The sequence below is a fragment of the Kocuria sp. CPCC 205235 genome (assembly GCF_040980905.1).
Lineage (GTDB): Bacteria > Actinomycetota > Actinomycetes > Actinomycetales > Micrococcaceae > Kocuria > Kocuria carniphila.
Genome location: NZ_JAVKPR010000003.1, coordinates 57,672 through 115,342, shown reverse-complemented (window position 1 = coordinate 115,342; position 57,671 = coordinate 57,672). Strand labels below are relative to the sequence as shown.

The window sequence follows — 57,671 nt, the reverse complement described above, 5'->3', positions numbered from 1 at the left end:
GGAACTGGGACTCGGCAAACTGTTCCTGGATGGTTCTTCACGGTTGTTCCAGGGCATCGTGCACTCGCAGATCGCACGGGCGGACGTCTCACTGTCCGCGCTGATTGGCATCCACAACGAACTGATCGTGGGAACGATTGCGGAACTGGGCTCGGAGGAACAGAAAGCCCAGTGGTTGCCCGGCCTCTCCGAGCTGACGCAGTTGGGCGCCTTTTGCCTGACCGAGCCCACCCACGGTTCCGACATCGCTGGTGGCCTGGCCACCACCGCCACGTTGGACGGTGACGAATGGGTCATCCAAGGTGAAAAGCGCTGGATCGGTGCCGGTACCGTGGCTGCGGTCGCCCTCGTGTGGGCCCGCGACACCGCGGACGGTCTGATCAAGTGCTTTGCCGTGGACACCACCCACCCCGGTTACACGGCCACGAAGATCGCCAACAAAATGGGTCTGCGCATCATGCAGAACGCGGACATCGTGCTCAACGAGATCCGCGTACCCCGCTCCGCGCTCCTGCCCGGCGCCATCAGCTTCGATGCCGCCAACGAACTCCTGAAGGATTCCCGAGCCTGGGTCGGGTGGCAGGCCGTGGGCGCCCAGCAGGCCATTTTGGACATCCTGCGTGACTACTCGCTCGAGCGCCTCCAGTTCGGCAAGCCGCTGGCGCGTTTCCAGGTGATCCAGCAGGCCATGGCGGAGATCGCCGGCAATCTGGCCGCAAGCTCCGCGATGATGGTCCAGATGGCACGACTGCAGGAGACCGGCGAGCTCGAGATGATGCACGCGGCCATCGCCAAGTCCACGGCTACGCGACTGGGCCGTCAATCGGCGTTGTTGGCGCGCGATGCGCTCGGTGGCAACGGCCTGCTCAGCGACTACGAGATCTCCAAGGTGCTGGGCGACCTCGAGGCCATTTACACCTATGAGGGCAGCTATCACATCAACGCACTCATCGTGTCCCGGGCGTTGACCGGCGTCTCGGCATTCGTCTAAACCCCGCAAGAGAAACCGCTACGAAGACTCGTCTGACTCACCTCGAACCGGCGAGTTAGGCGAGTTTTCCGCGTAGTGGCTACCCTGGAACAGAGACGTCATCTCGGGCGTCTCATTCGTGGTGCCGAGCGCACGAAAGCCGCCCCGCGGCGTCGTCGTCAGTAGCGCCCTCAAGAACCACCCAACTGATTCCACGCGCGCGGCCGCAGCCAGCGGTCGGGCGAGAAACGGATGTGAGCACGCATGGCTGCCAAAACCACCCTGGACAATGTCATCTCCCTGGCCAAGCGCCGAGGTTTTGTCTTTCAGGCGGGTGAAATTTACGGCGGTTCGCGCTCCGCGTGGGACTACGGACCCTTGGGCGCGGAACTGAAGGAAAACATCAAGCGTGAGTGGTGGCAGACCTTCGTGCGCGGCCGCGCGGACATGGTGGGCCTGGACTCGTCCATCATCCTGCCCTCGGCCGTGTGGGAAGCTTCCGGCCACGTGGAGACCTTCACCGACCCGCTGGTCGAATCGCTGCACACCCACAAGCGTTACCGCGCCGATCACCTGCTCGAGGCCTACGAGGCCAAGCACGGTCACCCGCCGGTCAACGGCTTGGCGGACGTCAAGGACCCGGAGACCGGTCAGGACGGCAAGTGGACCGAGCCGCAGCAGTTCTCCGGTCTGATGAAGACCTTCCTGGGCCCCGTGGACAACGAAGAGGGCAAGCACTACCTGCGCCCCGAGACCGCCCAGGGCATCTTCGTGAACTTCCTCAACGTGCTCAACGCATCGCGTAAGAAGCCGCCGTTCGGCATCGGGCAGATCGGCAAGGCGTTCCGCAACGAGATCACCCCGGGTAACTTCATCTTCCGTACGCGCGAGTTCGAGCAAATGGAGATCGAGTACTTCATCCACCCGGACGACGCCCAGAAGTACTTCGACGAGTGGGTCGAGGCGTGCTGGGACTGGTTCGTGGATTTGGGCGTGAACCCGGACAACATGCGTCGCTTCGACGTGCCCGCGGATGAGCGCGCGCACTACTCGGACGGCACCATCGACATCGAGTACCGCTTCGGTTTCCAGGGCTCCGAGTGGGGCGAGCTCATGGGCGTGGCCAACCGCACGGACTTCGACCTGTCCAACCACACCGAGCACTCCGGCGACAAGATGCAGTACTTCGATCAGGCGTCCGGCGACCGCTACACGCCGTACGTGATCGAACCGTCCTTCGGCCTGACCCGCTCCATGATGGCCTTCCTGGTCGACGCCTACATCGAGGACGAGGCCCCCAACACCAAGGGCGGCGTGGACAAGCGCACCGTGCTCAAGCTCGATCCGCGCCTGGCCCCGGTCAAGGCTGCGGTGCTGCCGTTGTCCAAGAAGGACGACCTCAAGCCGGTCGCCCAGAACCTGGACGCCGAGCTGCGCCGCCGCTGGAACATCGACTACGACGACGCCGGCGCCATCGGCCGTCGTTACCGCCGCCAGGACGAGATCGGCACGCCGTTCTGCGTCACCGTGGACTTCGATACCCTCGAGGACCAAGCCGTGACCATCCGTTCCCGCGACGAAATGACGCAGGAGCGCGTTGGCCTGGACCGCGTGAGCCAGTACCTCGCCGAGCGTCTCGAGAAGTAAGGACCGCATGAGCATCGAGTACCGTCCGTGGCGCGAAGACGACGACCTCCGCTTGCTGGAGGTCTGGCCGGACGCGCCGTCGGCCCCCGCCCAAGCCTTCCGCGCCCGTTTGGGTGCCAACGACGACGCCGCTTTCTCCCGCACGCTCGTGGCCACCGATTCCGGTGTGCCCGTGGGCGCGGGGGTGGTGTACGAATCCCCGTGGCACCCGCAGCGATTGTGGGCCTACGCGGAAGTTGCGCCGGATCGTCAGCGCGAAGGAATTGGCCACGAACTCGTGGCGAGGTTGCGCGCGGAAGCCGAGCAGGCGCCGTCGGGCGTCAGCGCGCTGCGCACCCGGGTGACTCCGGAGTCGGTCGGGCAGCAGTTTGCTCAGGCCGAGGGGCTGCGTCCGGCCATGCGGTCACGCGTCGTCCGCGTCAACGCTGGCGCGCTGCCGATGCCCACGCTGGGGCAGAACGCGGACGGTACTCCCGCTCAGACCGTTGAGGATCTCGCGACCGGATCGGTGGAACTCACGCGCGCCGTGTGGGAGTTCTACCGTTCGGTGCACGAGTGGGATCCCGTGGGCGAGATCGGGATCGGCGCAGTCAATCAGCAGTTGCTGTCGGACAAGGCCGGTGCCTTCGGTGCCGTGGTGCTGCGCGACGGGACCGGGGCTTCCGGTGGCAAGGCTCCCATTTCGGCCTTTGCCGTGAGCTACCGCCCCTTCGATCCGCACAACCCGGATCAGGAACCGGCCGAGTTCGAGGCGGCTGACGTGCTGCTGGGCTACGTGCCAGGGGCGGAGGACAGCGAAGCGGGAACCGGCGAGGCCGTGGAGAAGCTGCTGGCCCTGCTCGTCAACGACTACCCGGTCGAGCTCGAAGTGGACGACTCCATGACCCCACTGGTGGCTGTCGTGGACAACCTGCTCGAGGCTGGGGTGGCGCACGTGGTCACGGAGACGGTGACGCTGGTCGGCTAGGCTCAGGACGCCCTCTCAGTCCCCTGCAAGGTGTGTGACTCGCGTGAAGACCCTGGTTCTCTTCGAAGGTGATTTCCGGCAAGGCCCATACGGCATAGACCTCTTGCCGGATCTGGGATTTGAACTGAGCGGTGTTCAACCGCTTCAGGGAAGGCTGCCGCGCAAGCTTCGCGATGTCATCGAACATCGCACCAGCACAAAGATTGTTGTTCCGGTCCGATCCATACCCAAAGCCCAGCGGGCGGATCTGATTCTCGGACTGCTGGAACCCAATTCAAAGTTCGCGGCTCAGCTCAAGAGACGTGGAATCCCGCCTTACGCAGGAACACCCATGGTCATGATTTCGTGCTGGCTGGCCGAATGGATCTCTAAGGCGAATCCAGAGGACCGCCGTGCGCTGGTCCGGCAGTTCGAGGCAGTTGACCTGATCCTCACACTGAGCCGCAATCAGATCGAGATCCTGATCGACGCCGGGTTCAGACCGGAACAGGTGGATGCCATCCCGTTCGGCTGCGCGCCGGAACTGTTCGACGGTGAAGATGTTGAACGGGATATCGACGTTCTCGCCGCAGGGTTTGATCACGGACGCGATTACGGAACGTTCTTCGATGGAGTGGGGGACCTGGACGTCACTGTCCATGTCCTGTGTCAGCCCGCGAATCTCGCCGGATTGACTGTGCCGGACAACGTGGTCGTGCACGGAGTCGTGCCGTTCGACCAATACCGCGCGATGCTGAGGCGTGCCAAGATCGTCGCCGTCCCGACTGAAGAACTGGCGTATCCCACGGGCCAATCGGTTGCCTTAGAAGCAGCGGCTTCCGGGGCGGCTGTGGCCTACACCGCAACGACCGCACTCAGCGAATATTTTGACGCGTCATACGCCGCTCCCGTTTCCGTGGGGGACAGCAAAGGGTGGCAGCGCGTCATCGGCCACCTCGTGGAGTCATCATCGGAACGCGAGGCGTTGGCGAGCGCAGGTCGGGCGAAGATCACCGAGGATTTCAGCTACGCAAACATGTGGCGGGCGTTCAAAACCAAACTTTCCGAGCACGGCATCACTCCATAGTTCCCATCCGGAGGCATCGTTACTGCGAAACCCGACCAGCGGTTGGGTTCCGAGTGACCGTCAGTGGTATGACGTTCTATGGAGAAAGGACGGCCATGTCATTGAAAACGGTGCCCGCGGAGAGTAAACCGCCCATGAACAGGCGGCTCAAGTTTATTGCCACGGTGGCCACGTTCGGTGGTCTGCTGTTCGGCTACGACACCGGAGTGATCAACGGTGCCCTGCCATCCATGGTGGACGACCTTCAGCTCACGCCGTTCCTGGAGGGTCTGGTTGCTTCGATTCTGCCGTTCGGTGCGGCATGGGGTGCGGCCTTCGGCGGCAAGCTGGCCGACCATTTCGGTCGCCGTAGAGTGCTGCTGATCCTGGCCGTCATCTTTGTGATTGCAACGATCGGCTGTGGAACAGCGCCGACCGTCACGACCCTCGTGGCATTTCGCTGCATCCTCGGCCTGGCCGTCGGTGCGGCCTCCGTGATCGTCCCGGTGTTCTTGGCGGAACTGGCGCCCGCACATTTGCGGGGTCGCGTGGTTGCCCAGAACGAACTCATGATCGTGGGTGGGCAGGCACTCGCGTTCGTCTTCAACGCCGGACTCGCTACCGCGTTCGGCCACATCCCGCACGTGTGGCGCTACATGTTGGTCCTCGCCACCATCCCCGCGCTGATCCTCTGGGTCGGCATGATTGTGGTCCCCGAGTCACCGCGCTGGCTGGCGCGCAACGGTTCCGTCGACCGAATGTTCGAGGTGCTCCGCCGCATCAGAGAAGACGCCTACGACTCGAGGGAGGGCGAGACCGTCCTCCAACTGGCCGAGGAGGACAAGAACCGCCCCACCGCGCGGGTCATGGACCTGGTGCGCATTCCCTGGATCCGCAGGATCTTCATCCTGGGCGCGTCCATGGCCATCATCAACCAGATCTCCGGCATCAACGCCATCCAGTACTACGGCGTGACCGTTCTCCAGGACGTCGGTTTCGGCGGTAACGGCGCTTTCTACGCGAACATCATCCCGGGCGTGGTGGGGGTGCTGGCCGTGGGACTGGCCATGTACCTGCTCAAGTACGTGGGGCGCCGCAAGCTGTTGCTTTCCGGCTTGGCGGGCACGGCGACGTCGTTGACGGCCTTTGCGCTGTCCTACTTGCTGATCCCGGAAACCAACGAGGCGCGAGCGTGGGTGATCCTCGCGTGCATCGTGGTGTTCGTGGGGTTCATGCAGTGCTGCATCGGCACGGTGACCTGGCTGTACATGTCCGAAATTTTCCCGCTGAACGTGCGTGGCGTGGGTATGGGTGTGTGCGCTTGGATCTTGTGGATGATGACGTTCGTGGTGGGCCTGACGTTCCCGATCCTCACCGATTCGCTGGGCGTGGGGTACACGATCCTGATCTTCGTGGTGCTGCAGGTCATCGCGCTGGTGTGGGTGTACCGGGTGGCTCCGGAGACCAAGGACAAGTCGCTGGAGGAGCTGGAGCACTACTTCCGCGCCGGGTAGTGGACAATGGTTTGTCAGCCCAGTCCGTCGCACCCCGGTGTCAACGTCATGTGAGGAATCCGCCCGTGTCCTGTGAGCTCAGCGAAACCGCCACACCGGAAGATTTCGCGCGCCCACGGTGGGTCGGTCAGCCGGATGTCCTCGAGCGGGCACAGCGGCTGAGCCAGAAGTTCGAAGAGGCTTATGGCCGCGCACCGGTGGGTGTGTGGGCCGCACCCGGCCGCGCCAATCTCATGGGCGAGTACGTGGATTTCTCCGGTGGTATGTGCCTCCCGTTCGCTCATCAGTACGTCACGTTGACGGCCGCTGCGCCTCGTGAGGACGGCGTGCTCAACGCTCAGTCGATGCAGGACGCGGACGAGTCCGTGGCCGATGACCGCCCCCGTTCCACCCGCATCGACGACATTGAACCCGGGGTCATCTCCGGGTGGTTCGGATACGTGGCCGGCGTGGCCTGGGGGATGAATCGGGTGGCCCGCGGGGCATCCGCGCACCCCGTCGCGGTGCCCGAACTCGGGCTGCCTACGAGTTTCGGGGCGGACCTGATGGTCGACTCCACGGTGCCGATCGGGGCCGGGCTCGCCTCCTCCGCCGCTCTCGAATGCTCGGTGGCGCTCTCGCTGTTCTCCTTGAACACCGGCAACGATCACCCGAACGACGCCTTACGCCGAGCCCTCGCTCGCGCCTGCATGGACGCAGAAAACTACATCGTGGGTGCCAACACGGGCGGCCTGGACCAGACGGCGTCCCTGCGCTCGCACGCGGGGGAGATCCTGGCGCTGGACTGCCGCGATTTCGACGTCGTCCGCTTACCCGCCGATCCCGCGCTCGCCGGCCTCACGTGGCTGGCCATCGATACCCGCGCCCCGCACAAGCTCGCAGATGGTCAGTACAGTTCCCGCCGGGCCGAGTGCGAGGCCGCGGCAGCGGTCTTGGATGTGCCCACGTTGCGCGATGCGCTTCCTGAGCATCCCACCCCCGACGACGCCGCTGCCGTCCTCGATCGCTTCGATCACCTTCTTGAGGTGGGCGCGGAGCTCACCGAGGACCGTGAGAACACTCGGTTGAGGCTGCGACATTCGATGACAGAGATGGTGCGCTCGGTGCAGATCGCCGATGAGCTGCACTCGGATTCCCCCGACTGGGCGTTCGTGGGTCGCCTCCTGGTGGAGGGTCATGAATCCATGCGAGATGACTGCGAGGTCACCGTCCCGGAACTAGATGCCGCGGTGGACGGGTGCCTGTCCGCGGGTGCGCTGGGTGCCAAGGTCGTGGGTGGCGGATTCGGCGGATCGGTGATTGCCCTGGTGTCGTTGGAGTCCGTGGATCGGCTGGCCGCGGCCGTGCAGTTGTGCTTTGCCCAGAACGGCTTCCGCGAACCGCTCTTTTTGACCTTGCAACCGTCCGAAGCGGGCCGCAGGATCCTCTGATTCCTGCGGAGCTTTCTGTCGAGCCCCAGGCGCTGAACATTCTGGGCAGAGGTTCGCCAGAATGAGGCTAGGTATTGTGCGATCCTCTGCCAAAAATGTCACTCACCCCTAGGAGTCACCCGTGTTCGCAGCGGCCAGTGCCAAACGACGACTCAAACGCGGACTCGCGGCCCTCAAAACCGGGGATACCGCGGTGGCGCGAGAGTCCTTCGAGGCCGCCCTGCGCACCGCACGACTGGGTGAGGTGTGGCTGGTAGCCGGCGATGCGGCGTCGTCGTTGGGGGACCTCGCGCGAGATTCTGCTGACCTGCCAGGAGCGGAACACCATTACCGGCTGGCCGCGACCCAGTACCGGCGCGCACCGCGGACCGCGCGATCCGTGGGCGGGCGGGTGCGGTGCCTGGAGAGTCTGGGTGACGTCCTGCTGCTGGAGGGGCGCCCGTGGGACGCGTATCGCGAGTTCCAGGAGGGCGCCAAGGCGGCCGGGGTGGACCCGTCGCGGCCCATGGGTACCGAGCATGGTGTGGAGTTCGTCTCACGCGAGGATCTGCGGTGGACCTCGCACCTGGCCACGGCGGCACAGGCAGCCGGCCGTCGCAGACTGGCGAACGACCACTACGAGAAGGTTCTCGCGGGTTGTGAGCTGCGCGGGGACATTGCCGGACAGATCATGTGTTGGAAGGGACTCGCGGCGCTTGCCGAGGACATGATGGCCTGGAATGACGCCGCTCACGCCCTCTACCACGCCAGTAACCTTTATCCCGCGCTGCCGGATCCGGAGGCCCACACGCGGGAGTGGGTGCAATGTCTGCGGGATCTAGGAGCCGTGTACAAAGCCCTGGGCCGCCGCGACGAACAGGTGCGGGCGTTCAAGCTCGCGGTGCGCTTGGAGCAGGTGGACAGCTCGGCACGCGTTAACTCGAATAGTGAGACAATGGCCCACGATGAGCACCATAGATCTTGAGACCGCGGACCGGGAACCGGCCGTGTTGAACCTGAAACCGTTGCAGCTGGGACCGTTGACAATCGACGTGCCCGTGGTTCTGGCACCCATGGCGGGGGTGACCAACAAGTCCTTCCGCAAGCTGTGCCGCGAGTACGGCGGGGGACTGTACGTCACCGAAATGGTCACCGCGCGGGCCCTGGTTGAACGCCGCCCGGAGTCGCTGCGGATCATTCATCACGACCCGGACGAGACTCCGCGTTCCATCCAGATCTACGGCGTGGACGCGGTCAACGTTGGCAATGCTGTGCGCATGGTCGCGCAGGAGGACCGCGCGGATCACATCGACCTGAACTTCGGTTGTCCGGTCCCCAAGGTCACCAAGCGCGGCGGCGGTTCTGCCCTGCCGTGGAAGACCGACCTGTTCCGGGCGATCATTCGCACCGCGGTTCAGGAGGCCTCCGAGGCGAACATCCCGGTGACCATTAAGATGCGAATCGGCATTGACGATGAGCACCAGACCTACCTGGATGCGGGCCGGATGGCACGTGATGAAGGCGTGGCCGCGGTTGCCCTGCACGGTCGCACTCTGCAGCAGCACTACTCCGGCAAGGCCGACTGGGACTCGATCGCACGGCTGCGCGAAGCGCTACCGGACATCCCCGTGCTCGGTAACGGCGACATCTTCTCGGCGGAGGACGCCGTACACATGGTCGAACAGACCGGCGTGGACGGTGTGGTGGTGGGCCGCGGTTGCCAGGGCCGCCCGTGGCTGTTCGGTGACCTGCAGGCGGCTTTCGAGGGCAGCCCCAAGCGATACAAGCCCGGAGTCCGCAAGGTCGCGGAGACCATTTACCGGCATGCCGAGCTGCTCGCAGAGGAATTCGGTGACGAGGCCAAGGGCTGCCGCGAAATCCGTAAGCACGTGCCCTGGTACTTCAAGGGCTACCCGGTGGGCGGCGAGCTTCGCGCGCAGATGGCGCAGGTGCCCAGCCTGGCGCGACTGCGCGAACTGCTCGACCAGCTTGATCTGGACCTGCCCTACCCCGGCAAGGACGTGGAGGGGCCGCGCGGCCGCGCGGGCAACCCGCGCAAACCCCACCTTCCGGACGGTTGGTTGAACTCCCGCATCCTGGGCGACGCCGAACGTCTGGGCCTGGTGCACGCTGAACTCGATGTTTCCGGAGGCTAACCGATTGCACACCCCTGATCGCCTGGGAATCCTGCCCGCCGGGTACGCCTACGAGGACGCCGAGCGGTACGTGGCCGAGAACCACCACAACCGCCACCGCTCTCACTTCGAGCGAGACCGCGCGCGTGTGCTGCACAGCTCCGCTCTGCGGCGGTTGGCCGCCAAGACCCAAGTGGTAGCACCGAGCACGGATGACTTTGTCCGCAATCGCCTGACCCACTCCCTGGAAGTAGCGCAGATCGGCCGCGAACTGGGCAAGGCTCTCGGTTGCGATCCGGACGTCGTGGATGCTGCGTGTCTCTCCCACGACCTGGGGCACCCGCCCTTCGGGCACAACGGGGAGACGGCGCTCGCGGCCATGACGCGGGGAATCGGCGGCTTCGAGGGCAATGCCCAGACCCTGCGACTCCTGGTGCGCCTGGAGCCCAAGATCATCACCGAGGACGGCCATCCCGCCGGTCTCAATCTCACCCGCGCCGCATTGGATGCCACGTGCAAGTACCCGTGGAGCGCCGAAGATGCACCGCAGCGCCCGGATGGGAAACCCAACCTCAAGTTCGGCGTCTACCAGGACGACCTGCCGGTGTTCCGCTGGATGCGTGAAGGCGCCATCGAGGGCCGCAAGTGCCTGGAAGCCCAGGTCATGGACCTCGCCGACGACATCTCTTACAGCGTGCACGATGTGGAGGATGCGATTGCCTCCAACACCCTGCAACTGGGTCAACTGGCTGATCCCCTTGCCCGGGCCCGCGTGATCGAGTGGACCCAGCGCTGGTACCTTCCGCAAGCCACCGCTGAGGAGCTGGACGCCGCCCTGCGTCGCCTGGAGGCCTCCCCGGTGTGGATACCTCTCATGGACGGCTCCCGCAAGGACCTGGCGAGGCTCAAGAACATGACCAGCCAGTTGATCGGCCGGTTCGCGATGTCCGCGGTGGAGGCCACGCGTGACGTTGCCGGAGACGGTCAGCTGACCCGCTATTCAGCCGAGCTGGTGGTGCCGCACGAAACCGAGCTGGAGATCGCGGTGCTCAAGGGCATTGCCACGGCCTTCGTGATGACCGTGCGCGACGCCCAACCGCTCTACGACAACCAGAACGAGATCCTCACCATTCTGGTCAATGCCCTCATGGAGACCGATGGTCGGTTCCTCTCACCCGAATTCGCGGGGGACTGGCGCGAGATCGAGGACGGACCCGGAGCCGAGGCCGCCCGCCTGCGCCTGGTCGTGGACCAGGTCGCGTGCCTCACGGACATCTCCGCCGTGGCCCTGCACGACAAGATTCGCGGTACCAACTGGCGGACGGGCGACAAGCCGCTCTGGTGAGCTTGCTCTCATTCAATGGGATTGTGGCCGGGCTAACACGAGCGTGCGACTAGGATCACTGTGATCTGTTGCCCTACCGGAAGAGATTCTCCGTGAGCTCCACCGCTTCCTCGCCCACTGCTGGCCCCGCGCCCACCAAGGGCCTCATTCTCAAATCCCCCTTGTGGGTCGCACCGCTGTGCTGGATCGCCGTTCTGCTGGACGGTTTCGACGCCGTGGTCCTCGGCGCGGTGATGCCCGCACTGCTCGACGACGCAGCCTTCGACATGTCCACCGGCGAAGGCACCGCTGTAGCCACTGCGGGCTTGTTCGGCATGATGGTCGGCGCGCTCGGCATGGGTTGGCTCACCGACCGCCTGGGCCGCCGCAAGATGCTGATCGGCGCCGTGATCGTTTTCTCCGTGCTGACCTTCGCCGCCGCCTTCGCGCCCAGCGTGCTGTGGTTCGGCGTGCTGCGCTTCCTGGCCGGCCTGGGTCTGGGCGGTTGCCTGCCCACCGGCATCTCCATGGTCACCGAATTCGCCCGCAAGGGCCGCGGCTCCAACGCCACGACCGTCATGATGACCGGCTACCACGTGGGCGCCGTGCTCACCGCAGCACTGGCCATCTGGGTCCTGGCACAGTTCTCCTGGCACACCATGTTCATCGCCGGCGCCCTGCCCGCACTGATCCTGGTGCCGCTCATGTACATCTTCCTTCCCGAGTCGCCGTCCTTCCTGGCGGCCAAGGGCGATTACGACGCCGCTCGCGCCGTCGCCGCGCATTACAACGTTGAGCTCGAACTTCCGGATGCGGCGGGTGCCGGCCGCGCGGCGTCGTCGACCCCGAACGGCGAGACGGCCAAGCCCGCGAAGCAGGGCGCGGCCCTGCTGCTGAGCGGAACGTACGCGCGCAACTCGGTGTTCATCTGGACCGCGTCCTTCATGGGTCTGCTGCTGGTTTACGGCCTGAACACGTGGCTGCCGCAGATCATGCGCGCCGCCGATTACGACCTGGGCAACTCGCTGGGCTTCCTGCTGATCCTCAACGTGGGTGCCGTGGTGGGCCTGTGGATCGGTGGCCGCGTGGCCGACCGGATCACCCCTCGTGTCGCCGGCATCCTGTGGTTCGCGGGCTCCGCTGTGCTGCTGGCCGCCCTGGCCATCAAGCTGCCAGTGTTGGGCATTTACTTCATGGTGTTCCTGACCGGTTGCTTCGTGTTCTCGTCGCAGGTGCTCGTGTACGCGTTCACCGCGGCCAACCACCCGCCGCAGGCCCGTGCGACCGCGTTGGGCATGTCCGCGGGCGTGGGTCGTCTGGGTGCGATTAGCGGCCCCATCGTGGGTGGCACGCTGCTGACCGCCGGTCTGGCGTACCCGTGGGGCTTCTTCGCCTTCGCGCTCGTGGGTGCGTTAGGTGGGGCGTCCATGCTGGGCACCAAGACGGTGGATCCTGTGGACAAACGCGTGGTCATCGACCCCGAGGACTCTCCCGCGCGGTAGGTTCCGCGCGTCGAGTCAGTCGAGAGCGGCGTCGTCCCGAGCGGGCGCCGCCGCTTTTTCGTACCCGAGCTGCACAGGCCGACGTCGCGGCCCCGCGAGTTTGACGCGTTGCCTAGGATGAGAGGCGTGGCAGGACTGATCAGGCGCGAAGACATAGACGAGGTGCGATCACGCACCGATCTCAAGGAAATTGTCGACCAGTACGTGACCTTGAAGCCCGCCGGCATCGGTTCCTACAAGGGGCTGTGCCCGTTCCACGACGAGCGCACGCCCTCGTTCCACGTGCGCCCGCAAATGGGCACGTACCACTGCTTCGGCTGTGATGAATCCGGGGACGTCATCGCGTTCCTCATGGAGATGGACCACACCCCGTTCACCGAGACGGTCGAGCGGCTGGCCGCGCGCATCGGGTACGAACTGCGCTACGAGCAGGGCTCGGGCCCCAAACGCGAGGAAGTCGGCCGCCGCCAACGTCTGCTGGACGCGCACAAGATCGCCGCGGAATTCTTCCAACGCAACCTCTACACGCGCCAGGCCACGGCCGCGCAGCAGTTCCTGGGGGAGCGCGGATTCGATGACGCCGCCGCGCGAACCTACGGCATCGGCTACGCGCCCAAGGGCTGGTCCAACCTGCTCAAGCATCTGCGTGACCAAGGTTTCACCGACCAGGAACTCAAACTCACCGGCATGTTCTCCGAGGGTAATCGTGGTCTCTACGACCGGTTCCGCGGGCGGTTGATCTGGCCCATCCACGCGGTGGCCGGAGAGGTCATCGGCTTCGGTGCGCGCAAGCTCTACGAGGACGATCAGGGTCCCAAGTACCTGAACACCCCTGAAACCCAGCTCTACAAGAAGTCTCAGGTGCTCTACGGCATCAACCTGGCCAAGCGGGCGATCGCCAAGGGCAAGCAGGTCGTCGTGGTCGAGGGCTACACGGACGTCATGGCGTGTCACCTGGCCGGTGTCGAGACCGCGGTGGCCACGTGCGGTACCGCGTTCGGTGCGGACCACATCAAGATCGTGCGCCGCTTCCTCTCTGACGACTCGGCCGGGGGAGAGGTCATCTTCACCTTCGACGGCGATGCCGCAGGGCAGAAGGCCGCGCTGCGCGCGTTCCAGGAGGACCAGCGGTTCGTGGCCCAGACCTACGTGGCCGTGGGCCCGGAGGGCATGGACCCGTGCGATTTACGACTGACCCGGGGCGACGCCGCCGTGCGTGACCTGGTCAGCACCCGCACCCCGCTGTTCGAGTTCGCGTTGAAGGCCACCATCCGCGACTACGACGTGAACAGCCTGGAAGGGCGACTGCGGGCCATGCGTGCGTGTGCGCCGATCGTGGCTCAGATCCGTGACTCGTCCCTGCGGCCGGCGTATGCGCGAGAGTTGTCCGGGTGGTTGGGCATCGAGACGGACGAGGTGATGCGGGCGGTCGCGGCGGCCTCCAAGCGCGGCTCGTCCTCGCAACAGCGCGGGCAGCAACAACGGGCGCCGCAGCATCATGAGTCGCAGCAGTTCTCGTCGGGCCGTGATGGGTCCGGACGCGGCTCTGACACTCCGGGACGCCCGGGGGGTCGCCCCGGTGACTCTCAGGAGCAGGAACGCCCTGCCGAGGTGCAGCTACCCAATCCTCGCGAGCCGGTGGCCCGAATGGAACGCGAGGCGCTGGAGGTTGTTCTCCAGGTGCCTGACTTGGTGCCGGACGCATACTGGGGTCATTTCGAGTCCGCGGAGATGCGCTACCCGGTGCACCAGGCACTGCACGATGCGATCGTGGCCGCGCGGCCCGAATACGACGTGAATGATCCTCGCGGTGGCCGCGGCTGGCTCGAGCATGTGCGCGGGCAGCTGCCCGAACCGTTGCACGGATACCTTGCGCAGTTGTCGGTGACCCCGCTGCCCGCTTCTTCTGAGCAACAGGTCCGCAACTACGCGGTGGGTGTGCTGACGAGCCTGGTGGAGATGCACATTAACCGCGCCAAGTCGGACAAGCTGGCGCACCTGAACCGTACGGATCCGCAGCAGGAATCCGCTCTGTATCAGTCGCTGCAGCGTGAGCTTCTGGACCTGGAGATGCAGCGGCGGAGCCTCCTCGATAACTGATGTTCACGTTGCAGCGAGCTGGATTTGAGGAACCGGCCAAGGGTCTGTAAAGTATCTTCTCGTTGCACAGATGTGCACGGTCCCCCGTAGCTCAATTGGCAGAGCATTCGACTGTTAATCGAAGGGTTACTGGTTCGAGTCCAGTCGGGGGAGCTGCAGACGAGAGAAGCCCCGGTTCGCCGGGGCTTTTGTCGTTTCCGGTTCCGGCCAGCGGTCCGCAGGTCCTCTTGATCGTTTATGGCAGAGGTTCACACCGATGACATTCGGGGCAGAGTGTCGCAGCCGGACCCCTTGTTTTCCAGCGAACTTGATCCCGAGATGTCAGTGACAGCTCGCGTTCCGTCAAAACCTCACCCGTGGACGCGCGACTTCGTCGGTTCAGCGATGATTCACGTGGCCGACGATTACTGGCCGCTGCGGCGTCGGCGGCGCCGTTCGAACCAACCGCGGGGCCCGCCCTCGATGAGAACGTGCTTGGTGTGCGGGTCGAGGAGCATGAGGTACGCGGTGAAGGCCAAGGCGATGACGTAGGCGATCGTGGAGACATCCCACTGGACCTCGATGAACGGCCACACGGAGAGTTGATCCTGCGCACCGAAGATCACGAAGAACCCGGTAACCACGTACAGCACACGCACCTGCCAGTTGTTCTTGATGCCTGTGACGGCCAGGAACGGCAGGAACCACAGGATGTACCAGGGCTGGATGATGGGGGAGAGCATCACGACCGCTGCGAAGGCCAGACCCATGCGGCGGACCACGCGGTGACTGCGCTGGCCCTCTCCCCAGAACATCAGCAGCACCACAATGCCGATGCCCAGGTACTTGAGGGCGGTGCGCAAGACTTTGGCGATGTCGCCGCCGGGCAGCCCGAGGGCGTCGCCGATCCGGTTGACCTGCATTCCCAGGAATCCCGAGGGAGAGTAGCCGGTGAACCCGGGTGTGGGATCCAGGATCGCCAGGATCCACCCCGATCCCAGGTTGTAAGGGATGCCGCTCATGAACAGCACGCCGAAACTCAGGACTGCGGTGGCGGCCCAGGTCGCGAACTTGCGGGGCCATGACGCGTTCCGCCCCGCCCACAGCAGTCCGATGAACGGCAGCAGCAGAATGGTAATCGGCTTGATGCCGATCGAGGCGGTCACCAACAGAATCCCTCGGATGGGTCGGCCGGTCGCCGCGAAATACGTACCGGCCACGGCCAAGCCGACCATCAGGCCGTCGTTGTGGGCGCTGGCCACAAAGCTGATGAGGAACAGCGGATTGGCGACCGAGAGCCACAGGGCGCGAGCGCCGTCGAACCCGTGCATTTTCGCGAGCTTGGGCACGTAGATCACGCACAGTGCCACGCCGATGCACGCGAGGGCGCGGAACAAGAGGCCCGAGAGGTCCGGCTGGGCGTCGGTGACCTTCACGACCAGGTGCGCGAGCCACAGGAAGTACGGACCGTAAGGGGTGCGGGATTCGGCCCACGCCGGATCAGCGCCCAGCATGAACCAATTATCGAGGGTTGAGATGCCGGTCGTGTACGGGTTCTCTCCGGCCTCCATGAGGCGGCCTTGCCCGATGTACGCGTACACGTCGCGCGAAAAGATGGGGACGGCCAGGAACAACGGCAGAGACCAGGCAATGATCGCGGCGACGACGGCGCGCAGCGAACCTTCCGGCCAGCCGGCCAGTCGCTGTCCCAGCCGGATCCACGAGCGCATGAGCAGCATGGCGCCGAACGTCAACAGGACGGTGGAGGTGTAAATGCCCCAGCCCTCCGTGCGCATGGCGATCACCAGGGGGTTGCGAACCATGGGGGAACCGAGTGCCATCCATCCGGTTCCGACGGACCCAACGAGCATCATGAGCGAGCCGATCAGGCCCTGGACGATGGCGATGTGCGGGCGGGGAATCAGCGGAGTGCCGGGGGCGGAACGGGCTTCGGCGAGCGAGGGGGTCTCGGAGGGCTGGTGTTGCGCCGGGGTGCTGCCGTGGGCAGTGACCTCCGGACCCGAACCACTTTCCGCCATGACCTGTGTCGTTCCCCTACTTGTGACCGTGTTCGGGCACCCAGGGTCTTGGGCCCGCGGGACCTTTCTCAGAAGGCTGATCTTAGCAGTCAGATCCGCCTCAACCGTGGGTATCGGGGCCGGTTCAGGATGGGGATTAGCCGGGGACAGTACCTCGATGTGCCGCACCCCATGGGCCGCGAGTCCGTGGGGAGGTACCCGTGGCACGTAGCATGAGAAGACACCCGTGCCCGTTTCCGCTGGGCACGGTACTGATTTCATGAGGCCGCACGTGGTCTCGTACCGCTGCGCACCCGACGAGGATTGATCATGTCCACGCACAAGCCGTTGACCCAACAGGACCGATTGAATGTTCTGGATCGTCCCCGGAACCTACCGGGGTGGTTGAGCTCCCCGCGTGCCCTTCTGGCGGGGTTCGTGGTCCTGCACCTCGTATTCCTGATCTTCGCGCTGATTGTTTCACTCAACGGCAACGCCTTCAGTGACACCAATATTTATCGGGACTGGACGCGCATCGGCTTCGACCAGGACGCCTTGGACGGCGGCCCCAGCCCGTGGGTATATCCGGTGCTGGCCCTACTGCCCATGGCGCTCGCGGGGATCGCGGGACCTGCGCCCTTCTTCTTCCTCTGGGTCCTGATGACCACGCTGCTCAACGGCTGGGCGGTGCTCAAACTCACCGATCGCGGTCGCAACACACAGGCGATTCCCGCTGCCTGGTGGTGGTTGGGCTTCACCTTCCTCATGGGGTGGCTTGGCTTCGCTCGGGTCGACGGCGTGACGGCCCCCATTGTTCTGGTGGCCTTGGCCTACGGCGTGGCCCATCCGTTCATCGCCTCCACTCTTCTGAGCATCGCGACGTGGATGAAGGTGTGGCCGGCAGCTATCGTGCTGGCGCTCTTCACGGTGGTGCGGCAGCGCGTGCAGGTGGTCGTGGCGGGCTTGATCGTGAGCGTGGTGGCCGCGGGCATTGCCGCAGCCATGGGTGCTTTGCCCTTGCTCTTCAACTTCCTCACGCAGCAGGGCGACCGTGGCATGCAACTGGAAGCCACGTTCACCACCCCGTGGCTGTGGTCCTCCGTGCTGGGCGTGGGCGGCTCGCAGATGTACATGAACACTGACATCAACTCCATGCAGGTGGACGGCCCCGGTACCGAGATCATGTCCTCGCTCATGCAGCCCCTGCTGATTCTGGCCGCGCTGGCCACCACCACGTTGCTCGTCCGGGCCCTACGTCACGGTGTGCGTACCGGTGGTGCGGATCGCACCGAGCTGTTGCTCGCGGGCACGCTGACCCTGGTGTCCGTGTTCATCGTGTTCAACAAGGTGGGCTCGCCTCAGTTCATGGTGTGGCTTGGGCCGGCCGTGGCTCTGGGACTCGTGCACCACTGGCGCTCGTGGCGTACTCCCGCCATCATGCTGATCGCGATAGCGGTGCTGACGTTCTTCATTTACCCGCTGTTCTACACAGAGCTGAGCCACGACAACCCGGCCATGGCCTTGGTGCTGACCGTGCGCAACGCGCTGCTCGTTGTGCTGATGCTGTGGTCTGCCCGCCGTCTGTACTGGCTGGGATCCAAGCGCCCCACCGATGAGCTCGTGACCAAGGAGTCCTGACATTTCCGCCGCATTCTTCGACCGGCTGAGCGGCGTACGCGACGCCCTGCTGCCGGACCGCGTGATCGCCTGGTTCGCCCGTCCCTCCAGCGTGTGGTGGGGTTTCGCGGTAGTTCATCTGTACTACATGGGCTGGATGGCCTCCTTCTTCCTGAACGGGTGGGCCTTCAGCGACACCGAGCAGTACCGCGAGTGGGCCATGGCCGGGTTCACCCCCGAGGTCACCGATCAGTCGATCAGCCCGTGGGTTTACCCGGTCCTGGCGCAGCTGCCCATCCACGCGGCCGGTATTGCAGGGCACGATCTGTACCTGCTCGCGTGGACCCTGATCATCACGGCGCTCAATGCGGTTGCTATCTGGTTCCTCACCCGCCGCTCCATGCAAGGTCGCGGAGTGGCGCCCGCGTGGTGGCTGCTGATTTTCCTGGTGTTCATGGGGTACCTGAGCTTCGCGCGCGTCGAGGGCATCGCGGCTCCCATCGTGCTGATCGGTATGCTCTACGCTGCCCGGCAGCCCGTGGTGGCCTCCGTGCTGCTGAGTATCGCCACGTGGATCAAGGTGTGGCCCGCGGCGGTCATCCTGTCTCTTCTCATCGCAGCCAAGAAGCGCGCGCAGGTGTTCGTGGCTGGCGTAGTGGTCACCGCGGTGGTCGTTCTGGGTACGTGGCTGTCCGGCGGATTGGCCCGCATCGCGGACTTCATGGTCAATCAGGGTTCGCGCGGCATGCAGCTCGAGGCTACTTTCTCCACCCCGTGGGTGTGGTTGAGCGTGCTGAACATCGCGGATTCCAAGATCGCGGACAACACGGCGATCAACTCGTCTGAGGTCTACGGGCCCGGCACCGAGGTCGCCGCGTACCTCATGCAACCGCTGCTCATCGTGGCAGTGGTCCTGGGCACCGCTCTGTTGATTCGTTCGTTGCGCAGGGGAGCGGACCGCGGTGAACTCTTCTACGAGGGTGCTCTGATGATGACCACCGTGCTCATCGTGTTCAACAAAGTGGGCTCACCACAGTTTATGATCTGGCTCGCGCCCGTGATCGTGGCCGGCCTCGTCTACGACTGGAAGCGCTGGCGCACCCCCGCGGCCCTGCTCATGGGCATCGCGGTCGTCACGTTCTTCATCTACCCGCTCTTCTACACCCCGCTCATTCACGCCAATCCGATCATGGCAGGTGTGCTGACCATCCGAAACGTCCTCCTGGTACTCCTGCTCGCCTGGTCGGTCAAGCGCACTTGGGATCTCGGAACCAAGCCGCAGCCCGCACGCGAGGTGGCTCAGGGCTGAGGCGCGGCGCTCGCCGGTTGCCCTGGTCAGGAACGCGACCAGAACGACGTCGTACGGGGCCTTGGGTGCACCACGAACCAAAGGCGCCCCGGACAGTAACTGTCCGGGGCGCCTTCGGCTTCTTCAGGAACGTGAAGTGAAGGTCAGTACCTTACTTCTCGTCGGTGGTGCCGGTTGCTGCCTCGACACCGGCCTCCGGGTTACCCGGAGGGGTCGTGGGTTCGTTGATCGGGCGAGCCGGTTCCTTGAGCAGGAACGGAGCCAGACCGCCGGCGACCGGCATGACAGCCAGGACGATGAAGGCCACCACGTAACCTGCGGCGTCGACCACTGCACCGACCAGGGCACCCTGGGCCATACCACCGACGAACGCGCCGATGTTGATGACTGCGAACGCGGAACCGATGATCTTCAGCGGGATCAAGCGGTAGGGGAGCATCAGGATGGCGGAGAAGGACCACATGATGAACAGGTTGGCCAGCCACATCATGACCGCGGAGCCCCACAGGTTGGGGATGATCACGGCGATGACCATGAGCACTGCGCCGATGCTGGACATCAGCAGCATGAAGACCTTCTCGTTGTTCTCGAACCAGCGCTTGACCACGGTGGCACCCGTGCTGGTAGCGATCCACAGCGAGAGACCGTAACCGACCATCACGACCATGTACTCCCATCCGGTGGGGGTGATGCCGAACTGCTCTGAGTACATCGTGGCGAGCCAGGTCAGCAGGCCCACGCCCACGGCGTTGTTGAGCAAGAGGCACAGGCCCAGGACCAGTGAGTTGCGGTTCTTCCAGGCGTCCAGGATGGAGACGTCGTTCTTGGCCTTGGCAGCAGCCTTGTCAGCGGCGGCGGCCTTGTCGGCCGGGGACTCGCTCGGGACCAGCTTGATGAACATCAGGGTCGCAACGACCAACAGGACGGCGAGCAGGAAGTACATCCAACGGAAGTCACGGGCGACCACGAGCGGTGCGAAGACCAGGTAAACGAGGATCGTACCGATACCGGCAGTGGAGACCACCTTGGACTGCACGGCGCCGCGCTCTTCGGCGGCGAACATCTTGGCGATGACCGGCGGGGTGCCGTTGGTGTAACCGGCCTGACCGAAACCGATGATCAGACGTGCCAGCGGGACCAGGATGAAGATCATGGACGTGGAGCTGAAGCCGGCGAAGCCAAAGAACGCAGCGCCAGCGGCCAGGATCAACAGTGCCACCGGGATGAAGATGCGGTAGCCGTAGCGGTCCACGAACCAGCCAGCCACGAAGGTCATCACGATGAAGGACAGGTAGAACAGAGTGGTGATCAGACCGAACTGGGTCTTGGTGAAGGTCTCCAGTCCCAGGTTGGACATGTAGGCCGGGTCGGTCAGGAACGGACCGATAGCACCCGCCAGACCCTTTTCGATGTTAGCCAGCAAACCCACGGAGAAGAGTGTGGCGAACACGCCCTTCTGGGTTTTGGTGAGGTTCATTTCCTCAGCCTTTCGTACTCAAGTGATGCGGATGGGGGATCAAGAAGCCAGGAAGTCCAGGGCGATCTGCACTTCCGTGCGGGCGCCGGCTTCGAGAGCCTCTTCCTTGATGTCGAACTTGGGGTGGTGGTTCATGTAGGGCAGGCCGTCCTCGGCGGTGCCACCGCCCAGGAAGATGAAGCAACCGGGGATCTCACGGGCGAAGTAGGAGAAGTCCTCGGACGCAGAGGCGGGCGGACCCCAGAACGCGTTCTCGTCTCCAACGGCCTTCTTGGCTGCTTCCAGGGCCAGCTCCGCGAGGTCATCGTTGTTGATGACCACGGGGTAGCCCTCGGCCCACTGGAACTCGGCCTTGGCACCGTAGGCGGCGCACACGTTCTCGACGATCTCCGTGGCGCGTTCCTTGAGGATGTTCCAGTCGTTGTCGTCCACGGTGCGCATGGAGACACCGAGCTTGGCCGAATCCGGGATCACGTTGGGAGCCTGACCGGCCTGGATCATGCCCACGTTGACCACGTTCATGTGATCGGGTGCAACACTGCGGGAGACGATCGTGTTCAGGGCAACGGTCACCTGCGCGGCGACCAGTACCGGGTCGATTCCGTCCTGCGGCATGGAGCCGTGCGAACCCTGGCCGTTGATCTTCAGGAAGAAGCCACCGGCCACGGTGGACGCGGGGCCCTTGTGCACGCTGACGGTGCCGGTCTTCTGGTTCATGATGTGCATGCCGTAAATGGCGTCCACGTCTTCCAGGACTCCGGCGGCCACCATTTCCTTGGCACCTCCGGGAGGGGTCTCCTCGGCGTGCTGGAAGATGAGCTTCACGCGGCCGTTGAAAGTGTCCTTGAGCTCGGTCAATGCCTTGGCGGCACCGAGCAGCATGGCGGTGTGGGTGTCGTGACCGCACGCGTGCATCACACCGTCAACGGTGGACTTGAAGTCGTTGTCGGTCTCCTCGTTGAGGGGAAGCGCGTCCATATCGGCGCGCAGCGCCACGGTCTTACCGGGGCCCTTGCCCTCGATCACGGCCACCACGGAAGTTTCGGTGGGGTGGGTCGGGGCCAATCCGAAGCTCTCCAGGGTTTCGGCCACGAACTTGGCCGTGTTGTGCTCCTTGAAGGACAGCTCGGGGTTAGCGTGAAAGTGGCGGCGCCACTTGATGATGTCGGCGGCGGGAACGTTGATCTCGATAGTCATGGTCGCTCCTGAAGGATTTATGAGCCACTAGGCTCGATTTTGACGATTTCGAGCCGTTCCAACGCAGCAAGTGTAACTTTTTCGGCTCAAATCGTGTTCGTGTGAACAATTCCAGTTTCGCACCCCCGGGTGAAACGCAACTGTTTCCTAACTCTGTGACAGCGGGATCCGAGCGGGCTAGCCTCCTGGCAGCATGCTGAGTGGTAGTTTTGACCTTGAAAAATAACCAGTAGTGAAGTTCAAGCAACATCGGAGGCGGCATGAGTCATGCAGTGGGCCCGGAAAGCGGCCACACCCCCGGCGCGCGTACTCGGGCAACCAAGAAACCTGGAGCGGCATCCATCCTTGATGTCGCCAAGGTCTTCGCCCGTTTGCTGCCCAAGCAGCTCAAGGACGAGGCGCAGTTAGCGGTACTCGAGCTCAAGGACAAGGGGATCAAGCTCGGCGTGGGTGCGGCCCTCGCCATTGTGGGCCTGGTGTTCCTGGGTATGGCTGTCATCGCACTGATCGGTGCGGCCATTGCGGGCTTGTCGAACGTGATGCCGGCGTGGTTGGCCGCGTTGCTGCTGGCCCTGCTCTTCATCATCATTCTTGCGGTCCTCGCACTGATTGCGTTGTCCAAGATCAAGAGCGCTCTGCCGCTCAAGCCGGAGAAGACTATTTTCGGTCTCCGTTACGATCTGGGTGTCGTGAAGGAAGGCTCTGCCTACACCGAAGGTCGCGTGCAGCGTGAGATGAACGAGGCCGAGCAGCAGAAGGAACGCGAGCAGGAAGCTGCCGCCAACGACCCCAACCAGGTCAAGCCGGTCAAGCCGACCGAGGAGCAGTTGCGCCACCGTCTGAAGTTGCGCCGCGAGCACCTGAAGAGCCTGCGCGACGACGCTCAGAATCGTGCGGACTCCGTTCAAGCAGCCACTCAGGGATTCGTTGGTCGCACCGCGAATACCTTCAAGTCCACCGAGAACTCGATCAAGCAGACCTTCGCGACCAGTGGCGGTTCGCAGGGTGTGCGTACCGGGGGTTCCACCTCGGCCACTGCCGGCGAGAACCCGCTGGCGGATCGCTGGCAGCCGCTCGCGGTTGCCGCAACCGCGGGATCTGCGTTCTTGGTGTTCTTGCGCAAGCTCCTCAAGAAGTAATCGCTCGACACGATTCGACGACGCCGCGGCGTCGCCTCCGGAAGGCCGGGTCACCACGGTGACCCGGCCTTCCTCCTGCCCAACTCCTACCGGAGTATGGCGTTGGTCCTCCCACGGGCTGATTTCCATGATTTGGTGAGGAAAATGCCACGGGCGCGCCCTACGATGAAGCTGTGGTGGAAGATGTGATGAACCGGTGATGCAGTGGTTGGCAGTTTCCTTGGCTCTCATAGCCGCCCTCTGCCTGGCGCTCGGTACTCAGACCCAGTCTGCGGCCGTCACGGCGCACACCCAGGAGGCTTTGAAGCCCTCGAACCTTGGTTCGCTGGTGCGCAATCCCAAGTGGGTGGCCGGGTTGGTTCTGCTGGGCCTGGGCACGGCACTCAACGTTGCCGCGTTGACCTTGGCGACCGTGACGGTAGTGCAACCCATCGGCGTGATCGCACTGGTGATCACCACCTTGTTGCACGCCAAGCACAAGCACCTGGACATCAATGTCCGGACGTGGGGTGCGATCTCTCTCTGCACCGCGGGCGGTGCGGTGTTCGTTGTGGCCGCTGTTGCGGGCACCGACCCCACCTACTTGGCTGATCCCAAAGCGGAGACCATTTTGGTGTCCATCCTGATCGGGCTGGTCCTCTTCTTCGGTATCGCGGAATTGTTCCTTCGGCACCGCCGTATCAGCATGTTCTACGTCTTGGCGGCAGGAATCCTCTATGGATTCGTAGCGGTGCTGGTGCGACTCACCATGACTCACACCCTGGCCCACGGACTGGGGCAGATCCACTGGTTCACGGTCATCATGATCGTTGTGGCCTCCGTGGTGGGTGGTTGGATGGTTCAGTGTGCTTACTCATGCGGACCCCCTGATCTGGTGATCGCGGGCCTGACCGTGGTCGATCCGATAGTGGGCGTGATCCTTGGCCTGTCTGTCCTGGGGGAGGCCGGACCGGGCTTCACCCCTATCATCGGAGCGGTCATGTCTCTGGCAGGCGCCGTTGCTATAGTCGGCGTGGTACTGCTGTCCCGGCATCACCCAGAGGTGATCGAGCGTAGGGAGCAGACCAAGCAACTGCAGCGTGAACTCTCAAGTGAAGCTCCACCCACCGACCTTGAGCACAGGAAGACTCTGAACAGCACCCGTGAGCACTGAGCATCCCGAGGAACAGCGCCCCTTGAAGATTTTGATCATCGCCGAAACTTATCCGCCGGACATCAACGGCTCGGCGCAGTTCGCTCGGCGGCTCGCACAGGGCATGCTCCGGCGTGGCCACGAGGTTCATGTGATGGCGCCTATGACGTCCCGGGGTAAATCCCTGACGGTCGAGAAGGACGGCGTGACCGAGCACCGGATCCGCTCGCACCGTGCGTTCACCCATTCGTATTTCCGGTTGTGCTTCCCGTGGGAGATCTACAGCGAGATCAAACGGGTGATCGATGAAGTCCAGCCGGATGTGGTGCACAGCCAATGTCACTACATCCTGGGACGACGCGCTATCCAGGAAGCTCAGCGCCGCGGGATCCGGTTGGTAGGCACCAACCACTTCATCCCGGAGAACATCGAGCCGTTCCTGCCGTTCCCGGAATGGTTCATTCGTGGGTATCGGAAGGTGTCGTGGTGGGACCTGGCCCGCCAGTTCCGCCGCTGCGATGTGGTGACGGCACCGACCCAGTTGGCCGTGGACACCATGGTGACCAATGGCGTGGATGACAACGCGATTCCCGTGTCCAACGGCATTCAGGTGGGTGACTACGAACTTCACCCGGGTGAGAACCTGAAGAAGCCCAACCGTGAGACCGTTCTGTTCTGCGGTCGCCTGGCCGTGGAGAAGAACGTCAACGAGCTGATCGAAGCCATATCCCTCATCCCGGCCGAGAAGAATGTGCACGCGGAAATTGTGGGGGAGGGTGAGCAGCTCGACACATTGGTTTCGCTCGCGCACTCGCTGGGTGTGGCCGAACGAATCCATTTCCGTGGGTTCCTGACCGACGAACAGCTGCGTGTTTCGTACCTGAACGCCGATGTGTTCTGTCAGCCGGGCACCGCCGAGCTGCAGTCGCTGGTCACGCTGGAAGCAATGTCCGCGTCCACCCCTGTGGTTCTCGCCAACGCGCGGGCCTTGCCGCACTTGGCGGACGAAGGAGTCAACGGCTACCTCTTCGAACCTGGAAATCCCCAGGACCTGGCGGAGAAGCTGCAGTTGGTTCTGGACGCCAGTCCCGAGAGACAGCGCGCCATGGGGGAGGCCAGCCACCGGATGATGGCGCAGCACTCGTTCGCCAAGACGCTGGACACCTTCGAACGGATTTATCGCGGCGAACCTGTCTGATGAGCGGCTCCACCGCGTGGATGCGGTAGCGTAGAGCGGCGACCACGGCACTGTTTCGTGGTGGCAACAGGGGGCGGTAGCTCAGCTGGTCAGAGCAGAGGACTCATAATCCTTTGGTCGTGGGTTCAAGCCCCACCCGCCCTACAGAAATGGCCCTTTCGCCGATGGAAACATTGGCGAGAGGGCCTTTTTCATCTGGTTGTGACGGTTCAAGCCGTCAGCTACTCACCTCATGGTTCGGTAGAACCACCCGCTGCACCTCCTGCGCCGTTGGAGCCCTTGGCACAGTGGATAAGGGTTGCAAAGAAACCTCAGGTGCACGGTGGGGTCCTGACGGCACCCAGGATGCAGGCGGACCCCAGATACCGGGACGCAGCCGACCCCCAGACGTCGGGTCGCAGCGGACCCCCAGGTGTAAACCCGTCGGGAGTCGGGGAGCCAGCAGATCCGGCAGTCCCGCAGGCACACGAGAGCCAAGAGCCGCAGCCGCCATCACTCGGGCACTGGTAGCAACACAGACGGGCGCATGTCCTGCACGAACTGCAAGGGGTTCACGTATTCGCCGTCCCGTCGAACACCCCAGTGCACGCAGTTCGCCGGAGGACAGTGTCCGGCGGAAGCGATGTTGCCGATCACCTGTCCCCGGGCCACCGAGTCGCCGCGTTTGACCGAGGCTTCAATGGGTTCGAAAGAGGATTTCAACCCACCGCCGTGATCCACCGTGATCACCGGCCGGTCCACGACAACTCCGGCGAACGTCACCGTGCCTGCCGCGGGGGAGCGAACCTCGGTTCCCGGTGCCGCACCCAGGTCCACGCCACGGTGGCCCGAGAGCCACTTCTCGGCCGGCGGTTGGAACGTGCGCGTGACCGCTGGTTTGGGCTTGACCGGCCATGTCCACCCTCCGGCGGCCAGAGCCGGCTGTAGACCGAGCGCCCCACCGCCCAACGCAGCACCAAGGAGGAGACAGAGCGCCACAAGAATGGTGAACGCTCTCGACCGGTGACCAAGCGGAGAACGCGAGGCGGGTGAATAAGGGGCGAGGGCGGCGTCGTCGGGGACCATGAGGCAAGCCTGACCCCGCGAGATGGCTGACACCAGAGGAATCCGCTCGATGTGGAGCGAGATGCACCGTGCATGATGTATTCTGAACGTTGCAGTGTCGACCGCCCTCATTCATCATGCCCGTGACCCGGGTAAGACCGTGAGGCTGACACTGACTTCGCGCGCGAAGGAACACATTGACGTGTGTGCGCACTCCTCGGTCCGGAACTTGTTGCGGATGGGGTGCGTTGGTCAGGTCCGTTGGACCGGATCACGAATCGCGCCAGGGATCGTCCCGATCGATCAATAACCGTAAACCCATGGCGGTCGCCCATAAGGCCGCCAGCAATTAACAGGAGACGACATGCCCGTCGTAACCATGCGCCAGATGCTCGACAACGGCGTTCACTTCGGCCACCAGACCCGCCGTTGGAACCCCAAGATGAAGCGTTTCATCTTCACCGAACGCAATGGCATCTACATCATTGACTTGCAGCAGTCGCTGGGCTTCATTGACCGCGCCTACGAAGCAGTCAAGAACACCGTGGCTCACGGTGGCACCATTCTGTTCGTGGGTACCAAGAAGCAGGCTCAGGAAGCCATCGCCGAGCAGGCCACCCGCGTGAACATGCCCTACGTGAACCACCGCTGGTTGGGCGGCATGCTCACCAACTTCTCCACCGTTTCCAAGCGCATCGATCGCATGAAGGAACTGGAAGAGGTCGACTTCGACGACGTCGCCGGTTCGCAGTACACCAAGAAGGAACTGCTGCTGCTGCGCCGCGAGAAGGAAAAGCTGGAGCGCACCCTGGGCGGTATCCGCAACCTGACCAAGGCTCCCTCGCTGGTGTGGATCGTTGACACCAAGAAGGAACACCTGGCCGTTGACGAGGCGCAGAAGCTCGGTATCCCGATCGTCGCGATCCTGGACACCAACTGCGACCCGGACGAGGTCTCCTTCCCGATCCCGGGTAACGACGACGCCATTCGTTCCGTCTCGCTGTTGACCCGCGTGATCGCCGACGCCGTGGCCGAGGGCCTCATCGAGCGCAACAACGGTAAGTCCGGTGGCAACGCCACCGACGAGCCGATGGCCGAGTGGGAGCGCGAGCTCCTCGAACAGCACGAGGCCGACAAGGCCGAGGGCGCCGAGAAGGCCGAGTCCGCCGAAAAGGCTGACGATGCTGAGCAGGCTGCGCCCGCAGCCGAGACCGAGGCTGCTTCCGAGGAAGCTCCGAAGGAAGAGACCCCCGCAGCCGAGTAAGGCCGCGAGTTTCGTTTACCTTCCATTCTTTCGGGTGGCCCATCATGGTCACCGACGTTGGCCGGGCGTGTATCTCGCGCCCGGCCAACCCCAAACGACAACAGAGGAGTTCACATGGCGAACTACACCGCTGCTGACATCAAGGCACTGCGCGAGCGCACCGGTGCCGGCATGCTCGACGTCAAGAAGGCCCTGGACGAAGCTAATGGCGACGCTCAGAAGGCCCAGGAAATCATCCGCGTGAAGGGCCTCAAGGGCGTCACCAAGCGTGAAGGCCGTTCCACCGCGGAGGGCATCATCGTCGCTCGCGTCGAGGGCAACGTCGGCCACATGGTCGAGCTCAACTCCGAAACCGACTTCGTGGCCAAGTCCGGCCCGTTCGTCGAGTTCGGTGCCAAGGTTCTGGACGCAGCCGTTGCCGCTGACGCCAAGGACCTGGACGAACTGCTCGCTGCTGATTCCGAGGGCAAGCCCGTGTCCGAGCTCGTGACCGAGACCGGCGCACTGCTGGGCGAGAAGGTCGTCGTGCGTCGCGTGGCTCGCGTCCAGGGCGATCACGTGGCCGTTTACCTGCACAAGACCTCCAAGGATCTCCCGGCGCAGGTCGGCGTGCTGTTGGCCGTGTCCGGTGAAGGCGCCGACATCGACCAGGCCGCTCACGACGTGGCTGTGCACACCGCCGCCATGTCCCCGAGCTTCCTCCACGAGTCCGACGTTCCGGAAGAGACCGTCGAGAACGAGAAGCGCGTGGCCGAAGAGACCGCACGCAACGAGGGCAAGCCGGACAAGATCATCCCGAACATCGTTCAGGGTCGCCTCAAGGGCTTCTACAAAGACGTCGTTCTGGTCGATCAGGACTTCGCCAAGGATTCCAAGAAGTCCGTGGGCCAGGTGCTGTCCGAGGCAGGCGCCACCGCCACTGCCTTCGCGCGTTTCCGCGTGGGTGCCTGAGCTAGCTAGTTAGTTAGGCAACCTCCGCCGACGCCGCTCGCGAGCGGCGTCGTACGAGGTCATCTCGGCGGGGTGTCACCGAGCAATCGGTGGCACCCCGCCGTTTCTGTATGCTGTAAAGCGGTCTGCCACATTCGGGCCCGCACCTCGACCACGTATTTTTCGGGAGGATCTATGCCCACCACCAACGAATCCGAACTGCACGACGAAGCCGTGCGGTTGAGCCGGGATCCCCGGGTCGAGCCCAAGCGCCGCAGGGTGCTGTTGAAGCTCTCCGGTGAGGTCTTCGGCGGCGGGCAGGTGGGTCTGGACACCACCGTGGTCCGTCGGATTGCCGAGCAGATCGCGGCCACCGTGGGCCAGGTGGAAACCTCCATCGTGGTGGGTGGTGGCAACTTCTTCCGTGGCGCCGAGCTCTCCCAAGCCGGGATGGATCGCTCGCGCGCGGATTACATGGGCATGCTGGGCACCGTGATGAACTGCCTGGCGTTGCAGGACTTCCTGGAGCAGTGCGGGGTCGATACCCGCGTGCAGTCGGCCATCAAGATGGAACAGGTGGCCGAGACCTACATCCCCCGCCGTGCCATCCGCCACATGGAGAAGGACCGCGTGGTCATCTTCGGCGCCGGTGCAGGGCTGCCGTACTTCTCTACAGACACCGTGGCCGCCCAGCGAGCACTCGAAGTGCACGCAACCGAGGTTCTGATGGCCAAGAACGGTGTGGACGGCGTGTACACGGCCGATCCCCGCAAGGACCCCACCGCGGAACGCCTGACCGCTCTGACCTACGACGAAGCCCTGGCACGCGACATCCGCGTGATGGATCAGACCGCTTTCAGCCTGTGCCGCGACAACAACGTGACCATGCGCGTGTTCGGCATGGAGGGTGAAGGTAATGTCACCCGCGCGGTACTGGGGGAGCAGATCGGCACGCTGGTCACCCCGTGAATCGTTAGTACTTGCATCCACCGATAGAGTGGAAGCTAGTACCGCAGTCCGCCAGCGCCCCTGGCTTTTCCACGTATAAGGAGCAAAACACGTGATTTCCGAGATCCTTTCCGACGCCACCTCCCGGATGGCCAAAGCGGTGGATGCGGCCAAGACCGACTTCTCCACGGTTCGCACCGGTCGCGCGAACCCGGCACTGTTCTCGAGCCTCACGGTCGAGTACTACGGCACGCCCACTCCGCTGCAGCAGCTGGCGTCCTTCCAGACGCCCGAGGCGCGCACCCTGCTGATCACTCCCTACGACCGCTCCGCCCTCAACGACATTGAGAAGGCGCTGCGCGATTCGGATATCGGAGCCAACCCCGCCAATGACGGCAACGTGATTCGCGTGGTCATGCCGGAGCTCACCGAGGAGCGCCGCAAAGAATACGTCAAGGTCGTTTCCACCAAGGCCGAGGAAGGCCGCGTGTCCGTGCGCAACATCCGTCGTAGCGCCAAGGAGGCTATGGAAAAGGCCATCAAGGACGGCGACGTGGGCGAGGACGAAGGCAAGCGCGGCGAGAAGGACCTCGACGCCGCCACCAAGAAGCACATTGACCAGATCGATGAGCTGCTCAAGAACAAGGAAACCGAACTGCTCGGTGCCTGATGGCGGCAGCTCATACCCCTCACGGATCTGACAACCGTTCATCCGCCTCTCCCCAGGGACAGGCGGATGAACGGCATGACCCGGCAGGTAAACCCTCCCGGATCGACCTGCTCAACACGGGCACACTGAGAGAAGTCATCAAGCGGCCTTGGACACGCAGCGACGAACACCGCGCGCCGTCCAAGGCCGGACGCAATTTACCGGCGGCCATCGCCGTTGCACTGGTTCTGATTGCCACCCTGTTGGTGGGACTCTACCTCTTCCCGATCGTCCTCGCGCTGCTGGCCGGCACCGCCGCCGGGATTGGCGTGTGGGAGATCGCACGTTCGCTGAGCTACCGGGGGATTCGGATCCCCAGGGTTCCAGCGGTGATAGCCGCGGTGCTCATGCCTCTGGCGGCCTATCAGGGCGGCGCGCAGTATCTCTCATTCGCCATGGTGCTCTCAGTGACGCTCGTCGTGTTGTGGCGAGCCTTCGGGCCCAAGGAGGGCATGCTGCTCTCCATCATGGGGTCGGTCTTCGCCTTGGTGTGGGCATCGTTCCTGCTGAGCGCTGCTCTGCTGCTCTATCACTCCGACGACGGACCCTTCAAGATCCTCACCGTCATCCTGCTCGCGGTCAGCTCGGACACGTTCGGCTACGCGGTGGGTGTCGTGTGGGGTAAACATCCCATGGCACCCAAGATCTCGCCCAAGAAGTCCTGGGAGGGCTTTGCCGGATCGGCCGGTGGTGCCATGATCGTGGGCGTTCTGTGTTCGGTCTTCCTACTGGGGGACGCTTGGTGGCAGGGCATCATTCTCGCCCTGGCAATCGTGGCCGTTTCCACCCTGGGCGACTTTTCCGAGTCCATGATCAAGCGTGAGCTGGGCATCAAGGACATGGGCACGTTGCTACCGGGGCACGGGGGAGTGATGGACCGCATCGATTCCATTCTGTTCGCGGTCATGACCGGCTACGTGATCTTCGAGTTATTCGCCCTTCTGGGATAGGCATTGGCCCCGGCTGGTCGGGGCGCGGAGCGGAATCGCTTCGGCAGTTGGAAAGGTACACACCAAAATGACCGAGAACACGTTGGGTTCCTCCGCCGCTGATCAGCCCACGCAGGCGATCGACGGACTGGACACTCGAACCAAGGCCCAGCAGGTCCCGGGCGGTGACGGCGCCCCCAGCCACTCTGCTGCCGCCCCCCAGGCGGCTGCCCCCACTCAGGAGGCCACGCAGGCTTCGGCTCCGGCTCGCGAGACGGCGGGCCGCAAGTTCATGCGTGTCGAGGATGAACGCTGGGGTTACGATCCCGCCGAGGTCGACGACTTCCTGGACCGGGTCGACGCCGTTCTGGCCACCACGGCGCGCGATCTGCAGTCCGCGCCGGGCGTAGGTAGCCGGCAGGTGCGCGAGCGCGTGTTCGATCGTGTGCAGGGCGGTTACGATCCGGCTCCGGTGGATGCCCGGCTCGACGAGCTCGAAGACGAGCTGGCGGATCGAGAACGTGAGGCCTTCATCTCGGAGCACGGTCCCGAGCGCTGGGAGGAGCACCTGGAACTCATGGGTCAGACTCTGCTCGGACGCCTGAACCGGCCCCACGGGGAGCGGTTCCGCAGGCCTTCCCAGCGCAAGCAGCTCGGGTATTCGGTCTCTGACGTGGATGTGCTGTGTGACCGGATCACCGAGCACTTCCGTTCCGACGAAGCTCTTGATCCAACACTGGTGCGCAAGGCGGTGTTCCGTCAGGCGCAGGGTCAACGATGCTACGAGGAACAGCAAGTCGATGCGTTCATGGACCGGGTCGTGGAGCTCATCCTGGCATTGCGCTGACTCCCAGACTTCCGCGCGTTTGTATACAAAGCGGGCCTAACTACCGAAATATTCGGAAAGTTGGGCCCGTTTTTTCGTCTTTTTTCGCGTTGCTGTTGTGTTTGTGGATACAAAGAGCCTAATGTGGTCCTCATCACACAAGGAGGCTTTCATGGCGTCTACGCCCCCTGTCGACTCGGCCAACTCCACGGCTTTCGACTTCACAGAAGCTCAGCGCTCGGATCAGTTCCAGCAGCTGCGCAAAACTCACCGTTCTTTCGTCTTCCCCATGGCCGTGGCGTTCCTGGTCTGGTACCTGCTCTACGTGGTGCTTGCCATTTACGCCCCTGAGTTCATGTCCCAGCGCATTTTCGGGAATGTGAACCTCGGGCTGCTCCTGGGGCTCCTACAGTTCGTAACCACCTTTGGCATCACCGCTGCGTACGTGTCCTTTGCCAACCGGAAACTTGATCCCCAGGCCACAGCGTTGCGTGAGCACCTCGAGGCCGCCGGTGCGGGACGAGGAGAAGCGTAAATCATGATCAACATCACTAATGCGGCACTTCCGGCGATCCATGCCGCCACTGACACCGAAACCGTCGGTACTCCGTGGATCAACATCAGCGTGTTCCTGGCATTCGTCGTGGTCACGCTGGTCGTCGTAATCCGCGCTTCCAAGTCGACATCCACGGCGGCCGACTACTACGCGGGCGGCCGATCGTTCTCCGGTACCCAGAACGGCCTGGCCATTGCGGGCGACTATCTCTCCGCGGCATCGTTCCTCGGCATCGTGGGGGCCATTGCGTTGCAGGGTTACGACGGGTTCCTGTACTCCATCGGCTTCTTCGTCGCGTGGCTCGTGGCCCTGCTACTCATCGCCGAGCCGCTGCGAAACACCGGTAAGTTCACGATGGCGGACGTGCTCTCCTTCCGCCTGCGTCAGCGTCCAGTGCGCGTCGCGGCGTCCATTTCCACCCTGGCCGTGACCTTCTTCTACCTTCTGGCGCAGATGGCCGGCGCGGGTGCTCTCGTGTCGCTGCTGTTGGGCATCGGTTCCAAGACCGGTCAGTCACTGGTCATCGTGGTTGTGGGCATCATCATGATCGTCTACGTCTTGGTGGGCGGCATGAAGGGCACCACGTGGGTCCAGATCATCAAGGCGTGCCTGCTGGTCACGGGTGTTGCCGTGATGACCGTGTGGATCCTGGCCATGTTCGGCTTCAATTTCTCGGCCATCCTGGGCGCCGCAGTGGAAACCAATAACAACCCCGCCATGCTGGATCCGGGACTGAAGTACGGCTTGAGTGAGATCACCAAGATCGACTTCATCTCGCTGGGCCTGGCTCTGGTGCTCGGTGCCGCCGGTCTGCCGCACGTGCTCATGCGCTTCTACACGGTTCCCACCGCCAAGGAAGCACGCAAGTCCGTGGTGTGGGCCATCACCCTGATCGGCTTGTTCTACCTTTTCACCCTGGTGCTGGGTTTCGGCGCAGCCGCGTTGATCGGCTCCGACCGGATCTTGAATTCCCCCGGTGGCGTGAACTCGGCCGCTCCATTGCTCGCCTACGAGCTGGGCGGCTCCATCCTGATGGGTTTGATCGCCGCAGTGGCCTTCGCAACCATCCTTGCCGTCGTCGCCGGTCTGGCCATCACGGCCTCAGCGTCCTTCGCGCATGACATCTACACATCCGTGATCAAGAACGGCAATTCCGACCCCAAGCAGGAACTGCGCGTCGCCAAGACCACCGTGGTCATCATCGGCCTGGTGTCGATCGCCGGCGGTATCGGCGCCCAGGGTCAGAACATCGCGTTCCTGGTGGCACTGGCCTTCGCGGTCGCCGCATCGGCCAACCTCCCCACGATCCTGTACTCGCTGTACTGGAAGCGCTTCACCACCCGCGGTGCCGTGCTGTCCATGTACGGAGGTCTGATCAGCTCCGTGGTCCTGATCATCTTCTCGCCGGTGATGTCGGGCGCTGAGACGTCCATGATCCCGGGTGCAGATTTCGCCATCTACCCGCTGTCCAACCCGGGCATCATCTCCATTCCGTTGTCGTTCCTATTGGGCTTCCTCGGTTCCATGTCCGAGCGTCGGCCGGAGGATCCCAAGAAGCAGGCCGAGATGGAAGTTCGTTCCTTGACGGGCGTTGGTGCTGAGAAGGCAGTCGATCACTGATTGAGTGTCCTGACGATTTCTCCTGTAACCTGATAGGAAGCTGGCAGTCAGTACGCTGACCAAGGCATACGAACGCGACGACCTCGTGTTAAAGCAAACAGCTAAACTGGAGGAATCATGGGCATTATTAGCTGGATCGTCCTGGGCCTGATCGCTGGCGCACTCGCCAAGCTCATCATGCCGGGTCGTCAGGGTGGCGGCATCATCGTCACCATCATCCTGGGCATCATCGGTGCCATCCTGGGCGGCTTCCTGGGCAGCCTGGTGGGCATCGGATCCTTGGAATCCGTGTTCGACATCGGAACCATCATCACCGCAATCGTGGGCGCACTCATCGTGCTGTTCATTTACGGTGCAGTGACCGGCCGCAAGGGCGCTCGTCGCTGATCCACGGCATCACTGAACGAGGGCGTCACCTCCGGGTGGCGCCCTTGTTGTATGTGCTGAGCTCCTCCGATCCACGAGATACTGGTGACCATGTCTGACGCACCCCTGACCATGACCCCCGAACTCGACAGCGCCACTGGCAAGCATCCCCGGCGCGTGGTCATTCTGGGTTCCACGGGCTCCATCGGTACGCAAGCGCTCGACGTCGTCGCCTCCGCGCGTGGCCTGCGGCGACCGGGCGAGGGCGACGCCGCCGCGGGGCACCCGCCGCTGTCGGTCACGGCCTTGGCCGCCGGAACGTCCAACCTGCCGGTGCTGGCGGAGCAGGCCGTCCGAGAACGTGTGGCCGCGGTCGGAACCAGTGGCACGGCCGACCACGCCCGGCAACTGAAAGAACTCATTGCCCAACGAGCCTCGGGGGAGGGCCTGACAGGCTTCACCCCCGAGATCTTCCACGGGCCTGAGGCCGCAACGTGCGTGGCGGAACACTCGGACTGTGATGTTGTTCTCAACGGCATCACCGGGTCCATCGGACTGGCTCCCACGCTCGCCGCATTACACGCGGGGACGCCCGTGGCGCTGGCCAACAAGGAGTCCCTCATCGCGGGCGGCCCGCTGGTCAAACAGGCCGCGGCCGCCACCGGCCTGGAGACCCCGCTGATCCCGGTGGATTCCGAGCACTCGGCTCTGGCGCAGGCGCTGCGGGGAGGCCGTTCGAGCGAAGTCGACCGATTGATCCTCACCGCCTCCGGCGGACCCTTCCGAGGGATGTCCCGGGATCAACTCACCACGGTCACGCCCCAGCAGGCGTTGAAACACCCCACATGGGACATGGGGGTGATGGTCACGACCAATTCGGCCACCATGGTCAACAAGGCGCTTGAGGTCCTGGAAGCATCCTTGTTGTTCGACGTTGCCCTGGACCGGATAGACGTGACCGTGCACCCACAGTCCGTGGTGCATTCCATGGTCCAGTTCGTGGACGGTTCCACCCTGGCCCAGGTATCACCGCCGGACATGCGACTGCCCATTGCCCTGGGTATGGGGTGGCCCCACAGAATTCCCGGCGCGGCGGCGTCGTGCGATTGGACGCAAGCGGCGCACTGGACCTTCGAGCCGCTGGACACCGAGGCATTCCCCGCCATCGAGCTGATGAAGCATGCCGGGACGCTGGGCGGCACCTGGCCGGCCGTGTTCAACGCGGCCAATGAGCAGGCCGTGTACGCCTTCCACCGGGGTGAGGTGAACTTCACGACCATCGTGGACATCGTTGCGGTGGTCGTGAATGAACACGAGGGCGACACGACCCCGCGGCTCGAGGACGTCCTGGGCGCCGAGGGCTGGGCCAGGAACCGGGCGGATCAGTTTATTGCGCAGCGTTTCAGCGCACGCTGATCACCGCCGGCCCCATGTTAGGCTTGGCCGCGGATGACGAGATCCGGCGTCAAGCTCTGGCTGGCCGGACGGCAACCCTCTCCCGTAGCGGGGTGCCCCAGATGACCATCCGGCCGCGGTTAACGTAGCTCCCGGCAAGTGCGGTTTCCCGAATCAACTAGCACGAGCCTTGCAACTGCGGTGTGTCCTCGGACGTACCGCTTTCAGTTGTTAATCGCCCAGAACATTTCACACCTCGGAAAGGCACATCGTGCGATCTCACCGTTTGATCCCCCTTGCGCTGGCCACCACCATCGGCCTCACCTTGACCGCGTGCGGCGGCGGAGATTCTGAATCCTCCGATCCTGCTGCGGACGGCACCGTCACCATTGGCATCGTCGGCTCGGAGCCCGCTCACGACGCGCTCAAGGAAGTCGCTGCCGAGAACGACATCACCGTCGAGTACGTGGATTTCAGCGACTACAACCAGCCGAACCCCGCCACCAAGAGCGGCGACGTGGACATGAACTGGTTCCAGCACACCGCGTACCTTGCTGACTACAACAACAACTCTGGTGACACCATCACACCGGTCGGGTCCACCGCGATTTACCCGTTGGGTATGTACTCCAGCAAGTACGACTCCCTGGACCAGATCAAGGACGGCGACGAGATCGCGATTCCCAATGACTCGATCAACCTGGGTCGTGCACTGAACCTGCTCAAGCAGGAGGGGCTGGTCGAATTCACCAAGGACACCATTGCCCCGACCGAAGGCGATATCGACACCGAGAAGTCCAAGGTCTCTGTGCGTCCCGTGTCCGCCGAACAGACTGTTTTGTCAATGGATTCCGTGGCGGCTTCCGTGATCAACAACGATTTCCTGGGCCGAGCGAACATCGATCCCAAGTCCGCTCTCGCATCGGATGATCCCAAGCAGGACAGCGCCAAGGTCTTCAACAACCTGTTCGCTGCTACCGAGGCCAACGCCGACAACGAAACCCTCAAGAAGGTTGCAAGCTTCTACTACGACCCCAAGGTCTTGAAGGCCGAGGACGAGGAGAGCAAGGGCACCGCTGTCCCGACAGAGGTGGACCAGCAGGAACTCAAGGATCTGCTGACGCGGTACCAGGAAGACCTGAAGGAACAGACCCAGTGACGGAAGTATCCAGTGAGCGCACCCTGGTGCGCTTCCGGGACGTCAGCAAGGTCTACACGGGCGGATCCAAGCGCGCACCGCGAGTGGTCAACGCCGTGGACAGCGTCACCCTGGACATCACCAAGGGCGAGATCTTTGCCGTGATCGGGTACTCCGGAGCCGGCAAGTCCACCCTCGTGCGATTGATCAACGGTCTGGAGCCCATCAGCTCCGGATCGCTCGAGGTTGCGGGTAACCGGGTGGACGGTAAGTCCGAGGTGCAGTTGGCACCCATCCGCCGCAAGATCGGCATGATCTTTCAGCAGTTCAACCTGTTCAACTCGCGCACCGTGGCGGGCAATATCGAGTATCCGCTCAAGCGTGCCGGGTGGAAGCCCGAGGAGCGCAAACGACGAGTGACCGAGCTGCTGGACTTCGTGGGACTGACGGACCGTGCCAAGAACTATCCCGAAGAGCTGTCCGGTGGGCAGAAGCAGCGCGTGGGCATTGCTCGCGCCCTCGCCTCCAATCCGGAGTTGTTACTCGCGGACGAATCGACCTCGGCGCTGGACCCCGAAACCACCCAGGAAGTGCTCGGACTGCTCAAGCGGGTCAACCGGGAACTGGGGATCACCATTGTGCTGATCACCCACGAGATGGACGTGGTGCGTTCCATCGCGGATCGCGTAGCCGTGATGGACAGCGGCCGAGTGGTCGAAATGGGCACCACGTCGGACGTTTTTGCCTACCCCCAGGCCGAGACCACACGGAAGTTCGTCTCCTCGGTGATGCGCACCGTTCCCCGTGAGGACGAGATCGCCAAGCTGCGCGAGGAACACCCGGGTCGCCTGATCCTGGTGGATGTCACCGACCAGAACCGGATCGGCTCCGTTCTCTCGGAGTGCGCCCGGGACGGCGTGACGTTCAACATCGCGTTCGGTGGCATCTCCATGCTGCAGTCGCGGTCCTTCGGCACGTTGACGCTGTCGTTGAACGGTCCGGACACCGCCGTGGAGAACACCATTGTTCGGCTGCGTGAAATCACCAAGGTAGAGGAGGTGACCCGCTGATGGATTGGTCATTATTGGGACCCCAATTGCTCTCGGCCACCGGCGAGACCCTGTACATGGTGGCAGTCACCCTGGTGTTGGCCGGTCTTATCGGGCTGGTGGTCGGCGTGGGACTCTACGTCACCCGTCGGGGCAACATCCTGGAGAACACCGCGGTTTTCACCGCGCTGAACCTCCTGGTGAACTTCATCCGCCCCATCCCGTTCATCATTCTGCTGGCCGCACTTGGCCAGGCCACCGAGGCCGTCGTGGGCACCCGACTGGGTCCTAACGCCGCGATTTTCGCCATGACCATTGGTGCAACGTTCGCTGTGGCGCGCATCGTGGAGCAGAACCTGATGAGCGTGGATCCCGGTGTGGTTGAGGCCGCTCGTTCCATGGGTGTGTCTCGGTTCCGGATCATCACCACGGTGATCCTGCCCGAGGCTCTCGGCCCGCTGGTGCTGGGTTACACCTTCTTGGTCATCGGCATCACGGACATGTCCGCCATGGCCGGTGCCATTGGCGCTGGTGGTTTGGGCGACTTCGCGTTGCGTCTGGGTTACCAGCGTTTCAATGACGAGGTCACCTGGGCAGCTGTGATTGTGATCATCATTCTGGTGCAGTTGGTTCAGTTCTTCGGCAACTGGTTGGCGCGCAAGATCATGCGCCGCTAGCGAGGACAACCGCTACGAATCCCGCCCCGGGCCTTCCCACGGAAGGCCCGGGGCGGCGTCGTTGGGCGTTCGTTTGCTCACGTCCGGCTGCAGGCTCTCGGCAAGGTGGCACAATGGAAGGTGAATAAATCGGGGAGTGCCCTTGCGCACCCCCGGCCAACAAGCTTCTGGAGGCAATTCGTGAGTTCGGTCAGTCTCGGTATGCCCGCTGCACCCCAGCCGGTCCTTTCACCTCGACGGAAGACCCGTCAGATCCAGGTGGGGTCCGTGGGTGTCGGATCGGATTTCCCGGTCAGCGTGCAGTCGATGACCACCACGCCCACCACCAACATCAACGCCACGCTGCAGCAGATCGCAGAACTCAACGCAGCTGGTTGCGACATTGTGCGTGTGGCCTGCCCGTCCCAGGATGACGCTGATGCGTTGCCCATCATTGCCAAGAAGTCACCGATCCCGGTGATTGCTGACATCCACTTCCAGCCCAAGTACGTCTACGCGGCCATCGATGCCGGCTGTGCCGCGGTACGCGTGAACCCGGGCAACATCCGCAAGTTCGATGATCAGATCGAGGGCATTTCCCGCGCAGCCGAGGCCGCGGGCGTGTCCATCCGGATCGGCGTGAACGCGGGATCGCTGGACAAGCGCCTGCTCGAGAAGTACGGCAAGGCCACCCCGGAGGCACTCATGGAGTCCGCCGTCTGGGAAGCCTCTTTGTTCGAGGAACACAACTTCCACGATTTCAAGATCTCCGTCAAGCACAACGACCCCGTGACCATGGTGCGCGCCTACCAGTTGCTCGCCGAGCGCGGTGACTGGCCGTTGCACCTGGGTGTGACCGAGGCCGGGCCCGCGCTGCAGGGCACCGTGAAGTCCGCGACCGCCTTCGGCATTCTGCTGGGACAGGGCATCGGCGACACCATTCGCGTCTCGCTGTCCGCACCCCCGGTCGAAGAGGTCAAGGTGGGCAACCAGATTCTGCAGTCGCTGGGCCTGCGCCCGCGCAAGCTGGAGATCGTCTCCTGCCCGTCCTGTGGCCGCGCCCAGGTGGATGTCTACAAGCTCGCCGACGACGTCACCAAGGGTCTCGAGCACCTGACCGTGCCGTTGCGCGTGGCCGTGATGGGTTGTGTCGTCAACGGGCCTGGCGAGGCTCGCGAAGCCGATCTGGGTGTTGCTTCCGGTAATGGGAAGGGACAGATCTTCGTCAAGGGTGAGGTCATCAAGACCGTTCCCGAGGACCAAATCGTGGAGACCCTGCTGGAGCAGGCGAATCGCATGGCCGAGGACATGGAGCTCGACGAGAACGGTCAGCCCGTAGAGGGCGCCCCGGTCGTGACGGCCGGATGATCCGATACCGGGTGACGCGTCTGCTGGTTCCCGGGGCAGTGCCCCAATCCCAATTAGACCAGCTCCTGGCGCGTCACGCGGTCTCCTCGGTGTTCGTGGGCTCCCACGTCGATTCGGTGCGCACCGCACGACGTCGCCGCCCTCCGCCCGTGGTGGGCGTCATGAACCCGGATCAGGAACTCGTGGGTGCCTGCTGGGTGGGTACCAACGTGGTCCCCGTGGCGCTGGACGAGACCGGGCAGGACCTCGTGGCTGATTATCTGGCGCGGGGCGGGGCTCACTACGCGTCGATTTTCGGCCCCGCGGATCCCGTCATGGGGCTCTGGAACCGCCTTAAAGGTTCGTGGCCGCTTCCCTTCGACGTGCGTCCAGAGCAACCGCTGCTGGCCATGGACCAGGACCCAGCCCCTGAACAGTTGAATCACGTCTCGCGTCGAGTGCGGTGGGCCGAGATCTCGGAGTTCTCCCGCGTGCTCCCCGCGGCCGCGGCCATGTTCGAAGAAGAAGTGGGCTATTCACCGTTCGTGGATGGTGCTCAGAGTTACCGCAAGCGTGTGGAGCAGCTGCTGCGTGAGAAACGAACCGCGGTGCTCACCAACGACACGGACGGGAAAGTCCTCTTTAAAGCGGACATCGGTTCCATCAGCGGTGGGGTGTGCCAGATCCAGGGCGTGTGGGTCGATCCTGCCTATCGCGGTCAAGGACTCGCGGCACCCTGTATGGCCGCTGTGGTGGCGTTGGCTAGGACATATGTTCCCGTGGTCAGTCTCTACGTGAATTCCTACAATGCCCCGGCCCTGGCCACGTATCGCCGGGCCGGTTTTGAGAGATCCGGGACCTTCGCGACCGTTCTGCTGTAGTCAGGGCCCGTCATGTTGTTCCGGGAGAACGGCAAGCCAGTAACTGGTCAGTACCATTGAGGTCGATTGCCTGGGGAGGGGATTGACTGCCATGAAGAATACCGGGCGCGCAACGAAGCGCGTCTCGATCGTGGGTACGCTCATGTGCGCCGGCCTGGGACTGTATATGCTCTCTGGTTGCGCTTCACCGGAAGCTCAGCACTCCACCGAGTCCCACATCGTGGTCGAGCCCGAAGACGCACGCCAGTCGATGGACGGTGTGCTGGTCTCGGAGGAGAATCCGTTGTCGTTGTACACCACTCGACAGGGCGCGGGCACAGCCGCCAGTGATCAGCCTTCATCGCCGGGTACGAACGAGACCGGCGGTGACTCCGGGGGTAGAGCGCGCGACCGCGCGGTCAGCGAACTGGGGTTGGGGGCCCAAGCGGACCCCAAGATCTGCGAACCCGTGAGGGACGCTGCAGTGTCCTACCTGGCGGTTCCGGCATCATCCACGAACTCGTACAAGGCGTTGAGCCGGGACAATCTCACGGCCGTCACAGTTGAGCTGACGGATTCGGCCGAGGATGCTCGAGAACGGGTGACCGAGAACATCGAACTTCACGGGCGCTGCCAGGACATGACCATGACGGTGTCCGGTGTCAGCGTTCAGACCCGGGTGATGCCCCTGGACGTGGATGTGGATGCGTTGCAGAGTTCAGCGGCCAAGGTGAGCGGAACGGTGTTGGGAGCACCGCTCAAGACCGTGCTGGTGCAAGCCAGCCTGGGCAACGCGGTGGTCACGGTGGCGCACTTCGATTCGGATTTCCTGGTCACCGGCGATATGAACAGCCAACGTATGCCGGCCGAGGATCTCGAACGCGAAGCCACGGACGTGGCCAACGAGGTGCTTCACAATCTGCGTGAACACGCGGCGTGAAGTGTGAACCGGGTTACCTTTGGAGCGTGGCGCGATCAGCCGCTGAAGACAACTGACAGTACCGGCGAAAATAGGTGATCTCCGATGGGCTCCAAGACCACTACCCCCGCATCGTTCTCTCGTATTCAGTCCCCCCGACGCCGCGGCGCACGTGCCGCGGCGGCTGTCGCGATCGCAGCACTCGCGCTCACGGCATGTTCTTCCGGGGGAGGTAACGAACCCGACCCCGAAGCCAGCTACTCCCAAGACCAATTGATTACCGCGCTCAACAGCGTGGAGGTGGACGGTCAGACCCTGACCGCCGAGGCCATGGATCAGGAGAGCGCCGGTACCCAGATGGATGACATTGAGCAGGCGTTGGAGCAGGCCACCATCGAGCCCTCGCAATGCAAGGACCTGGTCAAGGCGGCCCTGGACTCTTCCTCCGGCCACGTTGAGAACATCGTGGTGGCCACACCCTCGGGCGGGAAGTTCGCGGTGAGCGCCATGCCATTGGGATCCGGGGACGAGGCCACCGAGCACGCGAAGAACGCCAACCAGCAGAACGAAGACTGCCAGGACTTCACGATGGAGCTCATGGGAAGCAAGATCGAAGCCACCATCGAACCGCGTGACATCGAGGTCGATAACGGCTCCGAAGCTTCCATCATGGACATGACCATGGACATGAGTGGACAGTCCAACAAGATGACTCAGGCCTCCGCCGTGGTCGCAAACACCTTTGTCGTGGTCAGTGGCCAGGGCGCATCCAGTGAGTCGGAAAGCGCCTCGTCCGAAACCCCGGACATCGAGGCCATCCTGCAAGAATCCGCCAACAAGATTTCTGAACAGTAAGCATCCATCTTGGTCTGAGAGGCTGGTATCTGGGGGATAGAATCCCACCAGATACCAGCCATTTTTTCGAAGGCCCGTTTACGGGCGGTTAGGACTCTTCGTGCCGCTTCGCCTGAGTTCCCTGTTCCTCCGCACTTTGCGTGAGGATCCCGTTGATGCAGACGTGGCCAGCCACCGACTGCTCGTGCGCGCCGGTTATATTCGTCGCGCCGCTCCGGGTATTTACACGTGGTTGCCGCTCGGGCTGAATGTGCTGCGCAAGGTCGAGTCCGTGGTCCGCGAGGAAATGGACGCGATCGGTGCGCAGGAAGTTCACTTCCCGGCGTTGCTGCCCCGTGAACCGTACGAGACCACCAATCGCTGGACCGAGTACGGCGAGAACCTGTTCCGGCTCCAGGACCGCAAGGGCGCCGATTACCTGCTCGCGCCCACGCACGAGGAAATGTTCACCTTGGTCGTGAAGGACATGTACTCGTCGTACAAGGATCTGCCGGCGATGCTCTACCAGATCCAGACCAAGTACCGCGACGAGGCCCGCCCTCGCGCGGGTCTGCTGCGCGGTCGCGAGTTCATCATGAAGGATTCCTATTCCTTCGACGTGGACGACACCGGTCTGGACGAGTCCTACGCTAAGCACCGCGCCGCGTACGTTCGGATCTTCGAGCGTCTCGGTTTGCCCGTGGTCGCGGTATCGGCACAGTCGGGAGCCATGGGCGGTTCGCAGTCCGAAGAGTTCATGCACCCCACGCCCATCGGCGAGGACACCTTTGTCCGGTCGGCCGGCGGCTACGCCGCCAACGTGGAGGCCGTCACCACCGTGCCGCCCGAGGCCATTGCCTACGACGACGCTCCGGCCGCCCAGGTGAACAGGACCCCTGACAGTCCCACGATCGAGACTCTCGTCCAGCGTTCCAACGAGCTCCACCCGCGTGAATCGGGGGAGTGGACCGCCGCGGACACGCTCAAGAACGTGGTGCTGTCGGTGACCCTTCCCGATGGCGAGAAACAACTGGTTGCCGTGGGAATCCCCGGTGATCGTGACATCGACATCAAGCGTGTGGAGGCCGGTATCGGCGAAGCTCTGGGCGTGGGCGGCGAACTGGACGTGGAACCCGCCAGCGACGAGCAGCTGCGGGCCCGCCCCGAGATCGTCAAGGGCTATCTCGGCCCCGGTATGACCCGGGACGATGCCCTGTTGGGTGCAAAGTCCCAGTCGGAGATCCCGTACTTCGTGGATCCCCGCGTGGTGCCCGGTACCAGCTGGATTACCGGCGCCAACGTGAGCGAAATGCACGTGTACGGCCTGGTGGCCGAGCGTGACTTCACGTGGGACGCCACCCTGGAGGCTTGCAGCGTGCGAGCCGGTGACCAGGCTCCCGACGGTTCCGGTGAACTGGAGATTGCCCGCGGCGTAGAAATGGGGCACGTGTTCCAGCTCGGCCGCAAGTACGCGGAGGCTCTGGGGCTGAAGGTGCTAGACCAGAACGGCAAGCTCGTGACCGTGACCATGGGCTCCTACGGTGTTGGCGTGACACGCGCGCTGGCCGCCGTGGCCGAGTACTACCACGACGACAAGGGCCTGATCTGGCCCCGCAACCTGGCCCCGGCCGATGTGCACGTGGTGGCCACGGGCAAGGGTGCCGAGGTGCTCGAAGCTGCCGAGGAAATCGTCAAGGAGATCGAGGACGCGGGTCTGAGCGTGATCTTCGACGACCGTCCCAAGACCTCACCGGGCGTGAAATTCGGTGACGCAGAGCTGCTGGGTGTTCCCACGGTCCTGGTGATCGGACGCGGTCTCAAGGACGGACTGCTCGAAGTGCGCGATCGCCGCAGCGGCGACAGCCGGGACATCGCCCGGGACCGAGTGGTCCAAGAGCTGCAATCGGAAATCTCGAACAGCGTTCAGCCCGAATCGGCCGAGGCCCGGTAACCGCTCGCGCGGTCACCACCGGTATCCCGCGTGGACGCATGGTTCTTGGAAGGCTCGGGGTTGGAATCCGCAACCCCGGGCCTTCTGCTGCTCTTGGTACTGACCGGCCTGGCCGCCGGATTCATCGATGCGGTCGTGGGTGGCGGCGGACTGCTACAGCTGCCCGTTGCCATGATGATTCCGGGAATCACCCCCGTCCAGGCGCTCGCGACCAACAAGATGGGGTCGATCTTCGGCACGGCAACCTCCGCGGTCACGTATTACCGCCGGGTGCATCCGGACCTTCGCACCGCCCTTCCCATGGCGGTGGTGGCCCTCGTTGCTTCAGGTGGGGGAGCGGCGGTCGCATCCTTGCTGCCCGCCCAGGTCTTTCGGCCGATCATCGTGGCAGCGCTGATCGGTGTGTTGATTTTCACCATTGCCCACCCCACCATGGGGCAGCTCACGGCCCTGCGGCACAGCGGCGCGCGGCACTACGGATTGGCCATTCTGCTGGGCGGCGGCATCGGCTTCTACGACGGCGTCATGGGTCCCGGAACCGGATCCTTCCTGGTGATCGGGCTGGTCTCGGTGCTCGGCTATAGCTTCCTGGCCGCGAGCGCCAAGGCCAAGATCATCAATCTGGCCACCAACATCGGCGCACTCATCGTGTTCACGGCCAACGGGTCGATCCTGTGGGGACTCGGCTTGGTGCTGGGCATCAGTAACATGCTGGGTGGCTACATCGGTGCCCGAACGGCCGTGGCGAAAGGGAGTTCTTTTATCCGGATCATCTTCTTCGTGGTGGTGAGCGTGCTCATCGTGAAGCTTGGATGGGACATCCTCAGCGGTCGCTGACCTGGTGTTCACCCGCCAACGCGGGCACGGGATCGGAAGGCTGCAGTAGCGCCTGAGTACGCGCCGAGGATTCCAGGACATCCATGAGCCAGACACGTTCAATGGGGGTGACCGTGCTGATGGCGCCTTGAGCGTAGGCAGACACGTCTTGGGCCACCTCACCCGACGCGGCCTCGGGGTCATCCGCGATGTCACGCGGTAACTCGTAACCGCCGCGTGCGGGGCGAGGCTCACATTCGTACAACGACTCGACCGCGGGGTGGTCCTGAATCCGCTGCAGACTCTCCTGCCATCCGGTGAGCGCCCGAGCGGTTTCTGAGAAATCGGTGCCGCGCGCATCGGCCGATTGAGCGGTGAACAGGGCTCGGTCAATCTGCGTGGCCACGGCGGTCAGCTCGGGTGTGCACCGCTCGGTCACTTCTGCTTCGGCTTCCTGGCTTCCGGCATCCGCGGGTGCTCTTTCGTCGGATACATCGTTTTGCATCAATGACTGTGCGGTTCCGTCCTGCCGGGTGACTTCCGCGGACCACGAGGCCGCGATGCCGGCCATCGTGGCTGCCAGGTCTGGGTCTTCTTGATCCGTGGCCAGTTCAGTCATGCGGGAGATGGCCGTGGTCAGGTCGGTGTCCGCGGAAGCAGCGTCCTGCGGTGTGCGGTCCGTTGTACCCGTTGTGGCATCCGGTCCAGAATTTGTGCCACGCGTGTCTTCCAGCCGGTCGCGCTGCGCCGGGGTGGCCGCGGGCCCGAGCGCGGAGAGTTGGCGATCCGTGGTGTCTTGCGGAACGACGTCGCGGGGCGATTCATCCACGGAGGTGACGATGTCGCGGGCGGTGAGCCGGGCGGCGTCGTGCTCGGACAACGGGCGCCACGTGGCCCAGGCACCGGCCGCGAGGACGGCGACCAGCGCAATGGCCAGGAACGCAATCACCCACGGCCAGGCGCGAATGCTGCGGTCAGCGGCCACGATTCCTCCCTAGCTCCGGTTTTGTTCCATGATAGAGAGAACGACCGACACGAAGGAGAACGCATGAGCTCGGCAGACACTACCGCCATTCGCAACGCCGTGGAGCCAGTGGTCACCACCGCGGGACTGTATCTGGAAGACCTCGATCTCGAGACCAAGGGCTCCCAGCGGACCCTGCGGATCGTGCTGGACCTGCCGGACGGCACGGACGCCCTGAACCTGGATCGCCTGGCCGAGGTCTCCCGTGACATTTCCGCCGCGCTGGACGAACACGACCCCGTTCCGGGACCGCCCTACGAACTGGAAGTCTCCACGCCCGGTGCCACCCGCGAGCTGGAAACCCCACGACACTGGATGCGCAATGTCGGCCACCTGGTGCGTGTGCGCCCCGCGGACGGCGAACGTTTCACGGCCCGCCTGCTGGAAGCCCACGACGATCACGCGGTGCTCCAGCGTTGGCACCAGCCCAAGAAGGGCATGCCCATCAAGTATTTGGATCCGGAGCGGCTGGACTACCAGAACGTGCGTGGCGCGCGCGTTGAGGTCGAAATCTAAACCCGCACGGGGGATGTACCATAGCCCGAAGAACAAATAGCCAATACCCACGCGCAGCGCTCCACACCTCCCATGTGTGGCGCGCTGTTTGGTTCCCGGACGGGTCCCGAATGGGCACGAAGGAAGGCCGGTCACATGGACATTGATATAAGTACCCTGCGTCTGCTCGAACGCGAACGGGACATTCCGGTGGACGTGTTGATCCCCACCATCGAACAGGCACTGTTGCTCGCCTACCAGAAGTCCCCGGGTGCCGTGAGCGGTGCTCGCGCAGAGGTCGAACGCCGCACCGGTCACGTGACCATCTGGGCGGACGAGGTCGACGAGGACGGGAACAAGATCGGCGAGTTCGACGACACCCCCGCCGGTTTTGGTCGCATTGCCGCCGCCACCGCACGCCAGGTCATCCTGCAAAAGCTGCGGGACGTGGAGGACGACAACGTGCTGGGCCACTTCAAGGGCCGCGAGGGCGAACTGGTGTCCGGCCAGATTCAACAGGGAAAGAATCCCAACATGATCCAGGTGAACCTGGGCACCGTGGAGGCCGTGCTGCCACCGCACGAGCAGGCACCCGGCGAGGTCTACAAGCACGGCGCCCGCATTCGCGCGTTCGTGGTGGAGGCCAAGCGCGGCATGAAGGGCCCGTCCATCACGCTGTCCCGTTCGCACCCGGACCTGGTGCGTCGCCTGTTCGAGATGGAAGTTCCCGAGATCGCGGACGGCTCCGTGGAGATCGTCGCCCTGGCCCGCGAGGCCGGTCACCGCACCAAGATGGCCGTGGTCGCGACTCGTCCCGGGGCCAACGCCAAGGGCGCGTGCATCGGTGAAATGGGTTCGCGTGTGCGCGCCGTCATGAACGAACTGGGGGAGGAGAAGATCGACATCATCGACTTCACCGAAGAACCCGACGTGTTCATCGCCAATGCCCTGTCCCCGGCCAAGACCACCCGCGTGGAGGTCGTTGACGAGCGAACTCGCTCGGCCCGAGCCGTGGTACCCGACAGCCAACTGTCACTGGCCATCGGCAAGGAAGGGCAGAACGCTCGACTGGCCGCGCGCCTGACCGGCTGGCGCATCGACATCGTGCCCGAGTCCCGAGTGGCGAATCACTGAGAAAACTCGCAATTCGAGGGAATCAACCCCGGCGCGTTAGACTGGTCTACGGTCAGTTCGTGAATTGTGCGTACTCACCGGCATCGCACCTGGCGAGTGCCGAGTACTCACGTGAGCAAGTACAGGAGCGAGGGTGAGCCAGAACAGCCTTCGAACCTGTGTGGGATGCAAGAAAATTGTGTCCCCTGACCAACTCGTCCGCGTAGCGGTGGAGCAGACGGAGCAGGGCCTGGAAGCCGTGTTCGACGTGCACCGCCGTATCGGCGGCCGAGGTGCCTGGGTGCATCCCACCCAGGAATGCGTCAGGACAGCAGTGCGACGCCGCGCGCTCAATCGCGCGTTTCGCACCGCCGTCAGTGCCGAGAACCTCGGTCACCACCTCAACGTTTTACTGTCCACACGGTGGAACGGACAGAAGGAAAGCGAGTCAGAAGACCATGGAAAACCGATGAGTGCCAAGCGATGAGTACTTTTTCGTACTCCGCCCACGGCCAGCAGGGTGACATGTCGATCATCGACGCGCCCCAAGGCCGCATCAACGGAAGATAATGGTTCGTGCCTGTTTCGGTGCGAACCGAGACAGGAGAAATGTGGCCAAGCCCCGTGTCCACGAGCTCGCCAAAGAGCTCGGTATCACGTCTAAAGAAGCGATTTCCAGGCTTCAAGAATTAGGGGAATTCGTCCGTGGAGCATCCTCCACGGTGGAGCCCCCCGTAGCCAAGAAACTTCGTTCTGCATTCCCCGCCGGTTCCGGCGACGCTGCAGCGGAGAAGGCTCCCCAGAAGAATCAGAGCACCAAGTCGGCGCAGAAGTCCCAGCCCAAGGCCGAGACCAAGCCCGCTGCCGAGCGCCCCGCAGCAGCCCCCGGCCCCAAGCCGGGTCAGGCTGCTCCCAAGCCCGCTCAGGCCAAGGAAGAGACGGCTCCGGCTGCCGCTCCCAAGGCGGAGTCCACGCCCGCTCCGGCACCCAAGGCGGAGGCTCCCAAGGAACAGGCACCCAAGGGGCCCGAGTCCAAGCCGCAGTCACCCAAGTCCTCGGCCCCCAAGCCGGGCGGTGCGCGTCCGGGTAACAACCCGTACGCATCGCAGCAGGGTATGGGTCGCGGTTCCGAGTCCGGCGGTCCCAAGCCGAGTGGTGCTCGTCCGGGTCAACAACGTTCCGGCAAGCCGGGCGCACCTCGCCCCGGTAACAACCCGTTCGCCCCGCAGCAGGGTATGCGTACCAGCGGTTCCGGCCAGGGCGGTCCCCGTCCCGGTGGACCCCGCCCCGCAGGCCCTCGTCCGGGCGGTCCCCGTCCCGCGCACGGCGGTCAGGGCGGCCAGGGTGGACCCCGTTCGGGTGCTCCGCGTCCGGGTGGCGCACGCCAGGGCCAGGGTCAGGGTCAGGGTGCTCCCCGTCCCGGTGGTCCTCGCCCTTCGCCCAACATGATGCCGGGGCACACCACGGGTGTGGCTCCCATCGGAAGCCGTCCCGGTAACGCCGGTGGCGGTGGACCCCGCCGCGGTGGTGGCGGTCCCGGTGGCCCCGGTGGCGGCGGCGGTTTCCGCGGCCGCGGTGGTCGTGGTGGTACCCAGGGTGCGTTCGGTCGAGGCGGCGGTGGCCGTGGACGTCAGCGCAAGTCGAAGCGCGCGAAGCGTCAAGAGCTTGAGCAGATGTCAGCACCCGCCGTGGGTGGCGTCTCCGTTCCGCACGGTGATGGCAACACGGTGGTCCGCCTGCGTCGCGGTGCCTCGCTCATGGACTTCGCTGAGAAGATCAACGCCAACCCGGCATCGCTCGTGACCGTTCTCATCCACCTGGGTGAGATGGCCACGCAGACCCAGTCGCTGGACGAAGAAACGTTCGAGCTGTTGGGTGCCGAGCTGGGCTTCAAGATCCAGGTCGTCTCGCCGGAGGACGAGGAGCGCGAGCTGCTCGAATCCTTCGACATCGACCTCGAGGCCGAAGCCGAGGCCGAGGGCGACGAGGTTCTCGAATCCCGTCCTCCGGTTGTCACCGTCATGGGTCACGTCGACCACGGTAAGACCCGTCTGCTCGACGCGATCCGTAACACCACGGTGATCGAGGGCGAGGCCGGCGGCATCACCCAGCACATCGGTGCGTACCAGATCTCCACCGAGGTGGACGGTGAAGAGCGTCTGATCACCTTCATCGACACCCCCGGTCACGAGGCGTTCACCGCCATGCGTGCCCGTGGTGCCAAGGTCACGGACATCGCCGTGCTGGTGGTCGCCGCTGATGACGGCGTGATGCCCCAGACCGTCGAGGCGTTGAACCACGCCCAGGCGGCCGGTGTGCCGATCGTGGTCGCGGTGAACAAGATCGACAAGCCGGAAGCCAACCCGGAGAAGATCCGCGGTCAGCTCACCGAGTACGGATTGATCCCCGAAGAATACGGTGGCGACACCATGTTCGTGGATGTCTCCGCGCGTGCCGGTCAGAACATCGAAGACCTGCTCGACGCGGTCGTCCTGACCGCTGACGGTGCCCTGGAACTGCAGGCCAACCCGGACAAGGAAGCTCGTGGCGTGGCGATTGAAGCCAACCTGGACAAGGGCCGCGGCGCAGTGTGTACCGTGCTGGTCCAGTCCGGCACGCTGAAGGTCGGCGACGCCATTGTCGCGGGTGCGGCTCACGGCCGCGTGCGCGCCATGTTCGACGAGAACGGTCAGGCAGTCGAGACTGCCACCCCGTCCCGACCGGTCCAGGTGTTGGGTCTGTCCGCAGTGCCCCGCGCCGGTGACACCTTCCTGGCCACCCAGGAGGAGCGTACGGCTCGCCAGATCTCCGAGAAGCGTCAGGCCGCTGACCGCAACGCTCAGCTGGCCAAGCGTCGCAAGCGCATCACGCTCGAGTCCTTCGACGAGGCCGTGGCAGAGGGCAAGATGGACACCCTCAACCTCATCATCAAGGGTGACGTGTCCGGTGCCGTGGAGGCGCTGGAAGATTCGCTGCTCAAGATCGATGTGGGCGGAGACGAAGTTCAGCTGCGCGTCATCCACCGCGGTGTGGGTGCCATTACGCAGAACGACGTCAACCTGGCCACCGTGGACAACGCGGTCATCATTGGCTTCAACGTCCGCCCGGCGGAACGTGTCACCGAACTCGCGGACCGCGAGGGCGTGGACATGAAGTTCTACTCGGTGATCTACAACGCCATCGACGATGTCGAGAGCGCCTTGAAGGGCATGCTCAAGCCGGAGTACGAGGAAGTGGAGCTCGGTACCGCCGAGATCCGCGAGGTGTTCCGCTCCTCCAAGTGGGGCAACATCGCCGGTGCGTACATCACCAAGGGCGTGGTCAAGCGCAACGCCAAGGCGCGCCTGGTCCGCGACGGCAACGTGGTGAAGGACAGCCTCACCATCGATTCGCTGCGTCGCTTCAAGGATGACGCCACGGAAGTTCGCGAAGGTTTCGAGTGCGGTATCGGCCTCGGTTCCTTCAACGACATCCAAGAGGGCGACATGATCGAGACGTGGGAGATGCGCGAAAAGCCGCGCGCCTGAGTCACGTCACGTTCAAGCGGCGGGTACCCCGGTTTCCGGTAGGTACCCGCCGCACCGGCCCGTCGCCCACGGCGGCGGGCCCGCGGCGTCGTCGTGATGGCGGCGCCGCACCCCAGATTTTTTAGATACGGAACGCACCGCGTTCCCCAGCGAAGGAGAGTCACCATGGTTGACGCCGCACGCGCCGCACGGCTGGCCGACCGCATCAAGGTGATCGTTGCCCAGGCCCTCGAGCGCCGGATCAAGGATCCCCGCGTCGGTTTCGTGACCATCACCGATGCCCGGGTCACCAACGACCTTCAGCACGCGACGCTGTACTACACCGTCTACGGCGATGAGACGCAGCGCGCGGAGACCGCGCAGGCACTGGAGTCCGCCAAGGGCGTGCTGCGTTCCGAGGTCGGCAAGAACATCACCGCCCGCCTCACGCCCACGCTCACCTTTGTCGCGGACGAAATCCCCGCCGACGCCGCCCGGCTCGAAGAGCTCTTGCGCGCCGCACGCGAAAAGGACGAGCAGGTCGCGGCTCAGGCCGTCGGCGCCTCCTACGCCGCGGGTGAGGACGCGTACCGCACCCCCGAGGACGACGCCGCGGATGACGATACCGACGACGACTCGCCCCGGAGCTGACGCGCGTGAGTGAACGTCCCCACGTTCCGAGCCCGGCCCCCTCGCTTCCGAGGACGGCCGGGTTCGTCATCGTCGACAAGCCCCTGGGCTGGACCTCGCATGACGTCGTGGCACGAATGCGGCGCCTGGCCGGGACCCGCAAGGTAGGTCACGCCGGCACGCTGGACCCGGCGGCGTCGGGAGTCCTGGTGCTGGGTGTCGAGAAGGCCACCAAGTTGCTGACCTGGGTCACCGGAACGTCCAAGACGTACGAGGCGACCATTCGATTGGGCGCAGCGACCGTGACCGACGACGCCGAGGGCGACGTGACCGAGCGCGCGGATGCCTCGACCCTCGCGGGAGTAAGTGACAGCGACATTCAGCGTGAAGTTTCCGCACTTACCGGCGAGATCCAGCAGGTACCGTCAGCGGTGAGCGCCATCAAGGTGAACGGAAAACGCTCCTACGCCCGAGTTCGCGGCGGCGAGGACGTCGAACTGGCCGCGCGACCCGTCACGATCCACGAATTCACGGTGCACGACATCTCGCGCGACGAGACCGGCATCGATGTGACGGCCACGGTCTCGTGTTCCTCAGGCACCTACATCCGTGCGCTGGCCCGTGACATGGGCCGTGGCCTGGGCGTGGGCGGACACCTGACGGCGCTGCGCCGCACGCGCGTGGGGTCCTTCACTCTCGACCAGGCGCACACGCTGGACGACCTGACGCAATCGGTGAGCGACGGCGGGACCGTGGACACCCTGGAGATCAACCGTGCCGCGGAACTGCTGTTTCCCGTGCGCCGTTTGGACGCGGGGGAGGCCACGGACCTGTCGCACGGTCGCCGGATCTCCGCGCACCCGGCCGATCTGGTCAGCGGAACAGACTTGCCCGTTGCGTGCTTCGCACCTAACGGGACTCTGGTGGCCCTGGCCGAGAACCGCGGCTCCGCTTCCAAGCGCTACGCGGCATCCGTTCTGGGCATTGCCGCGGGCGAGACGTTTTCTGCCGACTCGACCGGCACGTCCGAACCGTCCGAACAGGAGAATCACTGATGCTGTGGGGTTACGACGGATGGTTCTGGGCCTCGGTGGTGATTGGAACGCTGTCGTGTTTGATCTGCCTGGTGCAGGCGATGCGCGGACGCGAACCCGACGACTTCTCACAAGGCTCCGTGCTGATTCTGGAACTGTTCCTGCTCGTGTACGTGGTGGGTTCGATCTTCCTCCCCATCTTCGGGTCGGAAGCCTCGGGCAGTGTTCTCGAGTACTGGGGTTACCTGCTGACGGCGCTGCTCATCCCGGCCGGAACGTTCATTTGGTCTCTCGTGGAACGCTCACGCTGGTCCACGCTCATCCTGGCTGCGGCCGGACCCGTGGTCATCATCATGGTCTACCGCATGAACTACATCTGGTACTACCAGAACGTCTGAGGCCGGCAGCATTGACCACTCCGCGGAAAGGAACGGGATCACGGTGACCAAGTCCACCGAGCACAACGCGTTGCAGCAGCGTTTCGGCAACCGCGTGAAGACAAAGCGCACGGATGCCAAATCCAGCGGATTCGGGAGGCTCATCATCGTGATTTACGGGGTGTTCTCGCTCTCGGCAGGTGTGCGTTCCCTGTACCAGCTGGGTACGGAGTTTTCCGAGGCACCGCTGGCGATCATCCTGTCCACGATTTCCGCCGTCATCTACGTGATTGCGACCGTGGCACTGACCAAGACCGGCCCCGGTTGGCACCGGATCGCGTGGATCGCCGTATGGATCGAGATGATCGGCGTGCTCGCAGTCGGCCTGCTCAGCGTGCTCTCGCCCGAACTCTTCCCCAAGGCCAGTGTCTGGTCGCACTTCGGCGCGGGTTACGGTTTTGTGCCCTTGGTCTTGCCCATGATCGGTCTTATCTGGTTGTGGCGCACCCGTCCCACCCGCGCCAACGGGTAGGCTCGTTTCGTCCCGCCCGCACACTCGACATCGAGGAGAACAGTGATTCGCTGGAGATCCCGCGACGACATCACCCCGGGTTTCGGACCGTCCGTGGTGACGATTGGAAACTTCGACGGAGTCCACCGCGGTCACCAACACGTCTTCGACACGTTGTTGGAGGTGGCCGGGGAACGCACCGCGAAATCGGTGGTGGTCACCTTTGATCCCCACCCGGCGCTGGTGCACCGGCCCGAGTCTCACCCCGGCGTGATCATGGGGCTCGAGGACAAACTCGACGCACTGGAACACACCGAGATCGATGCCGTGCTCGTGCAGCCCTATTCCCTCGATTTCGCTCAATTGACCCCCGAAGAGTTCGTGGTCGACTACCTGGTCAAGCCGCTCGAAGCGGTGTGCCTGGTGATCGGTGAGGACGTGCGTCTGGGTAAGGACAACACCGGCGATCTGCATGCCATCAGGGCGCTGGGCGACAAGCACGGTTTCGACGTCGTGGTCGTCGAGGACGTCGTGGGCACCGATCCTTCGACTCCCCTCAAGAACGGCACACCCGCGGCCGCGGCTACGGAACGCCGCTGCTCCTCCACGTGGATCCGCTCGTGCCTGGAAGCCGGTGACATGCGCGGCGCCACGGGTTTGCTCAGCCGCAACCACCGGATGCGCGGGGAAGTAGTGCACGGAGCTGCTCGCGGTCGCGAACTGGGATTCCCCACCGCGAACCTTTCGCCGGACGCGTCCGGATTCATCCCCGCGGACGGTGTCTACGCGGGATGGCTCGTAGATCAGAACGGCAAGCGCTGGCCCACGGCCATTTCCGTAGGCTCGAATCCGACGTTCGAAGGGGTCTCCCGTCAGGTCGAGGCGCACGTGATCGATCGGCCGGAAGAGAACATTGAGGACTTCGACCTCTACGGTCAACAGGTCGTGGTGGAATTCGTGGAACGACTGCGCGGCATGGTTGCCTACCGCGGCATCGATGCGCTGGTGGCCCAGATGAACGACGACGTCAAACGGTCCCGCGAGATCCTGGCCAAGGAACCTCACGAGACCGCCTGATACATCCGGCCGGGTAGTTGCTACATCTCCTCGTGCTCAAGGGGATCGAAACCGGAGCCGCTCAATCCGGTGTGCAACATCTTGATGCGTCGCATCTGATCGTCCGAGAGATCCCAGTCGAACACGTCCAGGTTCTCGGCCATGCGGGTGACGTCCGAGCTCTTGGGGATGGGCAGGATGTTGGACTGGATGTGCCACCTCAGGATGACCTGGGCGGGCGTGCGGCCGATGCTGCGGGCAATTTCCGAAAGCCACTCGTGCTGCAGGATGTCCGTCTTGCGGCCCAACGGTGACCACGCCTCGGTCACGATCTTGTGTTCTGCGTGGAACTCGCGCAGCAGTTCCTGCTGGTACTGCGGGTTCAGTTCCACCTGGTTGATCACCGGCATCTCGTCCGTTTCCTTCTCGAGCCGCAGCAGGTGCTCCGGCAGGAAATTGGACACGCCGATCGACTTGATCAGGCCCTGATCCCGCAGCTCGATCATGGTCCGCCAGGACTCCACATAGCGGTCCACGGAGGGATTGGGCCAGTGGATCAGGTACAGATCCACGTAATCGGTTCCCAGCCGTTCCAGGGAGCCTTCGAGCGAGCGCCGAACGGAATCCGTTCCGTGATGGCGACCCGGGAGCTTGGTGGTCAGGAAGATGTCATCGCGGTTGATCCCGGATGCCTTGACGCCGCGACCCACACCCAGTTCGTTGCCGTAGTTCACGGCGGTGTCGATCAGGCGGTAGCCGCGCCACAGCGCTTCAGGGATCAGCGCCTCAGCCTCGGCGTCGTCCATGGGGTAGGTCCCCAGGCCCAACTGCGGAATCTTGTTGCCGTCGCGCAGCACGTGGGGCGGGGCGTCCGGGACGGCGTCCTCAAGTTTCTTGTCGCTCATGCGTTCCTCAATTCACTCGGCAGTACTTTGGCGGAGGGTGTTCAATACCTGGCACACGGCACTCGCGCTGATCTCCGCCACAAGGTCGATCTCCAGGTGGAACTGTTGTCCGGCGGCGGGACCGCACAGATCCGACACGCTGCGCACCGCCAGGAAGGGGTATCCGCGGGTGGCGCACACCTGCGCCAGCGCGACCGTTTCCATGTCCGTGCTGAGCGCCTCGGGGAAGATCTCGCGGGTGGCACCCACATTGGCTTCCGTGACGAACGAGCCACCCGAAAGCATGGTGCCACGGAGAACGGTCTGCTCATCGCTCCCGACCAGAGTTTCCGTGGCATTCAGCAAACTCTCAGCGGGGGAGTAGCTTTCCGGCATGCCGGGTACCTGTCCGGGAACATATCCAAACGCCGTGGCATCTGCATCCGTGTATCGATAGCCGGTGCCGATCACCAGGTCACCCACGTTCACGTCCGCTCGTAGGCCCCCTGCCGAACCGGCCGCGAGCACCATGGAGGGCTCGAAACGTTCGATCACCGCCGTCACCGCCGACGCCGCATTGACCAGCCCGATACCCATGCGCACGAGCAGCACGGGGGCACCTTCCAGGACCACCGCGTAGACCAGTGCCTGACCCACGGTGAGCGGCTGCGCCGCTTGTTCCTCGGCGCGCGTCAGAAAAGGTGCTGCCTCTTCGTCCATGGCGACCACCACGGCGGGTGCGCCCACGCAGCGACCGAACAGGGCGGCGTCGTGATTCAACGTCTCCTGGGAGGCGCCTGCGCTCACTTGGTGACCACGTCCCAGGCGGCGCGTTCGTCCAAGAAGTCCTGCACGGCAGACTTGGCGGCCTCAAGGCTGTGGTTGGCGCCCCAACCGCACTGCACCTCGTTGGCGGCCGGAACCTCGTCCGCCGCGAGGATGTCCTTGAACGTGGCCTCCAACAGATCCTTGAACTCAGCGTCCTCCACGCCCAACATGAGCGCGTAGAAGCCGGTCTGGCAGCCCATGGGGGAGAAGTCGATGAGCGCTTCGGTGTGATTGCGCATGTGCTCCGCGGTGAGGTGCTCGATCGAGTGGATAGCCGGCATCTCCAGGTGCGATTCGTTGGGCTGGGAGAACCGCACGTCGTACTTGATGAGCGTGTCTCCTCCGGGCAACTCCTTGCGATCGGCAATCCGAACGTA

At 63.9% G+C, this 57,671-nt stretch carries 52 protein-coding genes, 2 tRNA genes and 1 riboswitch (2 of these 55 cut by a window edge); of the genes, 46 read left to right on the top strand and 8 right to left on the bottom strand.

The genetic code is table 11. The annotated features are described in order from the left end of the window. The 12 genes from RF638_RS03410 to RF638_RS03355 all read left to right on the top strand — a co-directional run. Window positions 1-991, top strand: partial view of an acyl-CoA dehydrogenase family protein gene (locus RF638_RS03410; RefSeq protein WP_095796752.1) — the 3' portion only. The gene continues 209 nt to the left of window position 1, outside the view; only the last 991 of its 1,200 coding nucleotides appear in the window; its start codon lies off the left edge, out of view; it ends in the stop codon at window positions 989-991. Window positions 992-1,234: 243 nt separating this feature from the next. Then, window positions 1,235-2,617 (top strand): glycine--tRNA ligase, encoded by a 1,383-nt coding sequence (locus tag RF638_RS03405; protein WP_368841442.1) that lies wholly within the window; start codon window positions 1,235-1,237, stop codon window positions 2,615-2,617. 7 nt (window positions 2,618-2,624) lie between these two features. Then, window positions 2,625-3,584: a GNAT family N-acetyltransferase gene (locus tag RF638_RS03400; protein ID WP_368841441.1), complete on the top strand. Its 960-nt coding sequence runs from the start codon at window positions 2,625-2,627 to the stop codon at window positions 3,582-3,584. Window positions 3,585-3,627: 43 nt separating this feature from the next. Then, window positions 3,628-4,650, top strand: coding sequence for a glycosyltransferase (locus RF638_RS03395; RefSeq protein ID WP_095796749.1), 1,023 nt, complete (start codon window positions 3,628-3,630; stop codon window positions 4,648-4,650). 95 nt (window positions 4,651-4,745) lie between these two features. Next, window positions 4,746-6,143: a sugar porter family MFS transporter gene (locus RF638_RS03390; RefSeq protein ID WP_254049252.1), complete on the top strand. Its 1,398-nt coding sequence runs from the start codon at window positions 4,746-4,748 to the stop codon at window positions 6,141-6,143. A gap of 65 nt (window positions 6,144-6,208) precedes the next feature. Further along, a complete protein-coding gene (locus RF638_RS03385) occupies window positions 6,209-7,573 on the top strand; it encodes a galactokinase family protein (protein WP_129701500.1) in 1,365 nt (454 codons plus the stop codon). A gap of 121 nt (window positions 7,574-7,694) precedes the next feature. Then, on the top strand, window positions 7,695-8,537 hold the full coding sequence (locus RF638_RS03380) for a hypothetical protein (RefSeq protein ID WP_095796746.1): 843 nt from the start codon (window positions 7,695-7,697) through the stop codon (window positions 8,535-8,537). Continuing rightward, entirely contained in the window at window positions 8,518-9,708 is a 1,191-nt protein-coding gene (dusB, locus tag RF638_RS03375; RefSeq protein WP_095796745.1) for a tRNA dihydrouridine synthase DusB, read from the top strand. The genes RF638_RS03380 and dusB overlap by 20 nt, the downstream gene beginning before the upstream one ends. 4 nt (window positions 9,709-9,712) lie before the next feature. Beyond that, on the top strand, window positions 9,713-11,032 hold the full coding sequence (locus RF638_RS03370; RefSeq protein ID WP_095796744.1) for a deoxyguanosinetriphosphate triphosphohydrolase: 1,320 nt from the start codon (window positions 9,713-9,715) through the stop codon (window positions 11,030-11,032). A gap of 92 nt (window positions 11,033-11,124) precedes the next feature. Next, window positions 11,125-12,513 (top strand): MFS transporter, encoded by a 1,389-nt coding sequence (locus RF638_RS03365; protein WP_368841440.1) that lies wholly within the window; start codon window positions 11,125-11,127, stop codon window positions 12,511-12,513. Between the two features lie 126 nt (window positions 12,514-12,639). After that, window positions 12,640-14,613, top strand: coding sequence for a DNA primase (dnaG, locus tag RF638_RS03360; RefSeq protein ID WP_368629668.1), 1,974 nt, complete (start codon window positions 12,640-12,642; stop codon window positions 14,611-14,613). An 80-nt stretch (window positions 14,614-14,693) separates the two neighbouring features. Further along, window positions 14,694-14,766 (top strand) — tRNA-Asn (locus RF638_RS03355). Window positions 14,767-15,017: 251 nt separating this feature from the next. Here the strand turns inward: RF638_RS03355 and mptB are convergent. Next, complete coding sequence (gene mptB / locus RF638_RS03350) at window positions 15,018-16,631, bottom strand: polyprenol phosphomannose-dependent alpha 1,6 mannosyltransferase MptB (protein WP_368841439.1); 1,614 nt, start codon at window positions 16,629-16,631, stop codon at window positions 15,018-15,020. 309 nt (window positions 16,632-16,940) lie between these two features. Between mptB and RF638_RS03345 the strand changes: the two genes are divergently transcribed. Together RF638_RS03345 and RF638_RS03340 are read left to right on the top strand one after the other, a co-directional pair. Next, window positions 16,941-18,248: a glycosyltransferase 87 family protein gene (locus RF638_RS03345; RefSeq protein WP_095796742.1), complete on the top strand. Its 1,308-nt coding sequence runs from the start codon at window positions 16,941-16,943 to the stop codon at window positions 18,246-18,248. Window positions 18,249-18,309: 61 nt separating this feature from the next. After that, a complete protein-coding gene (locus tag RF638_RS03340; RefSeq protein WP_254049251.1) occupies window positions 18,310-19,536 on the top strand; it encodes a glycosyltransferase 87 family protein in 1,227 nt (408 codons plus the stop codon). Window positions 19,537-19,687: 151 nt separating this feature from the next. Here RF638_RS03340 and RF638_RS03335 read toward each other — a convergent pair whose 3' ends face one another. Both RF638_RS03335 and RF638_RS03330 read right to left on the bottom strand, forming a co-directional pair. After that, the gene (locus RF638_RS03335; RefSeq protein ID WP_368841438.1) at window positions 19,688-21,013 is read right to left on the bottom strand and encodes an MFS transporter; all 1,326 of its coding nucleotides are present in this window, start codon (window positions 21,011-21,013) and stop codon (window positions 19,688-19,690) included. A gap of 39 nt (window positions 21,014-21,052) precedes the next feature. Then, complete coding sequence (locus RF638_RS03330; RefSeq protein ID WP_129701514.1) at window positions 21,053-22,210, bottom strand: M20 family metallopeptidase; 1,158 nt, start codon at window positions 22,208-22,210, stop codon at window positions 21,053-21,055. A 260-nt stretch (window positions 22,211-22,470) separates the two neighbouring features. On the opposite strand from RF638_RS03330, the gene RF638_RS03325 reads away from it, so the two are divergent. The 4 genes from RF638_RS03325 (at window position 22,471) to RF638_RS03310 (ending at window position 25,823) form a co-directional block, all read left to right on the top strand. Beyond that, complete coding sequence (locus RF638_RS03325; protein WP_165189392.1) at window positions 22,471-23,349, top strand: phage holin family protein; 879 nt, start codon at window positions 22,471-22,473, stop codon at window positions 23,347-23,349. Between the two features lie 199 nt (window positions 23,350-23,548). Further along, window positions 23,549-24,502: a DMT family transporter gene (locus tag RF638_RS03320; protein WP_095796738.1), complete on the top strand. Its 954-nt coding sequence runs from the start codon at window positions 23,549-23,551 to the stop codon at window positions 24,500-24,502. Next, window positions 24,492-25,679 (top strand): glycosyltransferase, encoded by a 1,188-nt coding sequence (locus tag RF638_RS03315; RefSeq protein ID WP_368841437.1) that lies wholly within the window; start codon window positions 24,492-24,494, stop codon window positions 25,677-25,679. Before RF638_RS03320 ends, RF638_RS03315 begins: the two co-directional genes overlap by 11 nt. Window positions 25,680-25,749: 70 nt before the next feature. After that, window positions 25,750-25,823: transfer RNA gene (locus tag RF638_RS03310), tRNA-Ile, on the top strand. Window positions 25,824-26,171: 348 nt separating this feature from the next. On the opposite strand, the gene RF638_RS03305 is transcribed toward RF638_RS03310, so the two are convergent. After that, entirely contained in the window at window positions 26,172-26,744 is a 573-nt protein-coding gene (locus RF638_RS03305) for a M23 family metallopeptidase (RefSeq protein ID WP_254049249.1), read from the bottom strand. Window positions 26,745-27,087: 343 nt separating this feature from the next. Between RF638_RS03305 and rpsB the strand changes: the two genes are divergently transcribed. From rpsB to RF638_RS03210, 19 genes are all read left to right on the top strand, one after another. After that, complete coding sequence (gene rpsB / locus RF638_RS03300) at window positions 27,088-27,987, top strand: 30S ribosomal protein S2 (protein WP_095796736.1); 900 nt, start codon at window positions 27,088-27,090, stop codon at window positions 27,985-27,987. A gap of 114 nt (window positions 27,988-28,101) precedes the next feature. Continuing rightward, window positions 28,102-28,938, top strand: coding sequence for a translation elongation factor Ts (tsf, locus tag RF638_RS03295; protein ID WP_095796735.1), 837 nt, complete (start codon window positions 28,102-28,104; stop codon window positions 28,936-28,938). 174 nt (window positions 28,939-29,112) lie between these two features. Then, window positions 29,113-29,886, top strand: coding sequence for a UMP kinase (pyrH, locus tag RF638_RS03290; protein WP_238663215.1), 774 nt, complete (start codon window positions 29,113-29,115; stop codon window positions 29,884-29,886). Between the two features lie 91 nt (window positions 29,887-29,977). Next, entirely contained in the window at window positions 29,978-30,535 is a 558-nt protein-coding gene (gene frr, locus RF638_RS03285) for a ribosome recycling factor (protein WP_016996510.1), read from the top strand. Continuing rightward, window positions 30,535-31,524: a phosphatidate cytidylyltransferase gene (locus tag RF638_RS03280; RefSeq protein ID WP_095796734.1), complete on the top strand. Its 990-nt coding sequence runs from the start codon at window positions 30,535-30,537 to the stop codon at window positions 31,522-31,524. The genes frr and RF638_RS03280 overlap by 1 nt, the downstream gene beginning before the upstream one ends. Window positions 31,525-31,591: 67 nt before the next feature. Further along, window positions 31,592-32,350: a DivIVA domain-containing protein gene (locus tag RF638_RS03275; protein WP_095796733.1), complete on the top strand. Its 759-nt coding sequence runs from the start codon at window positions 31,592-31,594 to the stop codon at window positions 32,348-32,350. A gap of 151 nt (window positions 32,351-32,501) precedes the next feature. Beyond that, window positions 32,502-32,864: a DUF485 domain-containing protein gene (locus tag RF638_RS03270; RefSeq protein ID WP_095796967.1), complete on the top strand. Its 363-nt coding sequence runs from the start codon at window positions 32,502-32,504 to the stop codon at window positions 32,862-32,864. Between the two features lie 3 nt (window positions 32,865-32,867). After that, entirely contained in the window at window positions 32,868-34,505 is a 1,638-nt protein-coding gene (locus RF638_RS03265; RefSeq protein ID WP_095796732.1) for a cation acetate symporter, read from the top strand. A 117-nt stretch (window positions 34,506-34,622) separates the two neighbouring features. Continuing rightward, complete coding sequence (locus RF638_RS03260; protein WP_095796731.1) at window positions 34,623-34,892, top strand: GlsB/YeaQ/YmgE family stress response membrane protein; 270 nt, start codon at window positions 34,623-34,625, stop codon at window positions 34,890-34,892. Window positions 34,893-35,003: 111 nt separating this feature from the next. Beyond that, the gene (dxr, locus tag RF638_RS03255; RefSeq protein ID WP_129701607.1) at window positions 35,004-36,287 is read left to right on the top strand and encodes a 1-deoxy-D-xylulose-5-phosphate reductoisomerase; all 1,284 of its coding nucleotides are present in this window, start codon (window positions 35,004-35,006) and stop codon (window positions 36,285-36,287) included. 32 nt (window positions 36,288-36,319) lie between these two features. Continuing rightward, window positions 36,320-36,434, top strand: a riboswitch (SAM riboswitch). Between the two features lie 103 nt (window positions 36,435-36,537). After that, on the top strand, window positions 36,538-37,425 hold the full coding sequence (locus RF638_RS03250; protein WP_165189395.1) for a MetQ/NlpA family ABC transporter substrate-binding protein: 888 nt from the start codon (window positions 36,538-36,540) through the stop codon (window positions 37,423-37,425). Beyond that, window positions 37,422-38,474 (top strand): methionine ABC transporter ATP-binding protein, encoded by a 1,053-nt coding sequence (locus RF638_RS03245; protein WP_095796730.1) that lies wholly within the window; start codon window positions 37,422-37,424, stop codon window positions 38,472-38,474. The genes RF638_RS03250 and RF638_RS03245 overlap by 4 nt, the downstream gene beginning before the upstream one ends. Further along, entirely contained in the window at window positions 38,474-39,130 is a 657-nt protein-coding gene (locus RF638_RS03240) for a methionine ABC transporter permease (protein ID WP_129701518.1), read from the top strand. Before RF638_RS03245 ends, RF638_RS03240 begins: the two co-directional genes overlap by 1 nt. Before the next feature lie 180 nt (window positions 39,131-39,310). After that, window positions 39,311-40,477, top strand: a complete 1,167-nt coding sequence (gene ispG, locus RF638_RS03235) for a flavodoxin-dependent (E)-4-hydroxy-3-methylbut-2-enyl-diphosphate synthase (protein WP_095796728.1) — start codon at window positions 39,311-39,313, stop codon at window positions 40,475-40,477. A 38-nt stretch (window positions 40,478-40,515) separates the two neighbouring features. Beyond that, window positions 40,516-41,337, top strand: coding sequence for a GNAT family N-acetyltransferase (locus RF638_RS03230; protein WP_368629920.1), 822 nt, complete (start codon window positions 40,516-40,518; stop codon window positions 41,335-41,337). A gap of 91 nt (window positions 41,338-41,428) precedes the next feature. Continuing rightward, window positions 41,429-42,256, top strand: coding sequence for a hypothetical protein (locus RF638_RS03225; RefSeq protein WP_315276247.1), 828 nt, complete (start codon window positions 41,429-41,431; stop codon window positions 42,254-42,256). Window positions 42,257-42,340: 84 nt separating this feature from the next. Continuing rightward, complete coding sequence (locus RF638_RS03220) at window positions 42,341-43,090, top strand: hypothetical protein (RefSeq protein WP_368629919.1); 750 nt, start codon at window positions 42,341-42,343, stop codon at window positions 43,088-43,090. Between the two features lie 100 nt (window positions 43,091-43,190). After that, window positions 43,191-45,020 (top strand): proline--tRNA ligase, encoded by a 1,830-nt coding sequence (locus RF638_RS03215; RefSeq protein WP_095796724.1) that lies wholly within the window; start codon window positions 43,191-43,193, stop codon window positions 45,018-45,020. Window positions 45,021-45,050: 30 nt separating this feature from the next. After that, on the top strand, window positions 45,051-45,857 hold the full coding sequence (locus RF638_RS03210; protein WP_368841436.1) for a TSUP family transporter: 807 nt from the start codon (window positions 45,051-45,053) through the stop codon (window positions 45,855-45,857). Here RF638_RS03210 and RF638_RS03205 read toward each other — a convergent pair. Further along, on the bottom strand, window positions 45,844-46,821 hold the full coding sequence (locus RF638_RS03205; RefSeq protein ID WP_368629917.1) for a hypothetical protein: 978 nt from the start codon (window positions 46,819-46,821) through the stop codon (window positions 45,844-45,846). The genes RF638_RS03210 and RF638_RS03205 overlap by 14 nt on opposite strands. 63 nt (window positions 46,822-46,884) lie before the next feature. On the opposite strand from RF638_RS03205, the gene rimP reads away from it, so the two are divergent. The 9 genes from rimP to RF638_RS03160 all read left to right on the top strand — a co-directional run bounded on the left by rimP (window position 46,885) and on the right by RF638_RS03160 (window position 55,603). Next, window positions 46,885-47,376, top strand: a complete 492-nt coding sequence (gene rimP, locus RF638_RS03200; RefSeq protein ID WP_368629916.1) for a ribosome maturation factor RimP — start codon at window positions 46,885-46,887, stop codon at window positions 47,374-47,376. 135 nt (window positions 47,377-47,511) lie between these two features. Beyond that, complete coding sequence (nusA, locus tag RF638_RS03195) at window positions 47,512-48,489, top strand: transcription termination factor NusA (protein WP_368629915.1); 978 nt, start codon at window positions 47,512-47,514, stop codon at window positions 48,487-48,489. A gap of 133 nt (window positions 48,490-48,622) precedes the next feature. Beyond that, complete coding sequence (locus tag RF638_RS03190) at window positions 48,623-48,955, top strand: YlxR family protein (RefSeq protein ID WP_368629914.1); 333 nt, start codon at window positions 48,623-48,625, stop codon at window positions 48,953-48,955. Between the two features lie 124 nt (window positions 48,956-49,079). Beyond that, on the top strand, window positions 49,080-51,995 hold the full coding sequence (gene infB / locus RF638_RS03185; protein WP_368841435.1) for a translation initiation factor IF-2: 2,916 nt from the start codon (window positions 49,080-49,082) through the stop codon (window positions 51,993-51,995). 165 nt (window positions 51,996-52,160) lie between these two features. Beyond that, window positions 52,161-52,625, top strand: a complete 465-nt coding sequence (gene rbfA / locus RF638_RS03180) for a 30S ribosome-binding factor RbfA (protein ID WP_095796717.1) — start codon at window positions 52,161-52,163, stop codon at window positions 52,623-52,625. A 5-nt stretch (window positions 52,626-52,630) separates the two neighbouring features. Continuing rightward, window positions 52,631-53,659 carry a tRNA pseudouridine(55) synthase TruB gene (gene truB / locus RF638_RS03175; RefSeq protein WP_095796716.1) on the top strand — a complete coding sequence of 343 codons (1,029 nt, stop codon included), beginning with the start codon at window positions 52,631-52,633 and terminating at the stop codon, window positions 53,657-53,659. After that, a complete protein-coding gene (locus tag RF638_RS03170) occupies window positions 53,659-54,036 on the top strand; it encodes a hypothetical protein (protein WP_095796715.1) in 378 nt (125 codons plus the stop codon). Before truB ends, RF638_RS03170 begins: the two co-directional genes overlap by 1 nt. A 43-nt stretch (window positions 54,037-54,079) precedes the next feature. Beyond that, window positions 54,080-54,547 carry a hypothetical protein gene (locus RF638_RS03165; RefSeq protein ID WP_095796714.1) on the top strand — a complete coding sequence of 156 codons (468 nt, stop codon included), beginning with the start codon at window positions 54,080-54,082 and terminating at the stop codon, window positions 54,545-54,547. A gap of 42 nt (window positions 54,548-54,589) precedes the next feature. Then, entirely contained in the window at window positions 54,590-55,603 is a 1,014-nt protein-coding gene (locus RF638_RS03160) for a bifunctional riboflavin kinase/FAD synthetase (protein WP_095796713.1), read from the top strand. Between the two features lie 20 nt (window positions 55,604-55,623). Here RF638_RS03160 and RF638_RS03155 read toward each other — a convergent pair whose 3' ends face one another. The 3 genes in view from RF638_RS03155 to RF638_RS03145 are tightly spaced (at most 12 nt apart) and all read right to left on the bottom strand, a layout consistent with a single transcriptional unit that may run on beyond the window. Further along, a complete protein-coding gene (locus RF638_RS03155) occupies window positions 55,624-56,487 on the bottom strand; it encodes an aldo/keto reductase (protein WP_129701544.1) in 864 nt (287 codons plus the stop codon). Window positions 56,488-56,499: 12 nt separating this feature from the next. Continuing rightward, the gene (mtnN, locus tag RF638_RS03150; RefSeq protein ID WP_129701546.1) at window positions 56,500-57,273 is read right to left on the bottom strand and encodes a 5'-methylthioadenosine/S-adenosylhomocysteine nucleosidase; all 774 of its coding nucleotides are present in this window, start codon (window positions 57,271-57,273) and stop codon (window positions 56,500-56,502) included. Next, window positions 57,270-57,671 carry the 3' portion of an S-ribosylhomocysteine lyase gene (locus RF638_RS03145; protein WP_129701548.1) on the bottom strand. It continues 57 nt past the right edge of the window, so the window shows 402 of its 459 coding nt (coding positions 58-459); its start codon lies off the right edge, out of view; the stop codon is at window positions 57,270-57,272. Before RF638_RS03145 ends, mtnN begins: the two co-directional genes overlap by 4 nt.

Bases quoted from the DNA above. Each gene is read 5' to 3' on its own strand.
- RF638_RS03275 (WP_095796733.1), top strand. From the start codon at position 31,592: ATGACCGAGAACACGTTGGGTTCCTCCGCCGCTGATCAGCCCACGCAG.
- RF638_RS03405 (WP_368841442.1), top strand. From the start codon at position 1,235: ATGGCTGCCAAAACCACCCTGGACAATGTCATCTCCCTGGCCAAGCGC.
- RF638_RS03155 (WP_129701544.1), bottom strand. From the start codon at position 56,487: ATGAGCGACAAGAAACTTGAGGACGCCGTCCCGGACGCCCCGCCCCAC.
- nusA (WP_368629915.1), top strand. From the start codon at position 47,512: ATGGACATTGATATAAGTACCCTGCGTCTGCTCGAACGCGAACGGGAC.
- RF638_RS03265 (WP_095796732.1), top strand. From the start codon at position 32,868: ATGATCAACATCACTAATGCGGCACTTCCGGCGATCCATGCCGCCACT.
- RF638_RS03305 (WP_254049249.1), bottom strand. From the start codon at position 26,744: ATGGTCCCCGACGACGCCGCCCTCGCCCCTTATTCACCCGCCTCGCGT.
- RF638_RS03270 (WP_095796967.1), top strand. From the start codon at position 32,502: ATGGCGTCTACGCCCCCTGTCGACTCGGCCAACTCCACGGCTTTCGAC.
- RF638_RS03280 (WP_095796734.1), top strand. From the start codon at position 30,535: ATGGCGGCAGCTCATACCCCTCACGGATCTGACAACCGTTCATCCGCC.
- dusB (WP_095796745.1), top strand. From the start codon at position 8,518: ATGAGCACCATAGATCTTGAGACCGCGGACCGGGAACCGGCCGTGTTG.
- rimP (WP_368629916.1), top strand. From the start codon at position 46,885: ATGAGCTCGGCAGACACTACCGCCATTCGCAACGCCGTGGAGCCAGTG.
- RF638_RS03330 (WP_129701514.1), bottom strand. From the start codon at position 22,210: ATGACTATCGAGATCAACGTTCCCGCCGCCGACATCATCAAGTGGCGC.
- rbfA (WP_095796717.1), top strand. From the start codon at position 52,161: ATGGTTGACGCCGCACGCGCCGCACGGCTGGCCGACCGCATCAAGGTG.
- RF638_RS03220 (WP_368629919.1), top strand. From the start codon at position 42,341: ATGGGCTCCAAGACCACTACCCCCGCATCGTTCTCTCGTATTCAGTCC.
- rpsB (WP_095796736.1), top strand. From the start codon at position 27,088: ATGCCCGTCGTAACCATGCGCCAGATGCTCGACAACGGCGTTCACTTC.
- mptB (WP_368841439.1), bottom strand. From the start codon at position 16,631: ATGGCGGAAAGTGGTTCGGGTCCGGAGGTCACTGCCCACGGCAGCACC.
- dxr (WP_129701607.1), top strand. From the start codon at position 35,004: ATGACCCCCGAACTCGACAGCGCCACTGGCAAGCATCCCCGGCGCGTG.
- RF638_RS03345 (WP_095796742.1), top strand. From the start codon at position 16,941: ATGTCCACGCACAAGCCGTTGACCCAACAGGACCGATTGAATGTTCTG.
- RF638_RS03335 (WP_368841438.1), bottom strand. From the start codon at position 21,013: ATGAACCTCACCAAAACCCAGAAGGGCGTGTTCGCCACACTCTTCTCC.
- pyrH (WP_238663215.1), top strand. From the start codon at position 29,113: ATGCCCACCACCAACGAATCCGAACTGCACGACGAAGCCGTGCGGTTG.
- tsf (WP_095796735.1), top strand. From the start codon at position 28,102: ATGGCGAACTACACCGCTGCTGACATCAAGGCACTGCGCGAGCGCACC.
- RF638_RS03390 (WP_254049252.1), top strand. From the start codon at position 4,746: ATGTCATTGAAAACGGTGCCCGCGGAGAGTAAACCGCCCATGAACAGG.
- RF638_RS03240 (WP_129701518.1), top strand. From the start codon at position 38,474: ATGGATTGGTCATTATTGGGACCCCAATTGCTCTCGGCCACCGGCGAG.
- RF638_RS03320 (WP_095796738.1), top strand. From the start codon at position 23,549: ATGCAGTGGTTGGCAGTTTCCTTGGCTCTCATAGCCGCCCTCTGCCTG.
- RF638_RS03225 (WP_315276247.1), top strand. From the start codon at position 41,429: ATGAAGAATACCGGGCGCGCAACGAAGCGCGTCTCGATCGTGGGTACG.
- RF638_RS03325 (WP_165189392.1), top strand. From the start codon at position 22,471: ATGAGTCATGCAGTGGGCCCGGAAAGCGGCCACACCCCCGGCGCGCGT.
- RF638_RS03170 (WP_095796715.1), top strand. From the start codon at position 53,659: ATGCTGTGGGGTTACGACGGATGGTTCTGGGCCTCGGTGGTGATTGGA.
- RF638_RS03260 (WP_095796731.1), top strand. From the start codon at position 34,623: ATGGGCATTATTAGCTGGATCGTCCTGGGCCTGATCGCTGGCGCACTC.
- RF638_RS03400 (WP_368841441.1), top strand. From the start codon at position 2,625: ATGAGCATCGAGTACCGTCCGTGGCGCGAAGACGACGACCTCCGCTTG.